Below are 57,671 nucleotides of genomic sequence, written 5' to 3'. Positions count from 1 at the left end.
AGCCCGCCCCGTACGAAACCCACCAGCACCCCGGCGAAGGCCACCAGCCTGCGCGACATGCCCCCTTCGGCCATGATCGCCCCCGCCAGTACGAAGAACGGGATTGCCAGCAGGGAGAACTTGTTGACCCCGCCAGCCACCTGAATCATCAGGGCATCAAACGGGATATCGATCCACCAGGCGCCGACCAGTGCCGACAGGCCCAGCGCGTAAGCGACCGGCATGCCGAGAAGGATCAGGGCGATAAAGCTGCCCAACAGTACGAAAGCGTCCATTTATACGGCCTCTTCGCTGGCTTCTACGATGTCGAACCGCACGGCACGGCGGTGGCTTTGGTCACCCAGAAAGAGTTTTTCCAGGACGAAGCAAAGGGTGACCAGACCGCCTATAGGGATCGGTAAATAGGAGATGCCGACCCTGACGGATGGCATCTCACCGATGAATTGATTCCAGGTGGTCGCGCACAATTTAAACCCCTTCACGGTCATGAACAGGCAGACGATCACCATCAGTATTTGCACCAGCACGGCCACCTTGGAGCGGATGCGTGCGGGCATGCGTTCCACAGCCATCGCAACGGCCATGTGGGCCCCGGCGCGGTAACTGGCGGCGGCCCCGAAAAAGGTAAAGACCACCATCAACAAAATGGCGGTGGGCTCGGGCCAGCTGGAGCCGGTCCCGAGCACGTAGCGGGCAAAAATGCCCCATGGAATGATCAGGGTCATGGTCAGTACCGACAGGCCGGCAATCCCGATACATACCCGGTACAACATGTCGTTAAAGCGCAGCACGGTATTTTTCATGGGGCTCACCACTGCGGCGGAGAACGGGCAGGAGCCCGTCACCGCGGCATTATCGGACTGACTTATTGAACGGCTTCAATACGGGAAATCAGGTCTTTGTAGTTCGCACCATATTTGTCGCGCACTGGCTGAGTAGCGTCGTAGAAGGCTTTTTTCTGTTCTGGCGTGAGGGTGATGAACTCAACACCACCGGCCTTGAGCTTGGTGATACTCTCGGCGGATTTTTTGTCCCACAGCTCACGTTCTTCAAACTGCGCCTCTCGGGCCAGTTTCTGCACCAGAGCTTGTTGCTCCGGGCTCAGTTTTGCCCAAGTGGATTTGGCGATCACGATTGGCTCCGGCAGGATCAGGTGATCGGTCCAGGTGAAGTACTTGGCGTTCTGATAGTGGTTGTGTTCAAGGAAGGTAGGGGGGTTGTTTTCGGCGCCATCGATAACGCCTGTCTGCAAGGCGCTGAAGATTTCGCCGGTCGCCATGCCGATGCCATTGCCACCCATGTCGTTGATGGTATCGATAAAGACCGGGTTGCCCTGGACGCGAATTTTCATGCCCTTAAGGTCAGCCATCTCGCGTACTGGCTTCTTGGTGTAGAGGTTGCGGGTGCCGCCATCCATCCACGCCAGCGCGACCATGTTGAAGTCGGAATTGGTGATTTTATCCAGCATCTCCTGGCCAATTTCGCCGTCGATGATTTTGCGCATGTGGGCCTGGTCACGGAACACGAACGGCAGGTTGAACGCATTGGTTTCCGGTACGACCGGCCCGAGGATCCCGAGGCTGACGCGGGTCATTTGTATTGCGCCGGACTGAAGCTGCTCGACCACTTCTTTCTCTGAGCCCAGTACGCCACCGGCAAACATCTTGAAGGAAATATCGCCGTTGCTCTGGGCCTGGAGCTTCTTGCCCATTTCCTGCTCAGCCACCACAGGCGGATAGCCGGTGGGGTGAACTTCGGCGAACTTGATTTTGATTTCGGCCTGGGCCATGCCTGACAGGCAGAAGGCCAGTGGCAGTGCAGCGATAAGCAGGGTGCGTTTGAAATCCATGGGTCACTCCAAATATTGTTTTTTTTATATCAAGGTGTTGGATCAGCAGTGTCGGCAAAGCAGTCAGTTGTTGAACGCGGGCTCCGTCAGTCCCTTGACCCCGGGCCTGAGGGCGAAAACGCCTCCTGCCAGCGGCTGGTCGCTGAGATTACCCGCAGGACGGATCGAGGTGACGAACAGGGTGTCCAGATCTGCGCCGCCAAAGGCACACATGGCGGGTTTTTTGACGGGCACGGCCAAGGAGCGGTCAAGCTTGCCGTCAGGGGTAAACCGATGGACCAACCCCGCATCGTTGCCGCAGATCCAGTAGCAACCATCGGCGTCGACGGCGGCGCCATCGGGGCGGCCAGCATGCTCGGTCATGTCCACGAACAGGCGGCGGCCATGGGGGGTGCCGGTGTCGGTGTCGTAGTCGAAAGCCCAGATCTTTTGCACATCGGGGTGTGAGTCCGAGAGGTACATGGTCTTGCCGTCCGGGCTGAACGCCAGGCCGTTGGGAACAGTCAGCCCTTCAAGTTGCGCCTTGAGCGGTCCTTCCTGGCCCGCGTCATAGCGATACATCGCGCCTACCGGTGCCCCTGCGGCCATGTTCATCAACATGGTGCCCGCCCAGAACCGCCCTTGGCGGTCGCAGCGGCCGTCGTTGAAGCGCATCTCTGGCAGGGCGTGGGTCACGCTGGCCAGCAGGCGGCTGTCGAGGCTGCCATCGGCGTGGGGCGTGATAGCGAACAGGCCATTCTCCATGCCGGCGATCCAACTGCCATTCTCTGCCTGAGCAATGCACGCGAGCATTTGCGAGGCCTGCCAGCTTTGGTTTTTACCATCGGCGAGGCTCCAGCGGTGCAGGCGTTTTGCCGGGATATCCACCCAGTAAAGTGCTTGTTGCGCCGAGCTCCAGACCGGGCTTTCGCCGGTGGCGTTGCGTGCATCCAGAATCAGTTCAGCAGTCATGGCGGCTCAATCCTTGTCCGTATTCAGTGTGATGCGCGGGCAGCGGTTTACTCGTCGCCGAATGGACCGGCCGCAACGAAGGCTCCGCCCTGGTAAACCATGCTCGGATCATTGGCCGCAGGCATTGGTTGGGCGTCGATCTTGTCGCGGAATACTTCAGAGGTGTCCTTGGGCTCAAAAGCCAGGTGGGCCGCAAAACGGTTGTCCCACCACACGTTGAGGTTGTTTGAGGCGCCATAGACCACGGTGTGGCCGACATGTGGGGTGTACAACGAGCGTTCGATCAACTGCGTGAGGTCGGCAAAGCTCAGCCAGGTGCTCATCATCCGGCGGTTCTGCGGCTCGGGAAATGAGGAGCCGATGCGGATGCTGACGGTCTCGATGCCATAGCGATCGAAGTAGAAGGTGGCCATGTCTTCGCCGTAGGACTTTGACAGCCCGTAATAGCCGTCCGGACGACGCAAGGAGTGGGCATCCAGGGTTTGGTCCTGTTTATAGAACCCGATGACATGGTTGGAGCTGGCGAAGATCACGCGCTTGACGCCATGACGGCGTGCTGCTTCGTAAATATGGAAAACGCCGCTGATGTTCGGGCCCAGAATTTCTTCGAACGGACGTTCGACCGAGACACCACCAAAGTGCAGGATCGCGTCTACGCCCTCAACCATCTGGTGAACAGCCTGTTTATCGGCGAGGTCGCAGAGGACTATTTCTTCGTGACTATCGGCCGCGGGTGCTATTGGGGCGATATCAGAGAGTCGTAAAACCTTGGCGTAGGGCTTGAGGCTTTCGCGCAGCACCTTCCCCAGACCGCCGGCTGCACCGGTGAGAAGAAGGCGATTGAAGGGGGTTTGGACAGTACGTGTGGTTGTCATCAAAGATCCCTGTAATTCTTGTTATTGTCATCTGTTGTCGTATGACTTGGCTCGGATTATTCACAGCCATTGTGGTGGTTGTCAATGCCGAATCCGTACTTGCAACCGCCGCAAATCGGTTGGGGTCAACAACAGTCTGGCTGTTGTGGGAGCGAGCCTGCTCGCGATGCTGGCGCTGCGGTTTGTCAGGAAAGTTGCAGTGATGCCATCGCGAGCAGGCTCGCTCCCACAAGTTGTTGGGGCTGGCGCTTACAACAACGACAGCGGATAGCTGATAAAGATGCGGTTTTCGTCAAACTCGTTAGCGCTGTAATCGCGACGGATACTAGCGTTACGCCAGCGCATGTTCAGGTCCTTGAATGTGCCGCTTTGCACGGTGTAGGCCAGTTCCGATTCGCGGCCCCATTCCTTGCCGTCCGTAATGGCGCCGGTGTGGATGTTATCGCCGCTGATATAGCGGTTCATCATCGTCAGGCCGGGTACGCCAAGCACTGCAAAATCCAGGTCGTGGCGCAGTTGCCAGGAGCGTTCCTTGGCGTTGTCGTAGCTGGAGTTGTAACTGTCGTTGGCCAATGTGCCGCCACTGGTGCCGTTGACGCGGAACCAACCGTCGTCGCCGCTGACTTTCTGCAGGCCAACGTACAGGGTGTTGCCTTTGTATTTGGCCGACAGCAGGGCATAAGCGGTCTTGTTGTCCAGATCGCCAGCCAGTTTATTGCCGTCTTCCTTGCCCCAGAAATAGCCGAGGTTGGCGCCCAGAGTCACATCGCCAATGGGCTGGCTGTGCAGGAGGTTAAGAAATTGCTGCTGATAAATGTCTTCCAGCTGGGCGTACCACACACCAACCTGAGTGCGCTTTTCGTTGAAGCTGTAATCACCGCCGGCAAAGTTGAAACGGTCGGAGGTGAAGGCGCCTTTGCCGTTGAGCGACATGTCTTCCATGCTCGCATCGTTACGCGGGCTGTTGGCGCGGAATTGACCGCCGTAAAGGTTCAGGCCGGCGAATTCCTTGGAGGTGATCTGGCCGCCACGGAACGTTTGCGGCAGGGAGCGCCCGTCATCCGAGCGCAGGATTGGCAGCACCGGCATCCACTCGCCGATTTTAAGCTCCGTGTTGGAAATTTTGGCCTTGGCCGCGACGCCCAGGCGACCAAAATTATCGGCCGGTTCGCCATCGCTATGGATCGGCAGTAGTTGAGTACCGGCTGTGCCTTTGCCGCCGTCCAGTTTCTGAGAGTAGAGACCCAGTACATCCACTCCGAATCCGACCGTGCCCTGGGTAAAACCGGACTTGACGTCAAGAATGAAGTTTTGCGTCCACTCTTCGGCTTTGCTCTGCGGATAGGCAGGGTTGGTGAAATTGCGATTGATGTAGGCGTTGCGCAGGGTCAGGGTGGCTTTGGTGTCGTCCACAAAGCCCTCTGCCATACCCGTTAACGGCAAGGCCAGGCCCATGCTGCCGAGGCCGAGCAGTGCAAGGGATCGGGTATTTTTAGCGGTTATTGAGCGTGTGAGAAGCGAGAGGGCGCAGGTAGGTGACATCATCCGTAGAGCTCCTTGAACATTATTATTTTTGTTATCTGTTGTCATACAACTGGATGGATTTTTTACAGAGTGCGCACAGGGTTGTCAATGCTGCTTACGTCGTTTTCGTAGCCGTTGGTGCAGGTTGCGGGGTCTGGCTTGAGGGGGGATAGCACCGTGCTGCTTATCTCAGCCTGTGCCAACGGCTACACTGCGTCTATTCCAAGCATTCGCGGCTTACCGACATGGATGACACATGAACGAAACCAGTCTTCAACGCAAAACCCTTCTCCTGTTGCTGGCCTTGGTCACGATTGCCTTTATCTGGATTTTGCTGCCGTTTTACGGGGCGATTTTTTGGGCGGTGGCGCTGGGGATCTTGTTTGCACCCTTGCAGCGCAAGCTGCTGCTCAAGATGCGCGGACGCCGCAATCTGGCAACATTTACTACGTTGGGTGCGTGTACGGTGATCGCGATCATTCCGGTGGTCATCACCACAGCCTTGCTGGTGCAAGAAGTGGCCACCCTCTACAAGGACGTTGAGAGCGGCAAGATCAACGTCGCCAGTTACGTCATGCAGTTCAAGGACATCTTGCCGGCCACCGCGCAGGACTGGCTTGACCGTTTTGGCATGGGCAACATTGACGGGCTAAGTGAAAAAGTCTCCAAGGGTGCACTCGAAGGCAGCCAGTTTTTTGCCACTCAGGTTTTCAGCTTCGGCCAGAGCACTTTTGATCTGGTAGTGAGCTTTTTCATCATGTTGTACCTGCTGTACTTCTTTATTCGTGATGGTCAGCAGATGGTGCGCAACATTCGCAACGCAGTACCGCTGGCGGAACAGCAAAAACGCCTGTTGCAACTCAAGCTGCGCCGCGTGGTGCGGGCTTCGGTCAAAGGCAACCTGGCTGTGGCGATCACCCAGGGTGCACTGGGCGGCGTGATCTTCTGGGTGCTGGGCATCCACAGCGCGTTGTTTTGGGCGGTGCTGATGATGTTCCTGTCCTTGCTGCCTGCCATCGGCGCCGGGATCGTCTGGGCACCGGTAGCGGTTTACTTTGTGGTGACCGGTGCGGTTTGGGAAGGGGTGGTGCTGGCGCTGTACGGGGTCTTTGTGATCGGTATGGTGGACAACGTGCTGCGCCCGATCCTGGTGGGTAAAGACACCAAAATGCCAGACTTCCTGATCCTGATTTCGACCCTGGGCGGCATGGCAATCTTCGGCCTCAATGGCTTTGTGATCGGGCCGTTGATTGCCGCCCTGTTCCTGTCCAGCTGGGGATTGTTCAGCGGCACCCGCCGCAAGGTGCGGTTGCCTGCTGATATCCCGCCTGGCGATTAACGGAAGCTGTAGGAAACCCCGACGTAAGCGCCCATGCCTTCACCCGGTGTGGAGCGCGCCGCATCCAGGCCTTTGTCGTCATAACCCGGGGTAATGGTTGCGGCATAGCGCTCACCGGTGAGGTTGCGCAGGTCGAGCCAGGTTTGCCAATCCTGCTTGGGGGAGTTGTAGCCCAGCGTTGCACCCCACAGCATGTAGGACGAGGCGTAGTACGAGTTTGCGTAATCCACCGCCATGCGCGAGGCCACCTGGGTGTTGACCCCGGCATAGAAGCCTTGTGGGTGGTCGTAACGGATCTCGGCCTGATAGTAGTGCTGCGGGATCCCGGGCAGTTTGTTGTCACCAAAACGCGAATCATCACGGTAATGGAAGTCGCTGAAGGTGTAGGCCTGGCGCATGGACACCTTGCCAGCGGCCTCGCCTTGCCACAGCAGGCTGTTTAGGCCGGCTTCGAAACCCTGGTGCACGGTTGGGCTGGCGTTTGACTCACCCACAATCGGCCCAAGGTTTTGTGTGGCTGCTTGCAATTCAACGGTCAACAGTTCATGGCGGATGGCCGAGTAATACCAGGCCAGATCCCATTGTCCGATCCATGATTCGCCGCGGGTGCCCAGTTCCAGAGTGGTGGCCGTCTGGTTTTTCAGGGCAATGGGTGTGCTTTGGCGTCCGGTGGCGGCACCGCTACCGACTGGAAACACAAACGGTGAACTCCAGATCATCGACCAGGGATGGGGTGGCTCGACCGAACGACTGAGGTTGCCGTACACCTGCAGGTTCGGGTTGAACTCATATCGCAGGCCGACACGGGGGGCGTAGTCCCAGTCATTTTGACTCACCTTGCCGCCGCTCTCGGGGTAGCTCACATCACTCTCGCGGCGGGTGTAGATCAGCGCCATGCCGGTGGTCAGCCACAGGTCGGGGATCAGCTCCAGATCGTTGCTGGCGTGCAGCACGGTATCAGAACCCTGATAGCTGAAGTCGCGCATCTTGGTGCCGGGTGCGTAAGTCGCAGTGTTGCCCCGAGGGATACGTACATACTCCGAAGCACCACTGTTGGGCAAATGCTTGGTATTGCGCAGCCCTACGGTGGTTTTGCTTTCAAGTCCGAACAAGGTGTCGCGGCGCTTGTAGTTCAGCGTGCCGCTGACATCGGTGTAGGCAACTTTGAGGCGGTTGGGGCCTTCGCGCAGGTCCATGGGGTAGTCGTGATAGACCAGCCCCACTTCCAGTTGCGAATCGTCATCCAGATACATCGTGGTCTTGTTGCCCAGCCAGGTGCTGCCGGGTTGCGGGCGGGTGTAGTCACCGCTGACATAGGCCGGGTTGGCGGCGCGGGGATGATGCTTGATGCTGTCTTTGGTCACGCGCCCGGCCAGTTCGTTATCGGTTTCGCGATAGCGCAGATAGAAGCGGGTTTCCAGTTGCGGACTGAATCGATAACCGACGTTGGCGGCAATCCCTTTGCTGCTGCCCTGGGTGTGGTCCTGATAGCCATCGGTGTTGGAGTCGGTCAACGACACGTAGTAGTCCAGATCACCCAGCACCTGCCCGGAACTGATCTGACGTTTCTGATAGCCATAGCTGCCCGTTTCGTAGCGCACCTGCAAGGGCGCCGCGTCGTAGCCGGTATGGGTAACGTAGTTGATCGACCCGCCCAGGGCCAGTGAGCCGGTCTCGAAACCGTTGGCGCCGCGCAGCACTTCGGCGCGGCTTAGCCACAAGGGCTCGAACAACTCGTAAGGGGTGCCGCCGGGGCCCGTTAAGGGCAAGCCGTCGAACATCACATACAGGCCAGAACCGTGGGCGCTGGGCGCGCGGTTGATACCCGAGCCGCGCACCGAGACCTTGGCCCCGTCATTGCCCGCTGATTGTGCATAGACCCCCGGTTGATAGGCCAGCACATCGGCGTTGCTGGCAGTGCGGCCGTTTTCGACGCGACTCATGTCGATCAGGTTGCTGGCGCCGGGGATTTGCTCAAGCGCGGCCTTTGCGGCCTCAAGCTCACTGCTTTCTTCGCTGCGCACCTGAACCTCGCCCAGTTCCAGGGCACTGCCATAGGCGGGGGCGCTGCAGATCAACGCCAAGGGTAAAAGTGAAGAAAGAGCAGAGCGCATTAATGGAGCTTCCAGGTCGATGGGCGGGCGGCGCGCCAGCCTATACAAGCCGAGAATCACTCGCAACGTGCGGGCAGCATAAATTGAGTCGGAGCGGGCTTGCTCGCGATGCTACAAGCTCACGTTTTTTCGGGATTTTTCGCACAGGGTTGGCAATTGCTGGGGGCTTGGTGCGGGGCCTATAGTCGGTGCTCGCCGATAAGGCGACCGGGTTTGGCGACTTGGACAATATTTAGTTAGCATGTGGTTGTTATATATAGCGGGGCGTGTATTTTGCTCGCGTTGCTTTATGGCAGCTGTGCGTGGGAGATCTTTGGATCTGCCGGGTTTTCCTAAATGTTACCGGTTCGCCAACCCGCGCATAGCGGCCACCTTTTTTCGTTTGGCGACGAGAACGGTTGGCTCAAATTCGACATTTAGGAGTTTGATTAATGGCTAGTTCTTCGTTTATTCCTCTTACCGCTATCGACTGCACCATCCCCGCGTTATTGATCGATCGTAGCGCTCCCCTCGATGTGCTCCATGCCAACGCAGTCGCCCGCGTTCTGGCTGTAACTCAACTGATGGAATCGTTCTCCAGCCGCGAAATGCAGCAGGCCGATGCTGTTGATCTCAAGCATCTGGCCACTGTTGCCGCTCATTTACTGCGTGATGGTTGTGACCTGCTGGATGTGCTGGGTTGGCGGTTGCGGCCTGCTTGATCTTGTTTGTTTAACTGGCACGTTGAGTACATATCCGGCATCTAGGTCTAACTGGACTATTGGTTTCGCTCTTACAGCGAGTCCCTTTTAGAAGGACCCAAAAGGAACCAAAAGGTCCTCGCCCCAGCGTACGGCCTTCGCTTCGCTCAGGTTCCCTCATTCCGGTCCCGCCCCTTGGGCCCGCCGTGACGGGCCATCCTTGGCCCAACACGGCTATCCCGGCATCCATGCCGGGATGCCCACTGCGCGGAACCTCCTCTCGGCCTCCCGAAGGGGCGGGCAGATCAAAAGCATTTCGCCCCGAGGCGGCCGACCGGCCGGCCTGTTTGGTGGCGGTTTGCGCACGATCCGTAGCAGCTGACGAGTAGAACGAGGCTGCGTTCGGCTGCGAAGCAGTCGTAAAATCGGCTTCCACGGTTAGTCAGGCATACCGGGTGCCCCGGTGTTACGACCGCTTCGCGATCGATCGTAGCCTCGTTCTACTCGTCAACTGCTACGACGCGGGGTAAGCGCGAGTCTGTAGCCGCTGACGAGCCGAGCGAGGCTGCGTTCGGTTTGGTGCGCCACTGCGACGCAGCAGCCGTAAAACCTTACACAGCGGTCGTTCAGGTAAATCCCGGGCTCAGGTTTTACGGTCGCATCGCAACCGGACGCAGCCTTCGTTCCTTCCAGACGCCGAAAAAGTCACCCAAAAGGCTTTCCCTGTGTATCACCGCACGTCACGTCTGAGAAACTAACCCCGGGTCAAAGGGGCTTACGAGGTTGAGTTGTCCCAGAGAGGGCCTTTGGCCCAGTGCTCAGTTGCTTCAGCGCTCAGGTAAGGCAGTACCTCCCGGGCCGTATATTCGAATCGGGTAGTGCGGGTGCCTTTATTGTCATATCTGAACCAGTGGTCTCCTTCCATGGCCGCGCCCAACCGAATGCGTTTATTGGGCTGCAGGTGCGTGGCGACCACTTTTGCCGCGGGGATCTGCTCGCCCCAATGCAGGGTGACTCCCTCAGTCGGACTGACAGCTACTTCAACGACGAAACCGCCTCCATGTTTATCAAACTGAAACGTTAGCAGGTCGATTTGCTGTCCCGTGTTACGGCGAAAGTGTGGAAAAGATCCCTTAAACCCCATGCTGCGAAGCACCGGGACGACATGTTCTTTTAAGGCTGCATCAATTTTTTCGCGTTCCATGGCATGACTCCATTTGGCAGGCAGTTATTCGGTAGGACATGTGGAGGTGCCAGTCGAAGAGCATTGTCGTTGTTGGGGTGTGGCAGGTTTTTACTCAGCAGTTAAATACGGGCGCATAGCGTTCTTCACGTTTTTTAAAGTGGATGGGTGCCATGGGCACTTTTTCACCATTCACGTAGATATCCGGGAAGGTGAGGGTGAAGTCATCCATATCGCCCTTGCCCAGTGGCGTTCCCTTACGGCTGCTGCTGGTTTGTTCTCGCGGGTCAAAGCCGGTTTCCAATTGATCGATCCTGACCTGATAGGTTTCACCCGTCACCAGGGTTACGCTCACCATGGGGGAGGCGGCACTGACCCACAGAGGCGGGTCGGTTTGTTTGTAGGCCGCTCGGCGTTGATCCGGTGTGTTCAGGTTGCGCAAGCGTGGAGGTATGTAGAGTCGGCCAAATAGGCGTAGCTCGGTATCAACTGAGCGCAGGTTACCCGGCCAGCTCGATGTGCCCGGCGGCGCTACATAGACCAGTACATGCACCCAATCGAGTTCTTCCGAGAGAGGGGCAAAGCTCATTGCTGCTTTCGGACCAGGGCAGGTGCGATCAAGCACGGCGTTTTTACCCGTTGCAGATTCGGGATACAGATAGGGCCCCGTGCTGCATCCTGCGAGCAATGCCATGAGCGGATAGAGGAAGTATTTCTTCATTGGGGGGGCCAACTCCATGTGCGGTATTGCCGACTATGTCATTTCTGCGATGGCTTCTCATCAGTTCTGTTTTTGGTTCTGCTGGCCACCCCGGGCCTTTCGACGGTGCGCACAGATCAAAAGCAATGCGCGTCGAGGCAGCCTGTTTTCGTGTTGACGACCCGTAGCCAGCGGTTACAAACCAAAAAAACCCCGTGAAGGCCAGCCTTCACGGGGTTTTGGGTACAGCGCCCAGCGCTTAGCCAGCAAAGCTCAGCGAGGCGTGTTGCACCAGTTCCAGCATTGGCTGCGGGTACACACCCAGGAAGAACACCATGACCGAAACCGCCAGCAGCATGACGCCACCGGCTTTTTGTTCCCAGTTCAGCGGAGCATCGTGGCGATGCAGTTTCGGCTCTACCAGGTACAGGGTCACCATCACTCGCAGGTAGTAGAACACGCCGATGGCGCTCCCCAGGATCAGGGAGCCGACCAGCCACCATTGGTGAGCTTCAACACCGGTGGCAATGATGTAGAACTTGCCGATAAAGCCAGCCGTCAGCGGGATACCCGCCAGCGACAGCATCATCACGGTCATGACGGCCGTCAGGTACGGACGACGCCAGAACAGGCCGCGGTACTCGTACAGTGCGTCGGCGTCACGGCCTTTGTAGGGCGAGGACATCAGGGTGATCACACCGAATGCACCCAGGCTGGTCAGCACGTAGGTGATCAGGTACACGCCGATGGCTTCCATGGCCATGCCCTTGCTCGCTACCAGGGCGATCAGCAGATAGCCAAAGTGAGCGATGGACGAGTAACCCAGCAGACGCTTGAGGTTGTTCTGGGTCAGGGCCAGCAAGTTACCGAACAGGATCGAGGCAATCGCGATCACGGTCAGTACATCGCTCATCACACCGGTGGTTGCCGAAGGTGTGATCTGGAACAGACGCACCATCACCGCAAACACAGCCACTTTGGACGCGGTAGCCAGGAACGCAGCAACCGGTGCCGGAGCACCTTCGTACACGTCCGGCGTCCAGAGGTGGAAAGGAACCAGCGACAGTTTGAACGCCAGACCCACCAGCATCATGCCCAGACCCAGCTGTGCCAGCGGCGCAGGTACGCCAGTGGCTGCCAGGGCCAGACCAATGCCGCTGAAGCTCAGGCTGCCGGCTTCGGCGTACAGCAAGGCCATGCCGAACAACAGGAACGCGGAACCGGCGGCCGACAGCACCATGTACTTGATGCCGGCTTCCAGCGAACGCTTGTTGAAGAAGGCGTACGCCACCAGGCCGTAAACCGGTACCGAGAGCAGCTCCAGACCGATAAACAAACCGGCCAGGTGTTGTGCGCTGACCAGAACGATACCGCCGGTCGCAGCCAGCAGCATCAGCAGGTAAAGCTCTTCTCGGTTGCCCGGGTAGCCCGTGCCGCCTTCGCCCAGATAGGCGTGAGCCAGGGTGACGCAGGCCAGGGTCGCGGCCAGGATCAGCCCGATGTACAGAAAGGCGAAGTTGTCCATCATCAACAGCGGGGTGACAGCCAGTGGAGCAACTTTCAACGCCGGGAAGATCGACAACAAGGCCAGGTTAAGACCCGCCACCGAAAGCAGGAAGGTCTGTGAGTGGTTGCGGCGCCACGCGATTGCCAGCATCACCACAACAACGGTGAGGCTGGTAATCAGCAGTGGAGCAAGCGCGATAAAGTGTTGGATCGTGAATTCCATAGCGCTCTTACCGGGCCGAAGCGAGTTGAGTGAAGGCGGTGCCGAGCCATTGCTGCACGCCATGCATGGTGGCAGCCGAGGTATCGAGGAACGGTTGTGGGTACACGCCGATGAAAATCAGCAATACCGCCAGACCGAGCACCATGATCAGTTCACGTGCATCCATGCCGGCCAGTACAGCGTCCGACTTGGATGGGCCGAAATAGGCACGGTGAATCATGATCAGCGAGTAGACCGAACCAAACACCAGGCCGGTTGTTGCAATGGCCGTGATCCATGGGAAGCTGGCGAACGAGCCAATCAGGATCAGGAACTCACCCACAAAGTTACCGGTACCCGGCAAGCCTAGGGACGCCGCCGCGAAGAACAGGCTGATGGCTGGCAAGTAAGCGATCTTGGACCACAAACCACCCATCTCACGCATGTCACGGGTATGCAGACGCTCGTACAGTTGACCGCTGAGGATAAACAGCGCAGCTGCCGAAACACCGTGGGCCAGCATCTGGATCACGGCGCCTTGCAGGGCTAGCTGGCTGCCGGAGTAAATACCGATCAGTACGAAGCCCATGTGCGAAACGCTGGAGAACGCGATCAGGCGTTTGATATCGGTTTGTGCGAAGGCCAGGAAAGCACCGTAGAAAATCCCGATCAGGCCCAGGGCCATGGCAATCGGCGCAAACTCGGCCGAGGCGTTCGGGAACAGCGGCAAGGCGAAACGCAGCAGACCATACGCAGCAGTCTTCAACAGGATACCGGCCAGATCGACCGAACCTGCGGTAGGTGCCTGTGCATGAGCATCCGGCAACCAGGAGTGGAACGGTACAACCGGCAGCTTCACGGCAAACGCAATGAAGAAGCCCAGCATCAGGATGTACTCAGTGGTGAGCGACATCTTGGTTTTCAGCAACTCGGCGTAGCTGAAGGTAATCACGCCGGTGGTGTTGAAGTTGACCAGCACCAGACCCAGGATCGCCACCAGCATGATCAGGCCGGAAGCCTGAGTGAAGATGAAGAACTTGGTGGCGGCGTAGATACGGGTTTTCTTGCCGTCCGATGAGCTGTGACCCCAGAGCGCGATGAGGAAGTACATCGGCACCAGCATCATTTCCCAGAAGAAGAAGAACATGAACAGGTCGATGGCCAAGAACACGCCAACCACACCGCCCAGGATCCACATCAGGTTCAGGTGGAAGAAGCCCACGTGACGCTGAATTTCTTTCCAGGAACACAGAACCGACAGCACACCGAGCAAGCCGGTCAGCAGGATCATCAGCAGCGACAGGCCGTCCAGCGCCAGATGTACGCTGATACCGAAGCGTGCAATCCAGGTGTGCTGGAACTCAAGGGCCCAGGTCGGATCGGCGCCAGGCGCCGGTGCAAATGAGTAGTTCCCCTGGGACCACAGCCAAAGGCCGAGGGCAAGCTCAAGGGACATGGTCAGCAATGCAATCCAGCGGGGCAGGGTGGAGCCGAAACGCTCACCCAGCCAGCACAGGAGGCCGCCGATAAAGGGGATCAGGATTAGCCAAGGCAGAATCATGACGGGCTCAATTCCTTTCGCAAAGTCGAAGGTTCATATCAGACCGCTACCAACACGATGGCGCCCATGACCAGTACAGCACCGGCGGCCATGGATGCAGCGTACCAACGCAGTTGACCGGTTTCGCTGCGGCTGAGGGCGTTATGCCCGGCCTTGGCCATCTTCGGGATCAAACCAATGGTCTGGTCCAGAGGATCTTTGGCCAGCAAGCGGCAGATCAACAGGTACGGTTTGACGAACAGTTTGTCGTACAGCCAGTCGAAGCCCCAGGCAGCGAACCACCAGGCCGACAGGAAGCGACCGATGCCGCTGTTGGCGACGGCGGTTACAAAACGACGCTTGCCCAGGTACAGCAGGGCGGCGAGCAGGATACCGGCCAGGGCGATAGCCCCCGAGGCGATTTCCAGGCTGTGCTTGGCTTCACCGCCAGCATGGCCAACGCTTTGTGGCAGAACACCAGCCAGTGGCGGGGTGATCATTGCGCCGATAAACGTCGACAGTACGATCAGCACGCTCAACGGCAGCCAGTAGGTTACGCCGTGGCCTGCGTGGGCTTCAGTCTTGGCTTCACCGTGGAACGTGACGAAGATCAGGCGGAAGGTGTACAGCGAGGTCATGAACGCACCGACCAAGCCGGCATAAAGCAGTTCGTTGTTACCGCTGGCGAAGGCTTCCCAAAGAATTTCGTCCTTGGAGTAGAAACCGGCCGTCAGCAATGGCAAGGCAGACAGCGCCGCGCCACCGACGATAAAGCTGGCGTAGGCCAATGGCAGTTTTTTCCACAGGCCGCCCATCTTGAAGATGTTCTGCTCGTGGTGGCAGGCAACGATTACCGCACCCGATGCAAGGAACAACAGCGCCTTGAAGAAGGCGTGGGTCATCAGGTGGAAGATCGCGCCGTCCCAGGCACCTACGCCCAAGGCCAGGAACATGTAGCCGATCTGGCTCATGGTCGAGTAGGCAAGGATACGCTTGATGTCGGTTTGTACCAGTGCCGCGAAACCGGCCAGCACCAGGGTCACACCGCCGACAATGCCGACCAGATACAGCACGTCAGGCGCCAGAGTGAACAGGCCGTGGGTACGTGCAATCAGGTAAACACCGGCGGTAACCATGGTTGCGGCGTGGATCAGTGCCGACACCGGGGTAGGACCGGCCATCGCGTCTGCCAGCCAGGTTTGCAGCGGCAGTTGCGCAGATTTACCGACAGCGCCGCCCAGCAGCATCAGGGTTGCCAGCACGATCCAGAAATCACCGGCCTGGAACTTCTGAGGTGCCAGAACCAGCAGTTCCTGAATATTCAGCGTGCCCAGTTGCTGGAACAGGATGAACAGGCCGATGGCCAGGAACACGTCGCCGATGCGGGTCACGATAAAGGCTTTGAGTGCGGCGTTACCGTTGTTGCGGTTGCTGTAGTAGAAACCGATCAACAGGTACGAGCACAGGCCTACGCCTTCCCAGCCGAAGTACACGAACAGCAGGTTATCGGCCAGGATCAGGAACAGCATGCTGGCGATAAACAGGTTGGTGTAGGCAAAGAAACGCGAATAGCCGTTTTCACCGCGCATGTACCACGAAGCGAAGACGTGGATCAGGAAGCCAACACCAACCACCACACCGAGCATGGTGACCGACAGGCCGTCCAGATGCAGGGCGAAATTAGGCTTGAAGCCTTCCACCGACATCCACTGCCACAGCACTTGCGTGTACTCACCACCTGGCGGCGGTGCGACGTTGAATTGCCAGATCACATACGCGGCCACGATGGCCGAGAGGCCAATGGAGCCAACGCCAATCACGGCCGAGAGGTTTTCGCTGAAGCGTCCACGGGAGAACGACAGCAGCAAAAAGCCGATCAGGGGGAATACGAAAGTCAGAAAGAGAAGGTTCATCCGCGCATCTCACTGGCAGCATCGATATCAAGCGTATGGAAGCGGCGATACAGCTGCAGCAGGATCGCCAGGCCAATACTGGCCTCAGCGGCTGCCAGGGTGATCACCAGGATGAACATCACTTGTCCATCCGGCTGCGCCCAGCGTGCACCGGCAACGATGAAGGCCAGTGCAGCGGCGTTCATCATGATTTCCAGACTCATCAATACGAAGAGAATGTTGCGACGTACCATCAGGCCAACCAGACCGAGGCAGAACAGGATGCCCGCTACCGCGAGACCATGTTCGAGAGGTATTCCTGGCATGTTATTGCTCCTTCGCCTCAGTGCGGCCCAAGTGGAACGCCGTCACCGCTGCAGCGAGCAGCAGCATCGAGGCGAGTTCAACCACCAGCAGATACGGGCCGAACAGGCTGATGCCCACGGCTTTTGCATCAATGGTGGTTTGGCCGATTGCCGCACCGCTCTGGTGAGCGAACAGCACGTACAGCAATTGGGCCAGCAGGATGGCCGACAAAATGCTCGGCCCGATCCAGATGCCCGGTTTGAGCCAATGACGTTCTTGCGTCACCGAGGCAGGGCCCTGGTTGAGCATCATCACCACGAACACAAACAGAACCATGATGGCACCGGCGTAAGCGATCACTTCGAGCACACCGGCAAAGGGTGCGCCCAGGCTAAAGAACGTCATCGCCACGGCAATCAGCGAAATAATCAGGTAGAGCAGGGCGTGCACAGGGTTGGTGTTGGTGATCACGCGTAGCGTGGACACGACAGCGACACCCGATGCGAAATAGAAAGCGAATTCCATCGTTCTTCCTTAAGGCAGCAAGCTCTTCACGTTGATCGGCTCGGCTTCGTTCTGGGCAGCGCCTTTCGGCTTGCCTTCAACGGCCATACCCGCAACACGATAGAAGTTGTAATCAGGGTTCTTACCGGGACCGGAGATCAGCAGATCTTCTTTCTCGTACACCAGATCCTGACGTTTGAACTCGGCCATCTCGAAATCCGGTGTCAGCTGGATCGCGGTGGTCGGGCAGGCTTCCTCACACAGACCGCAAAAAATGCAGCGTGAGAAGTTGATGCGGAAGAACTCCGGGTACCAGCGACCATCTTCGGTTTCGGCTTTTTGCAGCGAGATGCAGCCTACCGGGCACGCTACGGCGCACAGGTTACAGGCTACACAACGCTCTTCGCCGTCCGGGTCGCGGGTCAGGACAATCCGGCCACGGTAGCGTGGTGGCAGGTAGACCGGTTCTTCCGGGTATTGCAGCGTGTCACGCTTGCGGAAGGCATGGCCAAACACCATCACCAAGCTGCGAAGCTGGGTGTAGGTGCCATGCACGATGTCAAACAGGTACTTGAACATGGGTCTCTATCCTCACTGAACCGCGCCGGCGGGCGTGTTCAACAACACGACTGCGGCGGTCACCAGCAAATTGATCAGGGTCAGCGGCAGGCAGAACTTCCAGCTGAAGTCCATCACTTGGTCATACCGTGGGCGCGGAATAGAAGCGCGCAGCAGGATGAAGATCATGATGAAAAACGCGGTCTTCAGGGCGAACCAGATAAACGGGATCTGCGGCAGGATGCCGAAAGGCCCGTGCCAGCCACCGAAGAACAAAGTCACCAGCAACGCCGAGATCAACACGATCCCGATGTACTCACCAACGAAGAACATGCCCCACTTCATGCCGGCGTATTCAATGTGGTAACCATCGGCCAGTTCCTGTTCTGCTTCTGGCTGGTCGAAGGGGTGACGGTGAGTCACGGCTACGCCTGCGATGAAGAAGGTCAGGAAACCGAAGATTTGCGGAATGATGAACCACAGGTTCTGCGCCTGGTATTCCACGATGTCGCGCATGTTGAACGAGCCAACCTGCACCACGATGCCCATCAGCGCCAGGCCCATGAACACTTCGTAGGAAACCGTCTGTGCCGAGGCACGCAAGGCACCCAGCAGCGCGAACTTGTTGTTGCTCGACCAGCCTGCAAACAACACCGCATAGACCGACAGACCGGCCATGGCGAAGAAGAACAGGATGCCGACGTTCAGATCCGCCACGCCCCAGGTCGGGGTGATCGGGATAATCGCGAAGGCGATCAGCAAGGCGCTCATGGCCACAACCGGTGCCAGGGTGAAGATCACCTTGTCGGCAAACGGTGGGGTCCAGTCTTCCTTGAAGAACATCTTGATCATGTCGGCTGCGATCTGGAACGCGCCAAACGGGCCAACGCGGTTCGGACCGTAACGGTCTTGCCACAAGGCCAGCAGGCGACGTTCTACCCAACTGAGCAGCGCGCCGCAAACGACTACGGCGAGCAGGATCACCACGGCTTTGAGCACCGAGATAATCACGTCGATCACTTCAGGTGTGAACCAGGTCATTGGGCTGCCTCCTGCAAACCGTCAACGGTAAGGCCAAAGATCGCTGGCGGGATACCGGCAAGCCCTGCAGGCAATGCCACCAGACCTGAACCCAGCTCTTCATTGATACGCAGCGGCAGACGCAGGGTCACGCCGGCAACGTTGAGGCTGAGCAGGGCACCTTCATTGACACCCAGACGATCGGCTTCGGATTTGGCCAGTGCGATGTAAGCAGCCGGAATGCGCTCTTGAACCGGTGCGGCTTTCGAAGAGTTCTCTTCGCTGCCCAACAGGTGGAAGAACGGCACCACTTGCCAGGTACCGCGTGCCGGGTTGAATGCGCCCGGAATGTTGGCAAACCAGCTCAGCGAATCACCTTCGCTTTCGATCAGGCGGGTGCCCGGGTCGCCAGCACGGATATGACCACCGACTTCGTCCTGGAACTTGTTCCACGCTTGTGGCGAGTTCCAGCCCGGCGACCAGGCGAACGGCACTTGTTGGCGCGGTTCGACGGAGCCCGAGTAACCTTCCATGGAGAAGGCGAACGCGGTGTCCGGGTCTTGTGGGGTGCGAGGCTCGTGCACGCTGATGTTGGCGCGCATGGCGGTACGGCCGCTGTAACGCAGCGGTTCGCGAGCCAGCTTCATGCCTTTGATGCGGAACGCAGCAGACGGCGCGGCATCAATGATGCGGGCCAGTGCAGGTGTGCTTGCAGCCGTGGCTTGAGTGACATGGTCGAGCAAGGTCCAGTCAACCGGCTTGTTCAGCAGGGTACTGCGCAGTGCGTGCAACCAGCGCCAGCCTTCGTGAACCAGAATGCTGGCGTCCAGGTAAGTCGGGTCGAACACCTGGAAGAAGCGTTGGGCGCGGCCTTCCTGGCTGACCAGTGTACCGTCGCCTTCTGCGAAGCTTGCGGCCGGCAGTACCAGATCGGCACGGTCGGTGGTCGCAGTCTTCTGGTGGTCGGCAACGATCACCACTTTGGCAGCGTCCAGCGCAGCGTTGACCTTGACCGCGTCAACACGGGTGAACAGGTCGTTTTCCAGTACCACGATGGCGTCGGCTTTACCGTCGATCACGGCTTGCAAGGCTGCGTCTACCGAGTCGCCGCCCAGCATGGCCAGGCCAAGGCTGTTGGCTTCCGGCACGATGAGGCTGATGGAACCGGCCTTCTCGCGCAGGTGCAGGGCTTTGGCGATGTTACCTGCGGCTTCGATCAGGGCTTTGGAGCCCAGGGAAGTACCGGCAATGATCAGTGGACGTTTGGCGGCGAGCAGAGCGTTGGCAATGCGTTGCGCCAGTTCCAGGGCTTCAGCATCCAGACCGGCAACGGCTGGGGCGCTGGCGTCGATGGCATGGGCTACTGCAAAACCAATGCGGGCCAGATCGTCCGGTGCTGCATGGACGCATTCCTCAGCCACGTCATCGAGCTTGGTTTCAGCCAGGCTTGCGATAAACAACGGGTTCAGCGCATGCTGGCCGATGTTTTTCACGGCGGCATCGAGCCATGGCTGAACGCGCATGGCGTCGGCCATTTCTTCAGCCTTGCCCTTGACCGATTGACGCAACGACAGCGCCATACGGGCTGCAGTCTGGGTCAGGTCTTCGCCGAGGACGAAAATGGCGTCGTGATCTTCGATCTCGCGCATGTTCGGCACTGGCAGCGGGCTGTCTTTCAGTACTTGCAGCACCAGACGGATGCGGTCCAGCTCACCGGCTTCGATGCCTGAGTAGAAGTGCTCGGCGCCGACCAGTTCGCGTAACGCGTAGTTGCTTTCGAGGCTGGCGCGGGGCGAACCGATACCGACGATGTTGCGACCGCGCAGCAGGTCAGCGGCTTTGTCCAGTGCGGCGTCCAGGCTCAGCTTAGTGCCGTCGGCCAGCAGTGGCTGGCGTGGACGATCGGTGCGGTTGACGTAGCCATAGCCGAAACGGCCACGGTCACACAGGAAGTACTGGTTGACCGAACCGTTGAAGCGGTTTTCGATGCGACGCAGTTCGCCATAGCGTTCGCCCGGGCTGATGTTACAGCCGCTGGAGCAACCGTGGCAGATGCTTGGGGCAAACTGCATGTCCCACTTGCGGTTGTAGCGCTCGGAGTGGGTTTTGTCGGTAAACACACCGGTCGGGCAGACTTCGGTGAGGTTGCCCGAGAACTCGCTTTCGAGCACGCCGTCTTCAACGCGACCGAAGTACACATTGTCGTGGGCGCCGAAAACGCCGAGGTCAGTACCACCCGCGTAGTCTTTATAGAAGCGTACGCAGCGATAGCAGGCGATGCAGCGGTTCATTTCGTGGGAAATGAACGGGCCCAGTTGCTGGTTCTGGTGGGTACGCTTGGTGAAGCGATAACGGCGCTCGTTGTGACCGGTCATCACGGTCATGTCTTGCAGGTGGCAGTGACCGCCTTCTTCGCACACCGGGCAGTCGTGCGGGTGGTTGGTCATCAACCATTCAACGACGCTGGCGCGAAACACTTTCGCTTCTTCGTCGTCGATGGAGATCCAGCTACCGTCGGTGGCCGGTGTCATGCACGACATGACGATACGACCACGCTTGTCGTTCTCGTCGGTGTACTGCTTGACGGCGCATTGGCGGCAAGCGCCAACACTGCCCAGGGCAGGGTGCCAGCAGAAATACGGGATATCGAGACCTAGCGACAGACACGCCTGTAACAGGTTGTCTGCCCCATCGACTTCGAGATCTTTGCCGTCTACGTGGATAGTGGCCATTGTTCAAAGGTCTTCGTTGGCCCGGTGTCAGCGGGCGTGGCTAATGGAATCTTGTTATGCGTTCGAAACAACTCAGCCTCACGGCGTTATCGAACGATCAGAGAGCGGCACGGACCGCTCTCCTACAGAGCGTTACGCGCCGATTACAATCGGGCGTGCCAGAGGTGGAACCCCGGGTTTTGCTTGCGCAATACCGGCTTCGAACTCTGGACGGAAATACTTGATCGCGCTGCCCAATGGCTCCACGGCACCCGGTGCGTGAGCACAGAACGTCTTGCCAGGGCCGAGGAAACCGACCAGACCCAGCAGGGTCTCGATATCGCCGGGCTGACCTTCGCCGTGTTCAATCGCCATCAGGAGCTTGACGCTCCACGGCAGACCATCACGGCAAGGGGTGCAGAAACCGCACGATTCGCGAGCGAAGAACTGTTCCATGTTGCGCAGCAGAGACACCATGTTGACGCTGTCGTCGACGGCCATGGCCAGGCCGGTACCCATACGGGTGCCGACCTTGGCGATACCACCGGCGTACATTTGTGCATCCAGATGCTCTGGCAGCAGGAAGCCCGTACCGGCGCCGCCGGGTTGCCAGCACTTGAGCTTGAAGCCGTCGCGCATGCCGCCAGCGTAGTCTTCGAACAGCTCGCGAGCGGTCACGCCGAACGGCAGTTCCCACAGGCCAGGGTTCTTCACTTTGCCGGAGAAGCCCATGAGCTTGGTGCCCATGTCTTCGCTGCCTTCGCGAGCGATGGATTTGTACCAGTCAACGCCGTTGCCGATGATGGCCGGAACGTTGCACAGGGTTTCAACGTTGTTCACGCAGGTCGGCTTGCCCCATACGCCCACAGCGGCCGGGAATGGCGGCTTGGAACGTGGGTTGGCGCGACGGCCTTCGAGGGAGTTGATCAGTGCGGTTTCTTCACCGCAGATGTAACGCCCGGCGCCGGTGTGAACGAACAGTTCGAAGTCAAACCCCGAGCCCAGGATGTTCTTGCCCAGCAGGCCTGCTGCCTTGGCTTCTTCAACAGCACGGCGCAGGTGCACTGCAGCCGTGGTGTATTCGCCACGCAGGAAGATATAGCCGCGGTAGGTTTTCAGTGCACGGGCACTGATCAGCATGCCTTCGATGAGCAGATGGGGCAGTTGCTCCATCAGCATGCGGTCTTTCCAGGTGTTGGGTTCCATTTCATCGGCGTTACACAGCAGGTAACGGATGTTCATGGACTCGTCTTTAGGCATCAGCCCCCACTTCACGCCCGTGGGGAAGCCCGCACCGCCGCGACCCTTGAGGCCGGCGTCTTTCACGGTCTGGACGATATCGTCCGTCGCCATGTCAGCGAATGCCTTGCGCGCAGCGGCGTAACCGTCTTTGGCCTGGTACTCGTCCAGCCATACCGGCTCGCCGTCGTCACGCAGACGCCAGGTCAGGGGGTGGGTTTCTGCCGAACGCTTGATCAGGTTGGCAGGGCCGAAAGAAGTCAGGGTCATGGGTAGGCCTCCAACAACGTGGCGACGCCAGCAGGCTGCACGTCACCGAATGTGTCGTCGTCGATCATCAACGCCGGCGCCTTGTCGCAGTTGCCCAGGCAGCATACTGGCAGCAGCGTGAAGCGGCCGTCAGCAGTGGTCTGGCCCAGGCCGATGCCCAGCTTGTTCTGGATTTCACCAACCACCGATTCGTGGCCGCCGATGTAGCAGACCATGCTGTCGCACACGCGGATGATGTGACGGCCAACGGGCTGGCGGAAGATCTGGCTGTAGAACGTGGCCACACCTTCAACGTCGCTGGCAGGGATGCCCAGCAGTTCGCCGATGGCGTAAATCGCGCCGTCTGGCACCCAGCCGCGTTCCTTCTGAACGATCTTCAGGGCTTCGATCGACGCTGCGCGTGGATCTTCGTAGTGATGCATCTCGTGCTCGATGGCCGAGCGCTCGGTTTCGCTCAGGGCGAAACGGTCTGTCTGGATAAGCGTGCTGTTCATGCTTAGCGGTCCACGTCGGCCATAACGAAATCGATACTACCCAGGTACGCAATCAAGTCCGCGACCATTTCACCTTTGATCACCGAAGGGATCTGCTGCAGGTGCGGGAAGCTTGGGGTGCGAATCCGGGTGCGGTAGCTCATGGTGCCGCCATCGCTCGTCAGGTAATAACTGTTGATGCCCTTGGTCGCTTCGATCATCTGGAAGGATTCGTTGGCCGGCATGACCGGGCCCCACGAAACTTGCAGGAAGTGCGTGATCAAGGTCTCGATGTGCTGCAGCGTGCGTTCTTTAGGCGGCGGCGTGGTCAGCGGGTGATCCGCCTTGTACGGGCCTGCCGGCATGTTGCGCATGCACTGCTCGATGATTTTCAGGCTCTGGCGCATTTCTTCGACACGCACGATGCAACGATCGTAAGCGTCGCCGTTGGCCGCCAGCGGGACTTCAAATTCGAAGTTCTCGTAGCCGGAGTACGGGCGTGCTTTACGGATGTCGAAATCACAACCGGTCGAACGCAGGCCGGCACCGGTGACGCCCCATTCCAGGGCCTCTTTGGTGTTGTAGGCGGCAACGCCGATGGTACGGCCACGCAGGATGCTGTTGTCCAGAGCGGCTTTCTGGTACTCGTCCAGACGCTTTGGCATCCAGTCGATAAATTCCTGAACCAGTTTTTCCCAACCGCGGGGCAGGTCGTGTGCAACGCCGCCGATGCGGTACCAGGCCGGGTGCAGACGGAAACCGGTGATGGCTTCGATCACTTTGTAGGCGCGCTGACGGTCGGTGAAGGTGAAGAACACCGGGGTCATGGCGCCCACGTCCTGGATGTAAGTACCCAGGAAAAGCAGGTGGCTGGTGATGCGGAAGAACTCGGCCATCATGATGCGGATGGTGTCGACCCGATCCGGAACCTTGATACCGGCGAGCTTCTCGACCGAGAGCACGTAAGGCAGGTTGTTCATCACGCCGCCGAGGTAGTCGATACGGTCGGTGTACGGGATGAAGCTGTGCCAGGACTGGCGCTCTGCCATTTTCTCGGCACCACGGTGGTGGTAGCCGACGTCTGGCACGCAGTCGACGATCTCTTCACCGTCCAGCTGCAGGATGATACGGAAGGCACCGTGGGCCGAAGGGTGGTTCGGGCCCAGGTTGAGGAACATGTAGTCCTCGTTTTCGCCGGAACGCTTCATGCCCCAGTCTTCAGGACGGAAACGTGCGGCTTCCTCTTCCAGTTGCACCTTGGCCAGGGTCAGGCTGTACGGGTCAAACTCGGTGGCACGGGCCGGGAAGTCCTTGCGCAGCGGGTGACCTTCCCACGTCGGCGGCATCATGATGCGCGACAGGTGAGGGTGGCCTTTGAAGTCGATGCCGAACATGTCCCAGACTTCGCGCTCGTACCAGTTGGCGTTCGGCCAGATACCGGTCACGGTCGGTACGCTGAGGTCGCTCTCGGACAAGGCGACCTTGATCATTACGTCACTATTACGTTCAAGCGACATCAGGTGATAGAAGACGGTGAAGTCTGCACCCGATGGCAGGCCCTGACGCTTGGTACGCAGACGTTCGTCTACACCGTGCAAGTCATAGAGCATGACGTAAGGTTTTGGCAGGTTACGCAGGAAGGTCAGGACTTCAACCAGTTTTGCGCGGGTAACCCAAAGCACCGGCATGCCGGTGCGCGTGGCCTGGGCGGTGAACGCCTCAGGGCCAAAACGGGTATTGAGTTCGACAACCACATCTTGGTCGTCAGCCTTATAAGGCGGGATGTACAGAGCGGAGCCTGTAGTCATGGTTTTTTATCGCTTTCGGTCAACGTAAAGAATGAAGCCAGTGTTTCGTTCTATTGATAGAAACGGCGCTGGATCAGACTTCGTCGGGGCTGCGCAGGTTGGTTACCTGAATACGCTGTTCACGGCGCTGTTCCTTTTGGGACGGCATCTCGGCGCGGTAAACGCCTTGGTCGCCGACAACCCAGGAAAGTGGGCGACGCTCCTGGCCAATCGACTCTTGCAAGAGCATCAAGCCTTGCAGAAAAGCCTCTGGGCGGGGTGGGCAGCCTGGCACGTAAACGTCCACGGGCAGGAACTTGTCAACCCCTTGAACCACGGAGTAGATGTCGTACATGCCGCCGGAGTTGGCGCAAGAACCCATGGAAATAACCCACTTAGGCTCAAGCATTTGCTCATAGAGACGCTGAATGATCGGCGCCATCTTGATGAAGCAGGTACCGGCGATAACCATGAAATCCGCCTGACGCGGCGATGCCCGGATAACTTCGGCGCCAAAGCGCGCGATGTCGTGGGGGGCCGTGAAGGCGGTGGTCATTTCCACGTAGCAGCATGACAGGCCGAAGTTGTACGGCCACAGGGAGTTTTTACGCCCCCAGTTGACCGTGCCGTTCAGCACGTCTTCCAGCTTGCCCATGAAGATGTTTTTGTGGACTTGATCTTCTAACGGATCGGCAACGGTTTCCCGTGTGCCGATCGGGTATTGCTCGTTAGGAGCATCCGGGTCGATCCTGGTGAGTTCGTATTGCATTGCCAAAGCCTCATTGTTTCAGCTTGGCCTGCCGCTTGCGACGAGCTTCCGGTGCCCAATCAAGAGCACCCACCCGAAATAGGTAGACAAGGCCTGCCAACAGAATTGCTATGAAAACGAGAGCTTCGACGAATCCGGTCCAGCCGCTTTCGCGAACAGACACAGACCATGCAAAGAGAAAGAGGGCTTCGATATCGAAGATCACGAACAGCATCGCGACCAGATAGAATTTGGCTGAGAGCCGCAAGCGGGCGCCACCGGTAGGTAGCATGCCGGACTCGAACGGTTCGTTTTTGCTGCGCCCCCAGGCTTTTGACCCGAGGAGGCTGGAGACACCGAGCATGAAGGCGCAAAGGCCGACAACACCGAGAAGGAAAATGGCAAAGCCCCAGTTGTGGGCTATGAGTCCTGTCGCTTCGGGCATGCTGGAAATCCTTAACAGAGAGCAAAGGTCTCTGAGCTTAAAAAGGTAATAAAGCAGTGACGTTATGTCGCAGTGCTATTGATTGCCGGGATTTTATGGCTAAACACCCAGCAAGTAAATTTTCTAAGATGAATTAATTCAGTCCTTTAGTGGTATGGCCTTCCTCGAATGTGCTGTAGGCCATGCGCTGCGGGCATTACAGCCTGTTTTGTTGATTATGTTTTACAACGACGGTAATCAACAATAGCAACTCTAAATGATAATCAATATTATTTAAGTGTGGTGGTGTGCTGTGCGCCGGTTCAAGTTGGCTTATATAGGTGCGGTTAGCAAGTTTTGAACTTGGCTTTTTAACCCGGTTTTTGTTTTGGCGTATGGATCTGGGTCAGGGTTTTGTCGGATGGGCAGGGCCGTGGGATTTCTTTCTGTGGGAGCGGGCTTGCTCGCGATACTGACAACTCGGTACTCCAGGCATGGCGCGGTGATGCCATCGCGAGCAAGCCCGCTCCCACAGCATCGGTGTAAATTCCGGGCAAAAAAACGCCCCGAGCCAGTCGGGGCGTCATGTGCGAGGCATTGCGTTTTTGCTTTACGAGCCGGGCAATGGCCGTTGTTCCATTATCAGTGGAACTGTTCTTCTTCGGTCGAGCCGGTCAGCGCGGTGACTGAAGACGAGCCGCCCTGGATCACGGTGGTCATGTCGTCAAAGTAGCCAGTGCCCACTTCCTGCTGGTGAGCCACGAAGGTGTAGCCCTTGGCGGCGTCAGCGAATTCCTGCTCTTGCAGTTTTACGTAGGCCGTCATGTCGTTGCGGGCGTAGTCGTGCGCCAGGTTGAACATGCTGTGCCACATGTTGTGGATGCCAGCCAGGGTGATGAACTGGTGTTTGTAGCCCATTGCCGACAGTTCACGCTGGAACTTGGCGATGGTCGCGTCGTCCAGGTTTTTCTTCCAGTTGAAGGAAGGCGAGCAGTTGTACGACAGCAGTTGGTCTGGGTATTCCTTTTTGATCGCTTCAGCAAAGCGACGGGCTTCATCAAGGTCCGGCTTGGCCGTTTCGCACCAGATCAGGTCGGCATAAGGCGCGTAAGCCAGGCCACGAGCAATGGCTTGATCCAGGCCGGCGCGTACTTTGTAGAAGCCTTCCTTGGTGCGCTCACCTGTCACGAACGGCTGGTCATACGGATCGCAATCAGAAGTCAGCAGATCAGCCGCGTTGGCGTCGGTGCGGGCCAGGATGATGGTCGGCGTGCCGGCAACGTCAGCCGCCAGGCGAGCGGCAGTCAGCTTTTGTACGGCTTCCTGGGTCGGAACCAGTACCTTGCCGCCCATGTGGCCGCATTTTTTAACGGATGCCAGCTGGTCTTCGAAGTGAACGCCGGCGGCGCCTGCTTCGATCATGCTTTTCATCAGTTCGTAAGCGTTGAGGACGCCGCCGAAACCGGCTTCAGCGTCAGCTACGATTGGAGCGAAGTAGTCGATGTAGCCCTGGTCGCCCGGGTTTTTGCCGGCTTTCCACTGGATCTGGTCAGCGCGGCGGAACGAGTTGTTGATGCGCTTGACCACGGTTGGGACGGAGTCCACCGGGTACAGCGACTGATCCGGGTACATGGATTCGGCAGAGTTGTTATCTGCCGCCACTTGCCAACCCGACAGGTAAATAGCCTGGATACCAGCTTTAACCTGTTGAACCGCTTGGCCCCCGGTCAGGGCGCCCATGCAGTTGACGAAATCTTTCTCAGGACGGAAGGACGGGTGTGCGCCCTGTGTCACCAGTTTCCACAGCTTGTCGGCACCCATTTTTGCAAAGGTGTGCTCGGGTTGAACCGAGCCGCGCAGGCGGACCACGTCAGCAGCGGAGTAATCGCGAGTCACGCCTTTCCAGCGTGGATTTTCGGCCCAGTCTTTTTCAAGGGCTGCAATTTGCTGTTCGCGTGTCAGTGCCATGGAGATAAACCTCGTCGCATAGGTCTGGGTTGAAAAATGTTTGCTCCACCAGGCACACAACAATGTTGTTGGAATGAGTGCGTGAATGGCTACTCGCTGAGGGCGGTACGGGCCCCAGAGCCTTTGCAGGCTTCTGATCAGCGGGAGCGGGGCCATCATGCCCTTGCATTTTTGAGGCGTCAAATGTTTTGTAGTGCTTTTTTAATAACACTACATAATTGCGGAAAAACGACCCGTCAGTCAGTTTTGGCCCTTTTGGTCGAGTGCATCGACTTTTACCCGAACCGTCATGTCATCCCGGCTTTGAGTAGAGTAGCTGCGGGTTTGCGCCTCATTGTCGGTTTGATTTCGACCGTTGGTGCCCGCCAGGGTGATCCATTGCCCCAAAGGCCCGCTGACGTGTGTGTCGCTACTTTGAATGTTCACTACATCAGGCTGCTCCTGGCTCATTCGATCCCGAGTCGTACTGATCGCCAGGTGTACCGTTTCACCTGTAACGCTGGCGGTGACGTAAAAGCCCTGGGTGACGTTGCGATAGTCGGTCTGCGCCATCACCCGGCCATAAACGTCTGTCTGGATGCTGGTTAGTGGCACGCTTTGCCCTGTTTGAATGAATGCAGGGGTGCCCTCGGTGGTCTGGATTTGCTGAGTGCCGCCGTCGCGGCTTGCGGTACTGATTACGCGGGTGTTCGGGGCGGTGTCCGCGAGGTTGCTGTCGCGGGTGTCGACAGTGATCAGCAAGCGTCTGGCAGGCTTGTCGAGTTTCGAGAGCAGGTCTTCGAGGTTTTGAATTTTTGAGGCAGATGCCTCGACGATCAATTGATTGCCGTAAGCGCTGACCTTGCCGTTTTTGCCGACAAAGTTTTGGGCGATGGGGAGCAGCTCCGTGCTGGTGCGGTTCTGCAGGGTGATGACCTGCGTGTCGGCCTGGGCGCTGAGGCTGGATGCCAGCAAGAGGCTGGCGATGATGGCGCGTAGGGACATGTCCGTTATCTCCGCAATGCTGAAAAAGCTTGAAGGGAGTGTGCCAGATAGCAAAACGCCCCGCGATCCGAAGATGGCAGGGCGTTTTGCAAAACTACTGTGGGAGCGAGCCTGCTCGCGACGTTTTCAAGAGCGCCGCGCTAACAGCCTTCGCGAGCAGGCTCGCTCCCACAAAGATGGGTGTGGCAGTTAGCTCCCGCGCACCATGTCAACGTGCGGAATCCCTGCTTCCAGGAACTCGTCGCTGACAATCTTGAAGCCCAGGCGCTCATAGAACGGCGTGGCGTGCACTTGTGCGCTGAGCATTTGCTGCTTAAGACCGCGTTTTTCAGCTTCGTCGATCGTGGCTTGCATCAACGCATCGCCAACTTTCAGGCCGCGCCAGTCCTTGAGCACCGATACGCGGCCGATGTGGCCGTCCGGCAGCAACCGGGCGGTACCAATCGGAAAGTCGCCTTCATAGGCCAGAAAATGCACGGCATCGGCATCGTCTGCATCCCACTCCAGTTCTGGAGGTACAGATTGTTCGGCAATAAACACCGCCTCACGAATGCGTCGAAGTTCGGCGTTGTCCTTTTGCCAGTCGGCGACACGTACGTGAATGCTATTCATCAGCGAACCCCAGGCTTCCTTGTTTGACCAGCTCACAGAGCAGGTCGCGTCCATCTTCATCGGCCAGCCATGAGCCGAGGTTGTCACTGTGCAGCGCGTCTGCGGAGCAAATCATTTTCAGCAATTCGCGCAGCTTGCCCGGCAGCAGGCGGCTTTGACCGCTGGCGAACAGCAGCAGGTCTTCATCGACCTCGGACCAGGCCAGGCGGGCGCTCGGGTTGCGGATCAGGATTGCGCCCTGTTCCAGGCTGCCCAGCAGGTCTTCTTCTTCGAGTTCAGGGCCGACCACGAGTTCCGGATAGCGCGGTTCTGTCATGAACTGGCCGAACCAGGTCAGCAGCATGCGCTCGTCGCTCATGTGCTCAGCCAGCAAGCCTTTCAGGCGGTCCAGGGCATCACGCTGGATCTGGTGCGGATCGCTCACCGGTTGCGCGTCGGCGTCGGTGTAGCGTTCTTCGTCTGACAGGTACTGGCTGAGGAAGTCGGTGAAGTGGGTCAGCACTTCAGCGGCGCTTGGTGCGCGGAAGCCTACCGAGTACGTCAGGCAGTCGTCCACGGCGACGCCACAATGGGCCAGGCGCGGCGGCAGGTAGAGCATGTCGCCGGGTTCCAGGGTCCACTCGTCGGTGGCCTGGAAGTCGGCCAGGATGCGCAGGTCGGCGTGCTCCAGCAGCTTGCTCTCGGAGTCGCACATCTGGCCGATCTGCCAGTGGCGCTTGCCGTGGCCTTGCAGCAGGAATACGTCGTAGTTGTCGAAGTGCGGACCCACACTGCCGCCCGGAGCGGCATAGCTGATCATCACGTCGTCGATCCGCCAGCTAGGCAGGAAGCGGAAGTTTTCCAGCAGCTCGTTGACTTCGGGCACGAACTGGTCGACCGCTTGCACCAGCAGGGTCCATTCACGCTCAGGCAGCTTGCCGAATTCGTCTTCAGCGAACGGGCCGCGGCGCAATTCCCATGGGCGCTCGCCGTGTTCGATGATCAGGCGCGATTCGACTTCTTCTTCAAGCGCCAGACCGGCCAGTTCGTCGGCGTCGATCGGGCTTTCGAAGTCAGGAATGGCCTGACGGACCAGCAGTGGCTTTTTCTGCCAGTAGTCGCGCATGAACTCGCGTGCAGTGATGCCGCCCAGAAGTTGAAGAGGAATATCAGGATTCATGTGTAACCTATTGAAAAATTGCACTTTGTAATCGGGAATAAAAACGCCCGGCACGGCCGGGCGTTAATAGGTCGTTGCAGCGATCAGATGCGCTTGGCTTGCTCGACCGCGTTGCCAATGTAGTTGGCAGGGGTCAGCAGTTTCAGCTCGGCTTTGGCCGCTTCCGGCATTTCAAGGCCGTCGATGAAAGTTTGCAGTGCTTCAGGGCTGATGCCCTTGCCGCGGGTCAGCTCTTTGAGCTTCTCGTACGGGTTTTCAATGTTGTAGCGGCGCATTACGGTCTGGATCGGCTCGGCCAGGACTTCCCAGCAAGCATCCAGGTCGGCAGCGATCTTTTGCGCGTTAAGCTCAAGCTTGCTGATGCCTTTGAGGCTGGCTTCGTACGCGATGACGCTATGGGCAAAGCCCACGCCGAGGTTGCGCAGTACGGTGGAGTCGGTCAGGTCACGCTGCCAGCGGGAAATTGGCAACTTGCTGGCCAAATGCTGGAACAGGGCGTTGGCGATACCCAGGTTGCCTTCGGAGTTTTCGAAGTCGATCGGGTTGACCTTGTGCGGCATGGTCGAGGAACCGATTTCGCCGGCAATGGTGCGCTGCTTGAAGTAGCCCAGGGAGATGTAGCCCCAGATATCTCGATCGAAGTCGATCAGGATGGTGTTGAAGCGGGCGATTGCATCGAACAGCTCGGCGATGTAGTCGTGCGGCTCGATCTGGGTGGTGTAGGGGTTGAAGCCCAGGCCCAGTTCGTCTTCGATAAAGGCGCGGGCGTTTTCTTCCCAGTCGATTTGCGGATAAGCCGACAGGTGGGCGTTGTAGTTGCCTACGGCGCCGTTGATTTTACCCAGCAGCGGTACGGCTGCAACCTGAGCGATTTGACGCTCCAGGCGGTAAACCACGTTGGCCAGTTCTTTGCCCAGGGTGGTCGGCGAAGCCGGTTGACCGTGGGTGCGCGACAGCATGGGCACGTCAGCGAACTTGATGGCCAGTTCGCGGATGGCTTGGGCGGTTTGACGCATCAGCGGCAGCATCACGTCATCACGGCCTTCACGCAGCATCAGGGCGTGGGACAGGTTGTTGATGTCCTCGCTGGTGCAGGCGAAGTGGATGAACTCACTGACGTTGGCCAGTTCAGGCAGCTTGGCAGCCTGCTCCTTGAGCAGGTACTCAATGGCTTTAACGTCGTGGTTGGTGGTGCGCTCGATTTCTTTGACGCGCTCGGCGTGCTCCAGCGAGAAGTTTTCGGCCAGCTCATTGAGAACGGCGTTGGCTTGCTCGGAAAAAGCCGGGACTTCAGGGATGGCAGCGTGAGCAGCCAGGCGCTGGAGCCAGCGTACTTCAACCAGAACGCGAGCACGGATCAAGCCGTATTCGCTGAAAATTGGGCGCAGGGCCTGGGTTTTGCCGGCGTAGCGGCCGTCAACAGGGGAAACCGCAGTGAGCGAAGAGAGCTTCATGGGGTGTTCTCGGACAGTCGGGCAACGAAATGGGGCGCGTATCATACATGAAAAAAACGGCCGGTCCGTTGCCAAGTGACCGGCGTCATACGCGTATCGATTTTTAAATAGGTGCCTGCTGGCGTGCTTCAGTTGCCGCGCAGCATCGGGTAAAGCTCTTTGAGCAGCTTGCGGCGGCTGATGACCAGCTGCCAGCGGTGGCCGCCCAATTGACGCCAAAGCCGCGCTGAACGGATACCGGCCAGCAGCAGGGCGCGAATTTTTGACGCATTGTTTGGTTGTTGCAGGTTGCGCATGTCGCCGTGTACCTGGATACGCTGACGCAAGGTGCTCAAGGTGTCCTGGTACAGCGCGCCACAGGCGGCAACCACGTTTTCATGAGCCGGGCCGAAATGCTCGACCTGGGACTGGATCTGCGGCAGGCGTTTGCCGATCAGTTCCAGCATGTCGTTGCGCTTGGCCAACTGGCGCTCCAGACCGAGCATCGACAGCGCGTAGCGCAATGGCTCGCGCTGAAGGGTATTGGGGTCACGCTCAAGGGCGCCGATCAGGGCTCGATAGCCTTCACGCAGATTGATGTCGTCACCACCAAAGACTTCAAGCGTGTCCTTGGGGTCGCGCACCAGCAGGCTGCCGAGCATGCAGGTCAGGTCGGCCTCGCTGACCTGGCCGGTTTTGGCGATCTTGTCCACCAGCACGGCGGCTAAAAATACCCCCCCCAGGGCTACCAGTTGCTCCTGAGTGGCGTTCATGCCCGGTTGCCCTTGCTGGACCATGGTTCTGCCACTTCGATCACGCCGCCGCCCAGGCAGACTTCGCCATCATAAAACACCACGGACTGGCCCGGCGTGACTGCACGTTGCGGGTCGTCGAAGGTGGCGCGGTAGCCGGTGGCGGTTTTTTCCAGGGTGCAGGGTTGATCGGTTTGGCGATACCGGACCTTGGCCGTCAGGCGTAGCGGGGTGCTCAGGTCGATCGGGTTGACCCAGTAAATTTCGGAAGCGAGCAGCGCGCCAGAGAACAGCCACGGGTGGTCGTTGCCTTGGCCGACGATCAGCTCGTTGTGCTCCAGATCCTTGATCAGCACGTACCACGGCTCGTCGCTGGCGTCTTTCAGACCACCGATGCCCAGGCCCTGGCGCTGGCCGATGGTGTGGTACATCAGGCCGTGGTGGCGCCCGATGACTTCACCTTCGGTGTTTTTGATCTCGCCGGGTTGTGCCGGCAGGTATTGCTTGAGGAAATCGCTGAAGCGGCGCTCGCCGATAAAGCAGATTCCGGTGGAGTCTTTTTTCTTCGCCGTGGCCAGATCGTGCTTTTCGGCGATCTTGCGCACTTCGGGTTTTTCCAGCTCGCCGACCGGAAACAGGGTCTTGGCGATTTGCTCGCCGCCTACGGCGTGCAGGAAGTAGCTTTGGTCCTTGTTCGGATCAAGGCCCTTGAGCAGTTCGGTGCGGCCATCAATATCGCGACGGCGCACGTAATGGCCGGTGGCGATCAGGTCGGCACCAAGCATTACGGCGTAGTCGAGGAACGCCTTGAACTTGATTTCGCGGTTGCACAGGATGTCCGGGTTCGGTGTACGACCGGCCTTGTATTCGGCCAGGAAGTGTTCGAACACGTTGTCCCAGTATTCGGCGGCAAAATTGGCGGTGTGCAGCTTGATGCCAATTTTGTCGCACACGGCCTGGGCGTCTGCCAGATCATCCATGGCGGTGCAGTAATCCGTTCCGTCGTCTTCCTCCCAGTTCTTCATGAACAGGCCTTCCACCTGGTAGCCCTGCTCCATGAGCAGAACGGCGGAAACGGAAGAATCAACACCGCCGGACATGCCGACAATGACGCGCTGCTTTTCGGGGGCGACTAAGGCTGGATCACGCATAAGGATTCAATGAGTGTCTTGAAAAAGGACGCGATTCTAGCAGGCCCGAGCGCTCAAGGCTAAACCGAAGGGCGGATTAACGTCAGGTCGAACAGTTTACCGGCCAGATAATCGTCGACGCACTGCAGGGTCAGCTCGCTGCGCCACCGTTCGCGCTGGGCGATCAGCTCGTCACGGGTCAGCCAGAGCGGGCCAATGATGCCGGTGTCTAGTGGGTAGTCGGGGTGGTGTTTGACGGCCTTGCCGGCAAAGCAGATGCGCTGGTAGGTCACGCCATTGCTGGGAGCGGTGTAAAGGTAGATGCCAATCACGCCGGACAATTCGACGTCGTAACCGGTTTCTTCGAGGGTTTCGCGGATGGCGGCCTCGATCAGGCTCTCGTTCGGGTCCAGATGCCCGGCCGGTTGGTTGAGTACTGCGCGGTCGCGCTTGAGTTCTTCAACCATCAGAAAGCGGCCATTGTCTTCAACGACAGTGGCGACGGTGATGTGGGGTTTCCATTCCATGGGGGTGTTCTCGAGGGTGATTAAGCTGTGGGAGCGAGCCAGCTCGCGAAAATATCAAGAGCACCGCGATTATCCACTAAATACTCTGTCCTTAACGATCTTCGCGAGCAGGCTCGCTCCCACAGGTTTTGTGTTCATCTATAAAACACAAACCCCGGCGTCGTGGGCCGGGGTCTGTGGTGTTGCCTGTTGCTCTTACACCAGTGAGGCGATGATCGCGTTCAGCGTGGCGCTAGGGCGCATTACTTTGCTCAGCTTGTCGGCGTCGGCGTGGTAGTAGCCACCGATGTCGACAGGCTTGCCCTGCACGGCGTTGAGTTCGGCAACAATTTTTGCCTCGTTCTCGGCCATGGCTTTTGCTACTGGAGCAAACTGGGCTTGCAGCTCTTTGTCTTCAGTCTGGGCAGCTAGGGCCTGAGCCCAGTACAGCGCCAGGTAGAAGTGGCTACCGCGGTTGTCGATGTTGCCGACTTTGCGCGATGGCGATTTGTTGTTGTCGAGGAACTGGCCGGTAGCCTGGTCCAGGGTCTTGGCCAGCACCAACGCTTTCGGGTTGTTGTAGGTCGTGCCCAGGTGCTCCAGGGAAGCTGCCAGTGCCAGGAATTCACCCAGCGAGTCCCAGCGCAGGAAGTTCTCTTCCAGCAGCTGTTGAACGTGCTTGGGAGCCGAACCGCCTGCGCCGGTTTCGAACAGACCGCCGCCATTCATCAGCGGAACGATCGAGAGCATCTTGGCGCTGGTGCCCAGTTCCATGATCGGGAACAGGTCAGTCAGGTAGTCGCGCAGAACGTTGCCGGTCACCGAGATGGTGTCCAGGCCTGCACGGGTACGCTCCAGGGTGAACTTCATGGCGTCTACCGGGGCCATGATGCGAATGTCCAGACCGCTGGTGTCGTGATCCTTCAGGTAGGTTTCTACCTTTTTGATCATTTCAGCGTCGTGGCTGCGCTTTGGATCAAGCCAGAACACGGCTGGCGTGTTGCTGGCGCGGGCACGGTTGACCGCCAGCTTGACCCAGTCGCGGATCGGAGCGTCTTTGGCCTGGCACATGCGCCAGATATCGCCTTCTTCGACGTTCTGTTCCATCAGCACGTTGCCGTTGCTGTCAGTTACCCGCACAACGCCCGGGGTCTTGATCTGGAAGGTCTTGTCGTGGGAACCATATTCTTCGGCTTTTTGCGCCATCAGGCCAACGTTTGGCACGCTGCCCATGGTGGTCGGATCGAAAGCGCCGTGCTTCTGGCAGTCTTCGATGGTCGCCTGGTAGATAGTGGCGTAGCAGCGATCCGGGATCACGGCTTTGGTGTCTTGCAGTTGGCCTTCGGTGTTCCACATTTTGCCGGAATCACGAATCATGGCCGGCATCGAGGCGTCGACGATAACGTCGCTCGGCACGTGCAGGTTGGTGATGCCTTTGTCCGAGTTGACCATGGCCAGCGCAGGGCGGTTGGCGTACACGGCCTGGATGTCGGCTTCGATTTCAGCTTGCTTCTCGGCTGGCAGCGCCTTGATGCGGGCGTACAGGTCGCCGATACCGTTATTCAGGTTGAAACCGATTTCTTTCAGGATGTCAGCGTGTTTTTCCAGCGCGTCCTTGTAGAACTCGGCCACGATCTGACCAAACATGATCGGGTCGGAGACCTTCATCATGGTGGCTTTCAAGTGAACCGAGAACAATACGCCTTGCTTCTTGGCGTCTTCGATTTCGGCCGCTACGAACTGGCGCAGGGCTTTTTTGCTCATGACGGAGCAGTCGATGATCTCACCGGCCTGAACGGCGGTTTTTTCTTTCAGGACGGTGGTGGTGCCGTCTTGAGCGATCAGTTCGATTTTAACGCTGCCCGGCGCTTCGATCAGGGCGGCTTTTTCGCTGGCGTAGAAGTCGCCTTCGCTCATGTGAGCAACGTGGGACTTGGAGTCTGCAGCCCAGGCGCCCATTTTGTGCGGGTGCTTGCGAGCGTAGTTCTTGACCGACAGCGGTGCGCGGCGGTCAGAGTTGCCTTCGCGCAGTACCGGGTTTACGGCGCTGCCCATAACCTTGCTGTAGCGCGCTTTGACTTCTTTGTCGGCGTCAGTGGTCACGGTTTCCGGGTAGTCCGGGATGTCGAAGCCCTGCGCTTGCAGTTCTTTGATCGCGGCCTGCAATTGCGGGACCGAGGCGCTGATGTTAGGCAGCTTGATGATGTTGGCTTCAGGTGTAACGGCCAGGGCGCCCAGTTCGGCGAGGTGGTCCGCTACGGCCTTGGCACCCAATTGCTCGGGGAAGCTGGCGAGAATGCGGCCTGCAAGGGAGATGTCACGCGTCTCAACAGCAATATCAGCGGGCGCAGTGAAGGCTTCGATGATAGGCAGCAGTGAATAGGTGGCGAGCGCCGGAGCTTCGTCGGTGAAGGTATAGATGATCTTCGAACGGTTGGGCATTTCGGATTAACTCTCTTCTTTGCTGAGCGTGCTCAGATTCTCGAGATGCGCAGGGTAGGCGCTTTCGTTCACGGGGAACAATGAGCCGAAAGTCGAGGTTCTTCGCGGTGATGTGAATGCATCAGTAGAGCGTCAAGCGGTCGAACCGGGGTAACGGCTCAGCCTTTCTAGGCCTGAAAGACTCATTCCAGTAGGTGTTTCACTGTGACTCCGTGGTCACCGGCGCAGTATACATAGGTCACTAAGGTTGCTGCGAGGGGTGGCGCTTATCACGAATCATCCATTGGTCTAAGACACTGCGTCAAAATGCCCTGATTTTTGGCGTTTTATCCCCTGTTTACGGGGTTGTCAGGGCGGTTGGCAGCGGCTGGAGCGGTGTGTGCGGAACATTAAGTTTGCGTGTCGATTTAACTGGGTTACGCTCGGGGCCGGCATGATGTTCCACCCACAAATGGAGTTCAGCATGGGATACAACAAGATCAAGGTTCCAGCCGCAGGTGAGAAAATCACCGTCAACGCCGACCACTCTCTCAATGTTCCCGATAACCCCATCATTCCCTATATAGAAGGGGATGGCATCGGTGTCGATATCAGCCCGGTAATGATCAAGGTCGTGGATGCGGCGGTGAGCAAGGCCTACGCTGGCAAGCGCAAGATTTCCTGGATGGAAGTCTATGCGGGGGAGAAAGCCACCCAGGTCTATGATCAGGACACTTGGCTGCCTCAGGAAACCCTGGATGCAGTGAAGGATTACGTGGTCTCGATCAAAGGTCCGCTGACAACCCCGGTGGGTGGCGGAATTCGTTCGCTCAACGTTGCCCTGCGCCAACAGCTTGATCTGTATGTATGCCTGCGCCCGGTGCGCTGGTTTGAAGGCGTGCCCAGCCCGGTTAAAAAGCCTGGCGACGTCGACATGACGATCTTTCGTGAAAATTCCGAAGACATTTATGCCGGGATCGAATGGAAGGCCGGTTCGCCCGAAGCGATCAAGGTGATCAAGTTCCTGAAAGAAGAAATGGGCGTGACCAAGATCCGTTTCGACCAGGATTGCGGGATTGGGGTCAAGCCAGTGTCCAAAGAGGGTACCCAGCGCCTGGCGCGCAAGGCGCTGCAGTATGTGGTGGATAACGACCGCGAATCGCTGACCATCGTGCATAAAGGCAACATCATGAAGTTCACCGAAGGGGCCTTCAAGGAATGGGCCTACGAAGTGGCGGCTGAGGAGTTTGGCGCGACCTTGCTTGACGGTGGCCCGTGGATGCAGTTCAAGAATCCGAAAACCGGGCGTAACGTGATTGTCAAAGACGCCATAGCAGACGCCATGCTTCAGCAAATCCTGTTGCGCCCTGCAGAATATGACGTGATTGCGACGCTTAACCTTAACGGTGACTACCTGTCCGACGCCTTGGCCGCTGAAGTGGGGGGCATTGGCATTGCGCCGGGGGCCAACCTGTCTGACACCATAGCCATGTTCGAGGCTACCCACGGCACGGCGCCCAAGTACGCGGGCAAGGATCAGGTCAATCCGGGCTCCTTGATCCTTTCTGCCGAAATGATGCTGCGGCATATGGGCTGGGTGGAGGCTGCCGACTTGATCATCAAGGGGACCAATGGTGCAATTTCGGCCAAAACCGTGACCTACGATTTCGAGCGGTTGATGGATGGCGCTACGCTGGTTTCATCATCGGGCTTCGGTGATGCCCTGATCGCACATATGTAAACGGATCGGGCATAAAAAAACCGGCCGATTCGAGTGATTGAATCGGCCGGTTTTTTTGCTGCGGGTCGGTCCGTTCAGACCGAGAGGCTGGTTATCTCTTGCGCAGCCGCCGGGGCAAGGGCGGGAGCCTCAGCGTTGGTGATCGCCACAGCATGCAGGCCCTTGGGACCCTGGGTTATTTCGAAGCTCACAGGCTGGCCGGCCTTGAGAGTCTTGTAACCATCCATCTGGATTGCTGAAAAATGTGCAAAAAAGTCGATCGTGTTTCCGTGTTCGTCGATGCCTTCCTTGGCTTGCGTATTAATAAAGCCGAAGCCTTTCGCGTTGTTGAACCACTTGACCTTGCCTTGCATACTCATATCCCTCTGCTGCAAACAACTCCATCACTGGAGTATCATCCAGTTCACTCGCACAGAAACCAGTAATTATGGTTGACTGTGCGGACCATTTTTCCCACTGTGGGCACTAATGGTTGTAACACCGTTTTACCGATAGTCAAGGTCACGCGGCGGCGCGGTTGAAATTTGACACGTTTGCCTCCATCACTGTATCTGCACAACCTACGACGAACCTTTTTTTCCATGCATGCAATCAGCCAGACTCGACTAACATTCAATCAGGATCATCCAGATTTTGATGACGAAGACTCCGCTGGCTTGGCTGTGCAAGAGGCTAAGCCTGCGCTTCAGGCGCCACCGATGTACAAGGTGGTTTTATTTAATGATGACTACACTCCCATGGATTTTGTTGTCGAAATCCTTGAGGCGTTTTTTAACTTGAATCGCGAATTGGCGACCAAGGTCATGCTGGCCGTCCATACAGAAGGACGGGCTGTGTGCGGCATCTATACCCGCGACATCGCCGAGACCAAGGCAGCGCAGGTAAACCAGTACGCACGCGAAAGCCAGCATCCGCTACTCTGTGAAATCGAGAAGGACGGTTAACGCCGACCACTTGGGTATGAGGTGAAGCCATGTTAAATCGCGAGCTCGAAGTCACCCTCAATCTTGCCTTCAAGGAAGCCCGCTCCAAACGTCATGAGTTCATGACGGTTGAGCATCTCCTTTTAGCGCTTTTGGATAATGAGGCGGCCGCAACCGTTCTACGCGCCTGTGGCGCAAACCTCGACAAACTCAAGCATGACCTGCAAGAGTTTATTGACTCCACAACTCCCCTTATCCCTGTCCACGACGAAGACCGCGAAACGCAGCCAACCCTGGGTTTTCAGCGTGTCTTGCAGCGTGCCGTCTTCCACGTGCAGAGTTCCGGCAAGCGTGAAGTGACGGGCGCCAATGTACTGGTTGCCATCTTCAGCGAGCAGGAAAGCCAGGCTGTGTTCCTGCTCAAGCAGCAGAGCGTGGCGCGCATTGATGTGGTCAACTTTATTGCCCACGGCATTTCCAAGGTACCGGGGCATGGCGATCACACTGACAGCGATCATGAGATGCAGGACGAAGAGGGTGGCGAGTCGTCGTCTTCAAGCAATCCACTGGATGCCTACGCCAGCAATCTGAACGAGCTGGCCCGCCAGGGTCGTATCGATCCTCTGGTAGGGCGCGAAATGGAAGTTGAGCGCGTTGCGCAAATCCTGGCGCGTCGTCGCAAAAACAATCCCCTGCTGGTCGGTGAGGCCGGTGTGGGTAAAACCGCGATTGCCGAAGGTCTGGCCAAGCGCATCGTCGACAATCAAGTGCCTGACCTGCTGGCTAACAGCATCGTCTACTCCCTTGATCTGGGCGCGTTGCTGGCGGGTACCAAATACCGCGGTGACTTCGAGAAGCGCTTCAAGGCGTTGCTCGGCGAGCTGAAAAAGCGTCCGCAAGCGATTCTGTTTATCGACGAAATCCACACCATTATCGGTGCTGGCGCGGCTTCCGGCGGCGTGATGGATGCTTCCAACCTGCTTAAACCTCTGTTGTCTTCGGGCGACATTCGTTGCATTGGCTCCACTACGTTCCAGGAATTTCGCGGAATTTTCGAGAAAGATCGTGCCCTGGCGCGACGTTTCCAGAAAGTCGATGTGTCCGAGCCTTCGGTTGAAGACACCATTGGCATTCTGCGCGGGCTTAAAGGCCGCTTTGAGCAGCATCACGGTATCGAATACAGCGATGAGGCCCTGCGTGCAGCGGCTGAGCTGGCTTCGCGCTATATCAATGATCGGCACATGCCCGACAAAGCCATTGATGTGATCGACGAGGCGGGTGCATACCAGCGCCTGCAGCCGGTCGAGAGCCGGGTCAAGCGTATTGAAGTTGCTCAGGTTGAAGACATCGTGGCGAAAATCGCCCGTATTCCGCCTAAACACGTCTCCGTCTCCGACAAGGAGCTGTTGCGCAACCTTGAACGCGACCTGCGCTTGACCGTGTTCGGTCAGGATGCCGCGATTGACTCGTTGTCCACCGCGATCAAGCTGTCCCGTGCCGGCCTCAAGTCACCCGACAAACCTGTGGGTTCGTTCCTGTTCGCAGGGCCAACCGGTGTCGGTAAAACCGAGGCTGCGCGCCAGTTGGCCAAGGCGTTGGGGATCGAGCTGATCCGTTTCGACATGTCCGAGTACATGGAGCGCCACACCGTATCGCGTCTGATCGGTGCGCCTCCAGGCTATGTTGGTTTCGATCAGGGTGGTTTGCTGACGGAAGCCATCACCAAGCAGCCTCATTGTGTGTTGTTGCTCGATGAGATCGAGAAGGCCCACCCTGAGGTCTTTAACCTGCTGTTGCAGGTCATGGACCACGGCACGCTGACCGATAACAACGGGCGCAAGGCGGATTTCCGCAATGTAATCGTCATCATGACTACCAACGCGGGGGCTGAAACGGCTTCTCGGGCTTCGATCGGGTTTACCCATCAGGATCATGCTTCCGATGCAATGGAAGCGATCAAGAAGAGCTTCACTCCCGAGTTCCGTAACCGTCTGGACACCATCATTCAGTTTGGTCGCCTCAGTCATGAAGTGATCAAGCATGTGGTGGACAAGTTCCTTACCGAACTGCAAGCACAGCTCGAAGACAAGCATGTGCAGCTTGAAGTATCGGATGCGGCGCGCGGCTGGTTGGCGGCGGGTGGCTATGACGCACTGATGGGCGCACGTCCGATGGCGCGTTTGATCCAGGACAAGATCAAGCGTCCTTTGGCCGAAGAGATTCTCTTTGGTGAGCTGGCCGACCATGGCGGTGTCGTACACATCGACCTGGAGAACGGCGAGTTGACCTTCGAGTATGAAACCTCAGTCGAAATGGCTTGATGTAGTTACGCAGTAAAAAAAGGCGCCTTCGGGCGCCTTTTTGCTGTCTGGAGTTAGATCAGGATCGGGTTTGGCGCATGCTCGGCGTTGCGCTCCAGCACCGGGTAGCCAAGGGCGGCTATATGGTGATGAACACGACGGTAGTCGCGCAGCACACGCTGAAAGATATCCCCTGATTCTGCCCATGCCGTCTTGTCATTTTGCAGCTTGCGAAAGTGCTCACGGCTGGCTCTTGCTTCCAGCTTGCGCATGGTTTCCTTGTGGCTGATCAGGGTGTCAGCCGCGGCTACGTCTTCGCGTAGAAACGCAGTAATGGCCAGGTTCAGGCTGTCCAGCAGGGCCAGGTGCATGGCCTGGATGTGAATCAGCTCGAACGAAGAGAAGCGTTCACCCCGGCGAGTCCTGCGAATAGCGAGCTGCGCCAGGTTGTTGAGGATGTCACCGGCATGCTCCAGGTTGATCACAAACATCAGGACTTCCTGGGCGCGGTCCGCATCGGCATCGCTCAGGCCATCCTGGCCAATGTCGGCAAGATAAGCGCGGATCGCCGCACTGAGCAGGTCCACGGAGTGATCCAGTTGGCGCACCTTATCCATCGTCTGCTGGTCAGGCTTCTCGAACAACTGCAAGACCTGGTTAAGCATCAGGGATGTCATGTCCGCCAGACGCAAGGCTTCCCGTACGCTATTTGACAGCCCGATATTGGCGACTTCCAGCCCGGCCTCGTCCAGATATTGCGGCATGCCCGGGTCTGCTGGCGGCTCCTGCTGTGCAAACAGGCGGGTCAGCAGGCGAGCGCAAGGCTCGGTCAAACCGATAAACACCACTGCCAGCAGCAGATTGAACGCGGTGTGCAGGTACACGACCCACTGCGCGAGACCGATATCGGTGCTGGCCACGTAGGTGGCCATCAGCGGCAGGCATGGCAGCAATGCCAAGGTGCCTAGCAGGCGGATCAACAGGTTGCCCACGGGCAGGCGTCGCGCTACTGGCGAGCTGGCACTCATCACGGATGGCAAGGCGCCGCCGATATTGGCGCCGAGCATCAGGGCGATGGCGGTGGTCGGGGTCATCATGCCAGCGCCTGCCAAAGAGGCGATAAGCAGCACGACCGCGACGCTGGAGTGGCAGATCCAGGTCAGCAGCACGGCGGCGACCACCGCAATGATCACGTCACCTTCCAGACTTTGCATTACGGCGCGAAACACCGAGGTTGCTTCCATGTGGCCCAGGCTGGCGCTGAGCAAGCCCAGGGCCAATAGCATCAGGCCCAGGCCAATCAGTGCGCAGCCCACGCTTTCATGGCGCGAATCATCGCGCAGGCGAAAGACGATAAAGCCCACCAGCAAGATGACAGGCATCGCCAGCGAGGTATCGAAACTCAGAAGTTGCACCACTAAGGTCGAGCCGATGTTGGCCCCCAGCATCACTGCCAGGGCGGGTGCCAGGCTCAGGGTGCCCGCGGCGGTGAACGAGGTTGCCATCAAGCTGACCGCCGTACTGCTTTGCAGTACGCCGGTGATACCAATCCCGGAGATCAGCGCCATCCAGCGGTTATTGAGGTTGCGCCCCATCCAGTTGCGCAGTTGAGTACCGAATCCACGTAGCAGGGCGGTAGAAATCATATGGGTGCCCCACAGCAAAAGTGCGATGGCGCCCGCGAGATTGAGTAACAGAGTGGTTCCCGACATGAGGAATCTCCACAGAACAAACATTCATGTTTTACGAGGTCGTAATACGAAGGCATGGGCTGGCGCAGTGCTGCACCAGCCCATGGCGATTCAAGTCAGTACCACTGCTTGAAACGACGGATGTAGAGGGTTTTCATAAGCTGTGCGACGCAGCAATAGCTGACGAGGGTGCCTACCAGCCAAGGGAAGTACGACAGCGGCAGCGGCTCCAGGCCGACCATGGTGCCCAGCGGCGAGAACGGTACGTAGATCCCCAGCACAATCACAATGATGGTCATCATGGTGACGGGCCATGCAGCCGTGCTCTGGAAGAACGGGATCTTGCGGGTACGCAGCATGTGGACCACCAGGGTTTGTGACAGCAACCCTTCGATAAACCAGCCGGACTGGAACAGGGTCTGCATTTCCACGCTGTTGGCCGAGAACACGTACCACATCAGGGCGAACGTTGTGATGTCGAAGATCGACGACGTTGGCCCGATCCAGATCATGAAGCGCCCGATATTCTTGGCGTCCCACTTGCGTGGCTTTTGCAGGTATTCCTTGTCCATCTTGTCCCAGGGCAACGCCAGCTGGGAGATGTCGTACATCAGGTTTTGCAGCAGCAGGTGGATCGATAGCATCGGCAGAAAAGGGATGAAGGCGCTGGCCACCAGTACTGAGAACACGTTGCCGAAGTTGGAGCTGGCAGTCATGTTCAGGTACTTCATGATGTTACCGAAGGTCTCGCGACCCTTTAGCACACCTTCTTCCAGCACCATCAGGCTCTTTTCCAGGAGGATGATGTCTGCCGACTCTTTGGCGATATCCGTGCCGCTGTCCACGGAAATGCCTACGTCGGCATCGCGCAGGGCAGGGGCGTCGTTGATGCCATCGCCAAGGAAGCCCACGGTGTGGCCGTTGGCTTGTAGGGCTTTGAGCACCCGGGATTTCTGCAGTGGGGTGAGCTTGGCGAACACCGTGCGCTGTTCGACCTCCAGTTGGAGCGCGGTGTCGTCCATTGTCTCTATCTGCGGGCCCAGCAGCGGGGTACCTGGCTCCAGGCCCACCTGACGGCAAATCTTGCTGGTGACCACGGCGTTGTCGCCGGTCAGTACCTTGACCGCTACGCCGATATCTTGAAGGGCGGCAATCGCCGGGCCAGCGGTTTCCTTTGGAGGATCAAGGAAGGTCAGAAAACCACGTATCACCAGATCGCGCTCATCTGCGGTGTTGTATTGCTTGTGCGAATGGGCTTTCGGGATTTCGCGGGTGGCGACCAGCAACACGCGGAAACCATCCTCGTTGTACTCGGTGGCCAGGGCCAGCAATTGTTCGCGGCGAGCAGCATCCAGCGAGACGACGGTATCGCCTTCCATCACATGGGTGGCAATGCCCAGCATCTCTTCCACGGCGCCCTTGCACACCATCAGGTGGTCGCCACGAGTGTCCTTGACGATGATCGACAGGCGCCGACGCACGAAGTCAAAGGGCAGCTCATCCACCTTGCTGTAGTTGAGAGGTTCGTTGAACTGTGGGTCCTGCCGGGAAAACTGCACCACTGCCTGATCCATCAGGTTGCGTATGCCGCTCTGGTGATGGCTGTTGAGCCAGGCCAGGGCCAGCACCGACTCGTCGCGTTTGCCGGTGGAATCGACATGGTGCTCAAGGATGATGTGGTCCTGGGTCAGCGTGCCGGTCTTGTCGGTGCACAGCACATCCATCGAACCCAAGTTCTGAATCGCATTCAAACGCTTGACCACCACTTTGCGCTTGGCCATGGCGTTAGCGCCCTTGGCCAGGTTAGCGCTGACAATCATGGGCAGCATTTCAGGAGTCAGGCCGACGGCCACCGCCAGGGCAAACAGGAAGGCATCGCCCCAATCGCCCTTTGAGAACCCATTGAGGAAAAACACGATGGGCACCATGACCAGCATGAAGCGGATCAGCAGCCAGCTGACGCTGTTGACCCCGCGGTCGAACGCGGTTTGGGTGCGAGAGCCGACGATTGCCTTGGCCAGCGAGCCGGAGTAGGTGCGTGGACCGGTGGCCACCACCACGGCTCGGGCCGTGCCGCTGACCACGTTGGTGCCCATGAAGCAAATGTTGGGCAAGTCCAGCAGATTGCTCTGGTCAGCCGCGGTGCTGGAGGCGGACTTTTGTGTCACATCCCCCAAGGTGTCGTATTTCTCTACGGGTAAAGCTTCGCCAGTGAGCACGGCCTGGCTGATAAACAGGTCCCGGGACTCGATCAGGCGGATGTCCGCCGGGATCATGTCGCCCGCTGACAGCTGCACGATATCGCCGGCGACCAGTTCGCGCATCGGCACTTCGCGCACCGAGGTTTTTCCGCTGGTCTTGTCTCGCCGAACAACAGTAGCGGTGGTGCGGACCATGGCCTTGAGTGCTTCGGCAGACTTCGCAGAGCGGTGTTCTTGCCAAAAGCGCAGCAAGCTGCTGAGGCCGACCATCAAGCCAATGATGATGACTTTGGTCAGGTCACCTTCTTCGCCATCGCGCTCCGGCAGCCAGTAGTCGGTGAAAAAGCTGATAACGCCCAGGGTCAGAAGTACATAAATGAACGGGTTATGCAGGGCCAGCATGAACTGAACGAAGGCGTGAGGCGGCTTGTCATGGGCCACCTCGTTGTAGCCATCGCTTTGCAGGCGTTCGGCGGCGTCCTGCTCGGTCAAACCTGCGGTGGTGGCGCGTACATTGGCCAGGGTGGCCGAGAGACCGTTCTGGGCTTCCCGAGCGGCACGCATGGACAGTTTGTTATTGTCGCTGGCGTTGTTCTTGTCCCGAACTTCAGTGTTTTTTACGGCGCTCATGATGAGTACTCCTGTCGCCAACTCTTGACCGGGCATATGTTGATTTGCCTTTTAAGAGGCGAGCCAATATATGCCGAGTCGCAAACTTCGCAATCGGTTTAGTTGAAGTGTTTAGTGCGCTTTATATTCCCGCTGCGGTGAGGTAATTAATACTCGCGCAGCGGGTAGCTACTGGCTTCTTCCATAAGGAACTCCAGTTCATTAATAACTGTTTTAATGGGGTGGAACTTAGCGCAAAAAGCGACTCTGCGGGTCCTGAGAGTCGGCCATGCTCCAGCGCTGTTCCAGTTGGCCGGTGGCCGGACTGACGCGCCATTGCACCTGGCGGTGCGCAGGTTTTACGCCGGTTACGGGGATGGAGAAGGGGGATTTTGCCGAGCGAGCATAGGTGGGCTCGCGGGACAGTTTTACGCGCATGCTGGAGGCAAAGGCGCGAACGCCGGGTAGAACATGGGTTTTAAAGGTCATAACACACCTCGTGACCGGACTGCTGCCGGTGAGGTCGTTACGTTGGAGCGTCAGGCTCTAGCGCAGTTGACCCCGCCGTGCAGGCGAGTCCCGTCAATGTCTGGGTTGGGCGTCCGGATCTCCGTGTTAACGGTGACCGGACAGCGACTAGATACTGTGTCCATTGGCTTCTTTTATGAAGTTTATAGGCGGCCTGAATGACCGACCTGTGCAATCTACTCAGTGGGCGGTGGTCCGTCAACTTTAAAGCCCGGTAAGTGTGTACGGTACAGCAACGGTTCAGGTAGTTTGAAAGTTATTGGAGTGGTCCGCCGAGCAGGTCATTAATATGACAGGGAAGTTACAGGTATAGAAGTTTGAAGTGCGCAGCACTAATTGTGGGTGCGGGATATTCGCCTGGCCACACACACACCTTGTGGGAGCGGGCTTGCTCGCGATGGCAGCACTGCGGTTAAGCTGGAATATCGCGCAGCTTGCATCGCGGGCAAGCCCGCTCCCACAGGTCCTGGGTACAGACTCAAATCGCAGACAAACAAAAACGCCCGGCAAAGCCGGGCGTTTTGTATTGACTTGATTAACGAGCGCGGTAAGTGATGCGCCCTTTGCTCAAGTCATAGGGCGTCAGCTCGACGCGCACTTTGTCACCGGTAAGAATACGAATGTAGTTCTTGCGCATCTTGCCGGAAATATGCGCGGTTACGACGTGCCCATTTTCCAACTCCACACGAAACATGGTGTTGGGCAGGGTGTCGACGACAGTGCCTTCCATTTCGAAGCTGTCTTCTTTCGACATGCAGTAAAGCCCTCGGTGTCCAATGAATGGCCCGGTGCAACTGCGCCAGGCAAAAGCGGCGTGCATTGTGCCCGAAAAATGGGGTTTAAGCCAAGGGTTCAATCAAGAGAGCTCCATCTCTGATTAATCAGCAGCTCAATGGGCCTGTATTCGGTCTTGTAATTCATCTTTTTGCAGTTCTTGATCCAGTACCCCAAGTACAGTGCATCCAGCCCCAGACGCTGCGCTTCTGCAATTTGCCAGATAATGCCGTAACGTCCCAGGCTGCGGCGCTCTTCGTCGGGGTCGTAGAAGGTGTACACGGCAGACAGGCCGTTGGGCAGCACGTCTGTGACGGCAACAGCCAGCAAGCGGCCATCGAGGCGAAATTCGTAAAACTTCGAGAACGCCAGGTCGCGCACCAGGAACGTTGAAAATTGATCACGGCTGGGTGGGTACATGTCGCCATCGGCATGCCGCTGCTCGATATAGCGCTGGTAAAGGTCAAAATTTTCTTCGGTGAAACCAGGCTTTACAGCCCGTACCTGTAAGTCGGCATTGCGCTTGAAAATGCGTTTTTGCTGGCGATTGGGCTTGAACCGGGCAACGGGAATGCGCGCCGGGGTGCAGGCATCGCACTTCAGGCAATGTGGGCGATAGAGATGGTCGCCACTGCGTCGAAAACCCATCTCGGACAAATCGGCATAAACCTGCACATCCATCGGCTGACTGGGGTCGAGGAACAGCGTGGTGGCCTGTTCATCAGGCAAGTAGCTGCAAGCGTGAGGTTGAGTGGCATAAAACTTCAAACGCGCCAGCTCGGTCATGATGGGCCCTCGGGAAATCTTTGAATTAAGTGTAAGCCAGTGTGTAAAAGTCGCCTATAAAACCCACTGTGCAGTTGTGGGTTGATCCAGGTGCTGGTGCAAATAATCGGCGAATTGCTGACGCGGGATCGAACGTGCGCCCAGGCTCTGCAGGTGATCAGTCGGCATCTGGCAGTCAATCAGCACAAAGCCCCAGGCCTTGAGGTGTTTGACCAGTGTTGCAAAACCGAACTTTGACGCGTTGTCGGCACGGCTGAACATCGATTCGCCAAAAAAAAGCTGGCCCATTGCCAGGCCATACAGCCCGCCCACTAGCTCACCGTTATCCCAGACCTCAACCGAATGGGCATGGCCGCGAGCGTGAAGTTCGATGTAGGCGTTTTGCATGTTGTCGGTAATCCATGTGCCGTCCGCATAATCGCGAGGTGCTGCGCAGGCTTTGATAACGGCTGCAAAGTCGCGGTCAAAGCTGACTTGGTAGCGCTGCTGGCGCAACAGCTTGCCCAGGCTGCGGGACACGTGCAGCTCTTCAGGAAACAGCACTGTGCGTGGGTCGGGTGACCACCAAAGGATCGGCTGGCCTTCGCTGAACCACGGAAAACAGCCGTGACGGTAGGCCTGGATCAGTCGGTCTGCCGACAAGTCGCCACCTGCGGCCAAAAGCCCATTGGGTTCGCGCATGGCTTTTGCCAAGGGCGGAAATGTCAGGGTGTCGCGTTTTAACCAGGTCAGCATGGCAATCAGTCTTACAGAAGAAGGGAAGGGCGGCTGCAACTCTGTCGCGCAAGTGCGGTCTCAGTCGATCTGCCAGTGAAATGCGAGCTCTGTTTTGACGGTGGTATAAGTCTTTGTCACAAAAGGTAATACATGCTCAAATTGGCGCTTCCTGGCCAATTTCGGGACGAATCGAACCGCACCTTGAGCCAGCATGGCATCAACGGCTCAAACCCGTACAATGGCCTGCCTGTTTGAGCTGATCTAAACTGCACCAGCAATGCTGCAGGGAACTACTGGCAAAATAATACAGGGCTGGTTTCATTTCACGTTTGAGCGTGTCGCTTGTTCAATATGATGAACAGTATTTTGCAGTCACATTAGTCAATTAATAGTTGGGCGCGCCACAGGCGCAGGAAAAGACCCGTTTTGAAGAAATCCACAGCAGCACCCAAAGCAGTTCCTCTCTGGCGTCAGCAATTGCACTACCGGCTTAAGGAAGGTGCATTGATCGCTATCGGCGCCCTGTGCCTGTTCCTGATCATGGCCCTGTTGACCTACAGCAAGGACGATCCGGGCTGGAGCCATAACAGCCGTGTGGTGGATGTGCAGAACTTTGGTGGGCCTGCCGGCTCCTACAGTGCCGACATCCTGTTTATGGTGCTGGGTTATTTTGCCTACATCTTTCCGTTGCTGCTGGCAGTCAAGGCCTACCAGATCTTTCGCGAGCGGCATCAGCCCTGGCAGTGGAGCGGCTGGCTGTTCTCGTGGCGCTTGCTCGGGCTGGTTTTCCTGGTGATCTCGGGCGCGGCCCTGGCCCATATTCATTTTCACTCTGCCGTGGCCCTGCCTGCAGGCGCGGGCGGTGCGCTGGGCGAAAGCTTGGGTGACCTGGCCAAGAACGCGCTGAATATCCAGGGCAGCACTCTGTTGCTGATTGCGTTGTTCCTGTTCGGCCTGACCGTCTTTACCGACCTTTCATGGTTCAAGGTCATGGATGTGACGGGCAAAATCACTCTGGACCTGTTTGAGCTCATCCAGGGTGCCGCCAATCGCTGGTGGTCCGAGCGCAACGAGCGCAAACAACTTGTTGCCCAGCTGCGCGAAGTCGACAACCGGGTCAATGAAGTGGTTGCGCCAAGCGTTTCCGACAAGCGTGAGCAGGCTAAGGCCAAAGAGCGTCTGATCGAGCGTGAGCAGGCCCTGACCAAACACATGTCCGAGCGTGAAAAACACGTGCCGGCGGTCATTGCTCCGGCCCCGGCCAAGGCTCCTGAGCCAAGCAAGCGCGTACAGAAAGAGAAACAGGCGCCGCTGTTTGTGGACAGCGCGGTTGAAGGCACATTACCGCCGATTTCGATTCTTGACCCGGCCGAAAAGAAGCAACTCAATTACTCCCCTGAATCCCTGGCGGCCGTTGGCCATTTGCTTGAAATCAAGCTCAAGGAATTCGGGGTTGAGGTCACGGTGGACTCGATTCATCCGGGCCCGGTGATTACCCGTTACGAAATCCAGCCTGCTGCCGGAGTAAAGGTCAGCCGTATTTCTAACCTGGCCAAAGACCTGGCGCGTTCACTGGCTGTTACCAGTGTGCGGGTGGTTGAGGTTATTCCGGGCAAAACCACGGTTGGTATCGAAATCCCTAACGAAGACCGACAAATTGTGCGCTTCTCCGAAGTGCTGTCGACTCCGGAATACGATAACGCCAAGTCCCCGGTGGCCTTGGCTTTGGGGCACGATATCGGCGGTCGGCCGGTGATCACCGACCTGGCGAAAATGCCGCATTTGCTGGTGGCCGGTACAACCGGTTCCGGTAAGTCCGTAGGCGTAAACGCCATGATCTTGTCGATCCTGTTCAAGTCTGGCCCTGAAGACGCCAAATTGATCATGATCGATCCGAAGATGCTTGAACTGTCGATCTACGAAGGCATTCCGCATCTGCTGTGCCCGGTTGTGACCGACATGAAAGATGCTGCCAACGCCCTGCGCTGGAGCGTTGCCGAGATGGAGCGTCGTTACAAGCTGATGGCCAAGATGGGCGTGCGTAACCTCGCTGGCTTCAACCAGAAGGTCAAGGATGCCCAGGACGCTGGCGAGCCGCTGGTCGACCCGTTGTACAAGCGTGAAAGCATTCACGATGAAGCGCCGCTGTTGGTGAAATTGCCAACGATCGTGGTGGTGGTCGACGAATTTGCCGACATGATGATGATCGTCGGCAAGAAGGTCGAAGAGCTGATCGCCCGTATTGCCCAGAAAGCGCGTGCGGCGGGTATCCACTTGATCCTCGCCACCCAGCGCCCGTCGGTGGACGTGATCACGGGCCTGATCAAGGCCAACATTCCGACTCGCATGGCGTTCCAGGTATCGAGCAAGATCGATTCGCGCACCATCATCGACCAGGGTGGTGCCGAGCAACTGTTGGGCCACGGTGACATGCTCTATATGCCACCCGGCACCAGCTTGCCGATTCGGGTACACGGCGCGTTCGTTTCTGACGAAGAAGTACATCGCGTGGTCGAAGCCTGGAAGCTGCGAGGCTCGCCGGACTACAACGAAGACATCCTTGCCGGTGTCGAAGAACCAGGCAGCGGCTTTGATGGTGGCAGCGAAGGCAGTGATGACGCTGAAACCGATGCGCTCTATGACGAGGCGGTACAGTTTGTACTCGAAAGCCGTCGTGCCTCTATTTCTGCGGTACAACGCAAGTTGAAGATCGGTTACAACCGCGCTGCGCGAATGATTGAGTCCATGGAAATGGCCGGGGTCGTGACCTCGATGAACACTAATGGCTCGCGCGAAGTACTGGCGCCAGCCCCGATGCGCGATTGATCTGCCCCACGGCTTCTAACTAATCAATGAGGATCTCCATGCGTTTTGTCAGCATGCTGTTGCTACCGGTACTGGCTTTTTCTTCGCTTTCGGCCCAAGCGGATGCGCAAAGTGTGCAACGTCTTGGCCAGCTGTTGGGGTCCGATACGATCACTGCCCGTTTTTCACAGCTGACACTGGATGGCAGCGGCACCCAATTGCAGGAAACTGCAGGTGAAATGTCGGTCAAGCGCCCAGGACTGTTCTACTGGCACACTGATGCTCCACAAGAGCAACTGATGGTTTCCGATGGCCAGAAAGTCTCGCTTTGGGACCCGGATCTGGAGCAGGTTACGATCAAGAAACTCGATCAGCGCCTGACCCAGACTCCTGCCTTGTTGCTGTCGGGTGACGTCTCGAAAATCAGTGAAAGTTTCGATATCACCTCCAAGCAAGCCGGTGACGTCATGGACTTCACCCTTAAGCCCAAGACCAAGGACACCCTGTTCGACTCCCTGCGCCTGTCCTTTCGCGGCGGCAAGATCAACGACATGCAGTTGATCGACAGCGTGGGGCAGCGCACCAACATCCTGTTCACCGGGGTCAAGGTCAACGAGCCGATTCCTGCGTCAAAATTCAAGTTCGATATCCCGAAAGGGGCTGATGTCATCCAGGAATAAGCCCTGGAAGAGGTTTCAAGCGCTGCCCATGGATCTGTTTCGAAGTGCCCCGATTGCCCAACCACTGGCTGCCCGTTTACGTGCGGCCAATCTGGACGAGTACGTCGGTCAGGAACACCTGCTCGCTCGCGGCAAGCCCTTGCGTGAAGCGCTGGAGCAGGGCGCGCTGCATTCGATGATTTTCTGGGGGCCGCCGGGGGTGGGTAAAACCACTCTGGCGAGACTGCTGGCAGAAGTGTCGGATGCGCATTTTGAAACCGTTTCGGCGGTGCTGGCCGGGGTCAAGGAGATCCGTCAGGCTGTCGAAATCGCCAAGCAGCAGGCAGGCCAGTACGGCCGGCGCACCATCCTGTTTGTCGACGAAGTGCATCGCTTCAACAAGTCGCAGCAAGATGCCTTCTTGCCTTATGTTGAAGACGGCACCCTGATCTTTATCGGTGCTACCACCGAAAACCCATCCTTTGAGCTGAACAACGCCTTGCTGTCGCGGGCACGGGTCTATGTGCTTAAAAGCCTCGACGAAGCGGCCCTGCACAAGCTGGTGCAACGTGCGCTGACAGAAGACAAGGGCCTGGGCAAGCGTGACTTGACCCTCAGCGATGAGGGCTTCCAGATTTTGCTGCGTGCGGCTGACGGTGATGGTCGCCGCTTGCTCAACCTGCTGGAAAACGCCTCGGACCTGGCCGAAGACCACAGCGAGATCGGCACCGACCTGCTGCATAACCTGCTAGGCGATACCCAGCGGCGCTTCGACAAGGGCGGCGAAGCCTTTTACGACCAGATTTCGGCGTTGCACAAGTCGGTGCGTGGCTCCAACCCGGATGGTGCTCTGTACTGGTTTGCGCGAATGATCGACGGCGGCTGCGACCCGTTGTATATCGCCCGGCGCGTCGTGCGCATGGCCAGTGAAGACATCGGCAATGCCGACCCGCGAGCATTGAGCTTGTGCCTGTCGGCCTGGGACGTGCAAGAGCGTCTCGGCAGCCCGGAAGGCGAGTTGGCGGTGGCCCAGGCCATTACCTACCTGGCCTGCGCGCCCAAAAGCAACGCGGTGTACATGGGGTTCAAGGCGGCACTGCGCAGCGCGGCTGAATACGGTTCGCTCGAAGTTCCGCTGCATTTACGCAACGCGCCGACCAAACTGATGAAGCAACTGGGCTATGGCGACGAATACCGTTATGCCCATGACGAGCCAGACGCTTATGCTGCTGGCGAGGACTATTACCCCGACGAGCTGGAACCCTTGAACCTGTACCAGCCCGTCCCTCGTGGCCTTGAGCTCAAAATCGGCGAAAAGCTCAAGCACCTCGCCGCACTCGATCGAGCCAGCCCCAAGCAGCGGAGAAAGCCTTGATACCATTGGTCGTAGCGGTCTCGGTAGGCGGAGTTGCGGGCACTTTGCTGCGCTTTGCCACGGGTAACTGGATCAACGCCAATTGGCCGCGGCACTTTTATACCGCGACGTTGGCCGTTAATATCGTGGGCTGCCTGCTGATTGGCGTCCTGTACGGACTTTTTCTGATACGCCCGGAAGTACCCATTGAAGTCCGAGCCGGACTGATGGTCGGTTTCCTGGGTGGCTTGACCACTTTTTCATCCTTTTCACTGGATACGGTGCGCCTGCTTGAAAGCGGGCAAGTGCCACTGGCACTGGGCTATGCGGCCCTCAGCGTATTCGGCGGGCTGCTCGCAACGTGGGCTGGCCTGTCCCTGACCAAACTTTGATAAACGAGAAACCGACATGCTCGATTCCAAACTGTTACGTAGCAACCTGCAGGACGTAGCGGATCGCCTGGCATCCCGTGGCTACACGCTGGACGTGGCACGCATCGACGCGCTCGAAGCCAAGCGCAAGGAAGTCCAGACCCTGACCGAGAAGCTTCAGGCCGAGCGTAATGCCATCTCCAAAAGCATTGGCCAGGCCAAGGCTCGCGGTGAAGACATCGCGCCACTGATGGCCAGTGTCGAAACCATGGGCGGCGATCTGGCCAACGGCAAGGTTGAGCTGGACGAGATCCAGACCGAGCTGGATTCGATCCTGTTGAGCCTGCCGAACCTGCCGCACGAATCCGTGCCGGTTGGCGCTGATGAAGACGACAACGTCGAAATCCGTCGCTGGGGCACGCCGAAGGCGTTCGATTTTGAAATCAAGGACCACGTTGCGCTGGGCGAGCAATACGGCTGGCTGGATTTTGAAACCGCCGCCAAATTGTCCGGTGCCCGCTTTGCCTTGCTGCGTGGCCCGATCGCTCGCCTGCATCGCGCACTGGCGCAGTTCATGATCAACCTGCATACCGGCGAGCACGGCTATGAAGAGGCTTACACGCCTTATCTGGTTCAGGCCCCGGCACTGCAAGGCACGGGTCAACTGCCGAAGTTCGAAGAAGAACTGTTCAAGATCAGCCGCGAAGGCGAAGCTGATTTCTACCTGATTCCGACCGCTGAAGTGACGCTAACCAACATCGTCGCAGGCGAAATCGTTGAACACAAAGCCCTGCCGATCAAGTTTGTGGCACATACGCCGTGCTTTCGCAGTGAAGCCGGTGCATCAGGCCGTGACACACGCGGCATGATTCGCCAGCACCAGTTCGACAAGGTCGAGATGGTTCAGATCGTTGAGCCTTCCACCTCGATGGACGCACTGGAAGGTCTGGTCGCCAACGCCGAGAAAGTCCTGCAACTGCTTGAGCTGCCTTACCGCACCCTGGCGCTATGCACCGGCGACATGGGCTTCAGTGCCGTCAAAACCTACGATCTGGAAGTGTGGATTCCGAGCCAGGACAAGTACCGCGAAATTTCGTCGTGCTCCAACTGCGGTGATTTCCAGGCCCGTCGCATGCAAGCGCGCTTCCGTAACCCGGAAACCGGCAAGCCTGAACTGGTTCACACCCTCAACGGTTCCGGTTTGGCAGTAGGTCGTACGCTGGTAGCCGTGTTGGAAAACTACCAGCAAGCAGACGGCTCGATCCGTGTGCCTGAAGTGCTCAAGCCTTACATGGGCGGCATTGAGGTCATCGGCTAAATGGAGTTTCTGCCGCTGTTTCATAACCTGCGTGGCAGCCGTGTACTGGTGGTCGGCGGTGGGGAGATTGCCTTGCGCAAATCCCGGCTGCTGGCCGATGCCGGTGCCGTGCTGCGGGTGGTCGCACCCGCCATAGAGCCCCAGTTGTGCGAGTTGATAAACAGCAGCGGTGGCGAACAGGTGCTGCGCGGCTACGTCGAGACTGACCTTGAAGGGTGTGTCCTGATCATTGCCGCCACCGACGATGAGCCACTCAACGCCCAAGTCTCCGCTGACGCCCACCGTCGCTGTGTGCCCGTGAATGTGGTGGATGCACCTGCCTTGTGCAGCGTGATCTTCCCCGCGATTGTCGACCGCTCGCCGCTGGTGATCGCCATTTCCAGTGGCGGCGATGCGCCGGTACTGGCCCGCTTGATTCGCGCCAAAATCGAAACCTGGATTCCTTCGACCTACGGTCAGTTGGCGGGTCTTGCGGCTCGTTTTCGTGCCCGGGTCAAAGGCTTGTTTCCGGATGTGCAGCAGCGTCGCGGTTTCTGGGAAGACGTTTTCCAGGGTCCGATTGCCGACCGCCAACTGGCCGGGCAGGGCGCTGAGGCCGAGCGTTTACTGTTGGCAAAAATCAATGGTCAGGCGCACGTCACCACCGGTGAGGTTTATCTGGTAGGTGCCGGGCCGGGTGATCCGGACTTGCTTACATTCCGCGCGCTGCGACTGATGCAGCAAGCTGACGTAGTGCTCTACGACCGCCTGGTGGCCCCGGCGATTCTTGAGCTGTGCCGTCGCGATGCCGAGCGCGTTTATGTCGGCAAGCGTCGCGCCGAGCATGCCGTGCCCCAAGACCAGATCAACCAGCAATTGGTCGACCTGGCCAAGCAAGGCAAGCGCGTGGTCCGGCTCAAAGGTGGCGATCCGTTTATCTTTGGGCGTGGTGGTGAAGAGATCGAAGAGCTGGCCGCTCATGGTATTCCTTTCCAGGTCGTGCCGGGCATCACCGCGGCCAGCGGTTGCGCGGCCTATGCCGGTATTCCGCTGACCCATCGTGATTACGCGCAGTCTGTGCGTTTCGTGACGGGTCACCTGAAAGACGGCACCAGCAATTTGCCCTGGAGCGATCTGGTCTCCCCGGCGCAGACGCTGGTGTTCTACATGGGCCTGGTGGGTTTGCCGATCATCTGCGAAGAACTGATCAAGCATGGTCGTTCGCCAGATACCCCGGCTGCTTTGATTCAGCAGGGCACTACGTCCAACCAGCGCGTGTTTACGGGCACCCTGGCTGACTTGCCAGCAATGGTAGCGGAGCATGAAGTTCATGCGCCGACGCTGGTGATCGTGGGCGAAGTGGTATTGCTGCGTGAGAAGCTGAAGTGGTTTGAAGGCGCTCAGTCGCAGGTCTGACGCTGCCCTCTCTGTAGAGACCGGTACATCCTTTACACATCTAACCGGGTACATCGTTTACACATTTACAGGCTTGAGACGCGTTTTGCACCGCGCTCAAGCCTGCCCAAAGGGTAGCTGCAAAGGTACAGATCCCACA

Annotated in this window: 49 protein-coding genes (1 of these 49 running past the window's edge); 11 read left to right on the top strand and 38 right to left on the bottom strand. The window is 58.0% G+C overall.

From position 1 onward, the window contains the following. From TU76_RS00245 to TU76_RS00220, 6 genes are all read right to left on the bottom strand, one after another. Window positions 1-275 carry the 5' end (the start) of a TRAP transporter large permease gene (locus TU76_RS00245; RefSeq protein WP_019828543.1) on the bottom strand. The gene continues 1,006 nt to the left of window position 1, outside the view, so 275 of the gene's 1,281 nt are visible here — the first part of the coding sequence; the start codon lies at window positions 273-275; its stop codon lies beyond the left edge, outside the window. Then, entirely contained in the window at window positions 276-803 is a 528-nt protein-coding gene (locus TU76_RS00240) for a TRAP transporter small permease (protein ID WP_046808669.1), read from the bottom strand. It abuts the gene before it with no gap. 62 nt (window positions 804-865) lie between these two features. Beyond that, the gene (locus tag TU76_RS00235; RefSeq protein WP_019828540.1) at window positions 866-1,849 is read right to left on the bottom strand and encodes a TRAP transporter substrate-binding protein; all 984 of its coding nucleotides are present in this window, start codon (window positions 1,847-1,849) and stop codon (window positions 866-868) included. A 63-nt stretch (window positions 1,850-1,912) separates the two neighbouring features. After that, window positions 1,913-2,800 carry a glucurono-1,5-lactonase gene (locus TU76_RS00230; protein ID WP_048350835.1) on the bottom strand — a complete coding sequence of 296 codons (888 nt, stop codon included), beginning with the start codon at window positions 2,798-2,800 and terminating at the stop codon, window positions 1,913-1,915. Between the two features lie 47 nt (window positions 2,801-2,847). Beyond that, window positions 2,848-3,675, bottom strand: coding sequence for an NAD-dependent epimerase/dehydratase family protein (locus TU76_RS00225; protein WP_048350834.1), 828 nt, complete (start codon window positions 3,673-3,675; stop codon window positions 2,848-2,850). A 249-nt stretch (window positions 3,676-3,924) separates the two neighbouring features. After that, window positions 3,925-5,220, bottom strand: coding sequence for an OprD family porin (locus tag TU76_RS00220; RefSeq protein WP_082136475.1), 1,296 nt, complete (start codon window positions 5,218-5,220; stop codon window positions 3,925-3,927). 235 nt (window positions 5,221-5,455) lie between these two features. Between TU76_RS00220 and TU76_RS00215 the strand changes: the two genes are divergently transcribed. After that, window positions 5,456-6,538 carry an AI-2E family transporter gene (locus tag TU76_RS00215; protein ID WP_046808673.1) on the top strand — a complete coding sequence of 361 codons (1,083 nt, stop codon included), beginning with the start codon at window positions 5,456-5,458 and terminating at the stop codon, window positions 6,536-6,538. Here the strand turns inward: TU76_RS00215 and TU76_RS00210 are convergent. Then, window positions 6,535-8,652: a TonB-dependent receptor family protein gene (locus tag TU76_RS00210; RefSeq protein ID WP_048350833.1), complete on the bottom strand. Its 2,118-nt coding sequence runs from the start codon at window positions 8,650-8,652 to the stop codon at window positions 6,535-6,537. The genes TU76_RS00215 and TU76_RS00210 overlap by 4 nt on opposite strands. 431 nt (window positions 8,653-9,083) lie before the next feature. Here TU76_RS00210 and TU76_RS00205 point away from each other — a divergent pair, with 431 nt between their 5' ends. After that, complete coding sequence (locus tag TU76_RS00205; protein ID WP_048350832.1) at window positions 9,084-9,353, top strand: hypothetical protein; 270 nt, start codon at window positions 9,084-9,086, stop codon at window positions 9,351-9,353. A gap of 754 nt (window positions 9,354-10,107) precedes the next feature. On the opposite strand, the gene TU76_RS00200 is transcribed toward TU76_RS00205, so the two are convergent. From TU76_RS00200 to TU76_RS00085, 24 genes are all read right to left on the bottom strand, one after another. Beyond that, complete coding sequence (locus TU76_RS00200) at window positions 10,108-10,536, bottom strand: DUF4304 domain-containing protein (protein WP_053070202.1); 429 nt, start codon at window positions 10,534-10,536, stop codon at window positions 10,108-10,110. A 94-nt stretch (window positions 10,537-10,630) separates the two neighbouring features. Then, window positions 10,631-11,236 carry a hypothetical protein gene (locus TU76_RS00195; RefSeq protein ID WP_048350831.1) on the bottom strand — a complete coding sequence of 202 codons (606 nt, stop codon included), beginning with the start codon at window positions 11,234-11,236 and terminating at the stop codon, window positions 10,631-10,633. A gap of 238 nt (window positions 11,237-11,474) precedes the next feature. Continuing rightward, window positions 11,475-12,944, bottom strand: a complete 1,470-nt coding sequence (gene nuoN, locus TU76_RS00190; protein ID WP_019828524.1) for an NADH-quinone oxidoreductase subunit NuoN — start codon at window positions 12,942-12,944, stop codon at window positions 11,475-11,477. Window positions 12,945-12,951: 7 nt separating this feature from the next. Next, complete coding sequence (gene nuoM / locus TU76_RS00185) at window positions 12,952-14,484, bottom strand: NADH-quinone oxidoreductase subunit M (protein ID WP_019828523.1); 1,533 nt, start codon at window positions 14,482-14,484, stop codon at window positions 12,952-12,954. A gap of 38 nt (window positions 14,485-14,522) precedes the next feature. Continuing rightward, window positions 14,523-16,376, bottom strand: a complete 1,854-nt coding sequence (gene nuoL / locus TU76_RS00180) for an NADH-quinone oxidoreductase subunit L (RefSeq protein ID WP_048350830.1) — start codon at window positions 16,374-16,376, stop codon at window positions 14,523-14,525. Next, window positions 16,373-16,681: an NADH-quinone oxidoreductase subunit NuoK gene (gene nuoK, locus TU76_RS00175; RefSeq protein WP_019412103.1), complete on the bottom strand. Its 309-nt coding sequence runs from the start codon at window positions 16,679-16,681 to the stop codon at window positions 16,373-16,375. Before nuoK ends, nuoL begins: the two co-directional genes overlap by 4 nt. Window position 16,682: 1 nt before the next feature. Continuing rightward, on the bottom strand, window positions 16,683-17,186 hold the full coding sequence (gene nuoJ / locus TU76_RS00170) for an NADH-quinone oxidoreductase subunit J (RefSeq protein ID WP_019828520.1): 504 nt from the start codon (window positions 17,184-17,186) through the stop codon (window positions 16,683-16,685). A gap of 9 nt (window positions 17,187-17,195) precedes the next feature. Further along, on the bottom strand, window positions 17,196-17,744 hold the full coding sequence (gene nuoI, locus TU76_RS00165) for an NADH-quinone oxidoreductase subunit NuoI (RefSeq protein WP_016780194.1): 549 nt from the start codon (window positions 17,742-17,744) through the stop codon (window positions 17,196-17,198). Between the two features lie 12 nt (window positions 17,745-17,756). Continuing rightward, window positions 17,757-18,764 carry an NADH-quinone oxidoreductase subunit NuoH gene (nuoH, locus tag TU76_RS00160; RefSeq protein ID WP_019828518.1) on the bottom strand — a complete coding sequence of 336 codons (1,008 nt, stop codon included), beginning with the start codon at window positions 18,762-18,764 and terminating at the stop codon, window positions 17,757-17,759. Next, window positions 18,761-21,475 (bottom strand): NADH-quinone oxidoreductase subunit NuoG, encoded by a 2,715-nt coding sequence (nuoG, locus tag TU76_RS00155; protein WP_048350829.1) that lies wholly within the window; start codon window positions 21,473-21,475, stop codon window positions 18,761-18,763. The genes nuoH and nuoG overlap by 4 nt, the downstream gene beginning before the upstream one ends. A gap of 132 nt (window positions 21,476-21,607) precedes the next feature. Then, entirely contained in the window at window positions 21,608-22,963 is a 1,356-nt protein-coding gene (nuoF, locus tag TU76_RS00150; protein ID WP_019828516.1) for an NADH-quinone oxidoreductase subunit NuoF, read from the bottom strand. Then, a complete protein-coding gene (nuoE, locus tag TU76_RS00145) occupies window positions 22,960-23,457 on the bottom strand; it encodes an NADH-quinone oxidoreductase subunit NuoE (protein WP_016780198.1) in 498 nt (165 codons plus the stop codon). The genes nuoF and nuoE overlap by 4 nt, the downstream gene beginning before the upstream one ends. Window positions 23,458-23,459: 2 nt before the next feature. Further along, window positions 23,460-25,244 (bottom strand): NADH-quinone oxidoreductase subunit C/D, encoded by a 1,785-nt coding sequence (gene nuoC / locus TU76_RS00140; protein WP_019828515.1) that lies wholly within the window; start codon window positions 25,242-25,244, stop codon window positions 23,460-23,462. A 73-nt stretch (window positions 25,245-25,317) separates the two neighbouring features. Beyond that, on the bottom strand, window positions 25,318-25,992 hold the full coding sequence (locus tag TU76_RS00135) for a NuoB/complex I 20 kDa subunit family protein (protein WP_019828514.1): 675 nt from the start codon (window positions 25,990-25,992) through the stop codon (window positions 25,318-25,320). A 10-nt stretch (window positions 25,993-26,002) separates the two neighbouring features. After that, the gene (locus TU76_RS00130) at window positions 26,003-26,416 is read right to left on the bottom strand and encodes an NADH-quinone oxidoreductase subunit A (RefSeq protein WP_003446990.1); all 414 of its coding nucleotides are present in this window, start codon (window positions 26,414-26,416) and stop codon (window positions 26,003-26,005) included. Between the two features lie 621 nt (window positions 26,417-27,037). Then, window positions 27,038-28,363 carry an isocitrate lyase gene (gene aceA, locus TU76_RS00125; protein WP_003446991.1) on the bottom strand — a complete coding sequence of 442 codons (1,326 nt, stop codon included), beginning with the start codon at window positions 28,361-28,363 and terminating at the stop codon, window positions 27,038-27,040. A 240-nt stretch (window positions 28,364-28,603) separates the two neighbouring features. Beyond that, a complete protein-coding gene (locus TU76_RS00120) occupies window positions 28,604-29,347 on the bottom strand; it encodes a secretin N-terminal domain-containing protein (RefSeq protein WP_048350828.1) in 744 nt (247 codons plus the stop codon). 189 nt (window positions 29,348-29,536) lie between these two features. Further along, window positions 29,537-29,959: a GNAT family N-acetyltransferase gene (locus TU76_RS00115; RefSeq protein ID WP_019828511.1), complete on the bottom strand. Its 423-nt coding sequence runs from the start codon at window positions 29,957-29,959 to the stop codon at window positions 29,537-29,539. Beyond that, the gene (locus tag TU76_RS00110; RefSeq protein ID WP_019828510.1) at window positions 29,952-31,118 is read right to left on the bottom strand and encodes a ribosomal protein uL16 3-hydroxylase; all 1,167 of its coding nucleotides are present in this window, start codon (window positions 31,116-31,118) and stop codon (window positions 29,952-29,954) included. Before TU76_RS00110 ends, TU76_RS00115 begins: the two co-directional genes overlap by 8 nt. An 83-nt stretch (window positions 31,119-31,201) precedes the next feature. Next, window positions 31,202-32,572 (bottom strand): adenylosuccinate lyase, encoded by a 1,371-nt coding sequence (gene purB, locus TU76_RS00105; RefSeq protein WP_019828509.1) that lies wholly within the window; start codon window positions 32,570-32,572, stop codon window positions 31,202-31,204. Window positions 32,573-32,700: 128 nt separating this feature from the next. Further along, window positions 32,701-33,324, bottom strand: coding sequence for a high frequency lysogenization protein HflD (gene hflD / locus TU76_RS00100; protein ID WP_048350827.1), 624 nt, complete (start codon window positions 33,322-33,324; stop codon window positions 32,701-32,703). Next, window positions 33,321-34,454: a tRNA 2-thiouridine(34) synthase MnmA gene (gene mnmA, locus TU76_RS00095; RefSeq protein WP_019828507.1), complete on the bottom strand. Its 1,134-nt coding sequence runs from the start codon at window positions 34,452-34,454 to the stop codon at window positions 33,321-33,323. The genes hflD and mnmA overlap by 4 nt, the downstream gene beginning before the upstream one ends. A 59-nt stretch (window positions 34,455-34,513) precedes the next feature. Continuing rightward, window positions 34,514-34,960 carry an NUDIX hydrolase gene (locus TU76_RS00090; protein WP_046809247.1) on the bottom strand — a complete coding sequence of 149 codons (447 nt, stop codon included), beginning with the start codon at window positions 34,958-34,960 and terminating at the stop codon, window positions 34,514-34,516. A 195-nt stretch (window positions 34,961-35,155) separates the two neighbouring features. After that, window positions 35,156-37,381, bottom strand: coding sequence for an NADP-dependent isocitrate dehydrogenase (locus tag TU76_RS00085; RefSeq protein ID WP_019828505.1), 2,226 nt, complete (start codon window positions 37,379-37,381; stop codon window positions 35,156-35,158). A gap of 463 nt (window positions 37,382-37,844) precedes the next feature. Here TU76_RS00085 and icd point away from each other — a divergent pair, with 463 nt between their 5' ends. Continuing rightward, on the top strand, window positions 37,845-39,101 hold the full coding sequence (gene icd / locus TU76_RS00080; RefSeq protein WP_046809248.1) for an NADP-dependent isocitrate dehydrogenase: 1,257 nt from the start codon (window positions 37,845-37,847) through the stop codon (window positions 39,099-39,101). Window positions 39,102-39,175: 74 nt separating this feature from the next. On the opposite strand, the gene TU76_RS00075 is transcribed toward icd, so the two are convergent. Continuing rightward, on the bottom strand, window positions 39,176-39,454 hold the full coding sequence (locus TU76_RS00075) for a cold shock domain-containing protein (protein WP_019828503.1): 279 nt from the start codon (window positions 39,452-39,454) through the stop codon (window positions 39,176-39,178). A gap of 228 nt (window positions 39,455-39,682) precedes the next feature. Between TU76_RS00075 and clpS the strand changes: the two genes are divergently transcribed. Further along, entirely contained in the window at window positions 39,683-40,045 is a 363-nt protein-coding gene (clpS, locus tag TU76_RS00070; RefSeq protein WP_019828502.1) for an ATP-dependent Clp protease adapter ClpS, read from the top strand. Between the two features lie 29 nt (window positions 40,046-40,074). Continuing rightward, window positions 40,075-42,345 carry an ATP-dependent Clp protease ATP-binding subunit ClpA gene (gene clpA / locus TU76_RS00065; protein WP_019828501.1) on the top strand — a complete coding sequence of 757 codons (2,271 nt, stop codon included), beginning with the start codon at window positions 40,075-40,077 and terminating at the stop codon, window positions 42,343-42,345. A gap of 53 nt (window positions 42,346-42,398) precedes the next feature. Here clpA and TU76_RS00060 read toward each other — a convergent pair whose 3' ends face one another. From TU76_RS00060 to aat, 6 genes are all read right to left on the bottom strand, one after another. Beyond that, a complete protein-coding gene (locus TU76_RS00060; protein WP_048350826.1) occupies window positions 42,399-44,036 on the bottom strand; it encodes a Na/Pi cotransporter family protein in 1,638 nt (545 codons plus the stop codon). A gap of 95 nt (window positions 44,037-44,131) precedes the next feature. Further along, a complete protein-coding gene (gene mgtA / locus TU76_RS00055; protein ID WP_048350825.1) occupies window positions 44,132-46,846 on the bottom strand; it encodes a magnesium-translocating P-type ATPase in 2,715 nt (904 codons plus the stop codon). A gap of 228 nt (window positions 46,847-47,074) precedes the next feature. After that, window positions 47,075-47,314: a hypothetical protein gene (locus TU76_RS00050; RefSeq protein ID WP_046809210.1), complete on the bottom strand. Its 240-nt coding sequence runs from the start codon at window positions 47,312-47,314 to the stop codon at window positions 47,075-47,077. A gap of 574 nt (window positions 47,315-47,888) precedes the next feature. After that, window positions 47,889-48,107 carry a translation initiation factor IF-1 gene (infA, locus tag TU76_RS00045; RefSeq protein ID WP_002553999.1) on the bottom strand — a complete coding sequence of 73 codons (219 nt, stop codon included), beginning with the start codon at window positions 48,105-48,107 and terminating at the stop codon, window positions 47,889-47,891. Between the two features lie 98 nt (window positions 48,108-48,205). After that, window positions 48,206-48,913, bottom strand: coding sequence for an arginyltransferase (locus tag TU76_RS00040; RefSeq protein WP_046809211.1), 708 nt, complete (start codon window positions 48,911-48,913; stop codon window positions 48,206-48,208). A gap of 54 nt (window positions 48,914-48,967) precedes the next feature. Then, on the bottom strand, window positions 48,968-49,648 hold the full coding sequence (gene aat, locus TU76_RS00035) for a leucyl/phenylalanyl-tRNA--protein transferase (protein ID WP_019828496.1): 681 nt from the start codon (window positions 49,646-49,648) through the stop codon (window positions 48,968-48,970). Window positions 49,649-50,014: 366 nt separating this feature from the next. On the opposite strand from aat, the gene ftsK reads away from it, so the two are divergent. The 6 genes from ftsK to cysG are packed head-to-tail and all read left to right on the top strand — an operon-like array spanning window position 50,015 to window position 57,532. Continuing rightward, a complete protein-coding gene (ftsK, locus tag TU76_RS00030; RefSeq protein WP_401014481.1) occupies window positions 50,015-52,456 on the top strand; it encodes a DNA translocase FtsK in 2,442 nt (813 codons plus the stop codon). Window positions 52,457-52,494: 38 nt separating this feature from the next. Then, window positions 52,495-53,115: an outer membrane lipoprotein periplasmic chaperone LolA gene (gene lolA / locus TU76_RS00025; protein WP_019828492.1), complete on the top strand. Its 621-nt coding sequence runs from the start codon at window positions 52,495-52,497 to the stop codon at window positions 53,113-53,115. Window positions 53,116-53,143: 28 nt separating this feature from the next. Then, a complete protein-coding gene (locus TU76_RS00020; RefSeq protein WP_048350824.1) occupies window positions 53,144-54,469 on the top strand; it encodes a replication-associated recombination protein A in 1,326 nt (441 codons plus the stop codon). Further along, entirely contained in the window at window positions 54,466-54,840 is a 375-nt protein-coding gene (gene crcB, locus TU76_RS00015; RefSeq protein WP_019828489.1) for a fluoride efflux transporter CrcB, read from the top strand. Before TU76_RS00020 ends, crcB begins: the two co-directional genes overlap by 4 nt. Before the next feature lie 16 nt (window positions 54,841-54,856). After that, on the top strand, window positions 54,857-56,137 hold the full coding sequence (serS, locus tag TU76_RS00010) for a serine--tRNA ligase (protein WP_019828488.1): 1,281 nt from the start codon (window positions 54,857-54,859) through the stop codon (window positions 56,135-56,137). Further along, on the top strand, window positions 56,138-57,532 hold the full coding sequence (gene cysG, locus TU76_RS00005; RefSeq protein WP_019828487.1) for a siroheme synthase CysG: 1,395 nt from the start codon (window positions 56,138-56,140) through the stop codon (window positions 57,530-57,532). Window positions 57,533-57,671: the final 139 nt, after the last annotated feature.

Origin of the sequence: Pseudomonas psychrophila (assembly GCF_001043005.1) — a bacterium.
GTDB lineage: Bacteria > Pseudomonadota > Gammaproteobacteria > Pseudomonadales > Pseudomonadaceae > Aquipseudomonas > Aquipseudomonas psychrophila.
The sequence above is the reverse complement of the archived record's forward strand: the minus strand, read 5'-3'. Positions and strand labels throughout refer to the sequence as shown.

What these genes read in the sequence shown, in the direction of transcription:
- nuoI (WP_016780194.1), bottom strand. Translation starts at nt 17,744, where the DNA reads ATGTTCAAGTACCTGTTTGACATCGTGCATGGCACCTACACCCAGCTT.
- TU76_RS00090 (WP_046809247.1), bottom strand. Translation starts at nt 34,960, where the DNA reads ATGGAATGGAAACCCCACATCACCGTCGCCACTGTCGTTGAAGACAAT.
- nuoH (WP_019828518.1), bottom strand. Translation starts at nt 18,764, where the DNA reads ATGACCTGGTTCACACCTGAAGTGATCGACGTGATTATCTCGGTGCTC.
- nuoG (WP_048350829.1), bottom strand. Translation starts at nt 21,475, where the DNA reads ATGGCCACTATCCACGTAGACGGCAAAGATCTCGAAGTCGATGGGGCA.
- TU76_RS00050 (WP_046809210.1), bottom strand. Translation starts at nt 47,314, where the DNA reads ATGACCTTTAAAACCCATGTTCTACCCGGCGTTCGCGCCTTTGCCTCC.
- clpA (WP_019828501.1), top strand. Translation starts at nt 40,075, where the DNA reads ATGTTAAATCGCGAGCTCGAAGTCACCCTCAATCTTGCCTTCAAGGAA.
- serS (WP_019828488.1), top strand. Translation starts at nt 54,857, where the DNA reads ATGCTCGATTCCAAACTGTTACGTAGCAACCTGCAGGACGTAGCGGAT.
- TU76_RS00225 (WP_048350834.1), bottom strand. Translation starts at nt 3,675, where the DNA reads ATGACAACCACACGTACTGTCCAAACCCCCTTCAATCGCCTTCTTCTC.
- nuoC (WP_019828515.1), bottom strand. Translation starts at nt 25,244, where the DNA reads ATGACTACAGGCTCCGCTCTGTACATCCCGCCTTATAAGGCTGACGAC.
- clpS (WP_019828502.1), top strand. Translation starts at nt 39,683, where the DNA reads ATGCATGCAATCAGCCAGACTCGACTAACATTCAATCAGGATCATCCA.
- TU76_RS00110 (WP_019828510.1), bottom strand. Translation starts at nt 31,118, where the DNA reads ATGAATCCTGATATTCCTCTTCAACTTCTGGGCGGCATCACTGCACGC.
- nuoF (WP_019828516.1), bottom strand. Translation starts at nt 22,963, where the DNA reads ATGACCCTGACTTCTTTCGGCCCTGCCAACCTGATCAAGCGTTCGGCA.
- TU76_RS00215 (WP_046808673.1), top strand. Translation starts at nt 5,456, where the DNA reads ATGAACGAAACCAGTCTTCAACGCAAAACCCTTCTCCTGTTGCTGGCC.
- aceA (WP_003446991.1), bottom strand. Translation starts at nt 28,363, where the DNA reads ATGGCACTGACACGCGAACAGCAAATTGCAGCCCTTGAAAAAGACTGG.
- icd (WP_046809248.1), top strand. Translation starts at nt 37,845, where the DNA reads ATGGGATACAACAAGATCAAGGTTCCAGCCGCAGGTGAGAAAATCACC.
- TU76_RS00195 (WP_048350831.1), bottom strand. Translation starts at nt 11,236, where the DNA reads ATGAAGAAATACTTCCTCTATCCGCTCATGGCATTGCTCGCAGGATGC.
- aat (WP_019828496.1), bottom strand. Translation starts at nt 49,648, where the DNA reads ATGCTGACCTGGTTAAAACGCGACACCCTGACATTTCCGCCCTTGGCA.
- infA (WP_002553999.1), bottom strand. Translation starts at nt 48,107, where the DNA reads ATGTCGAAAGAAGACAGCTTCGAAATGGAAGGCACTGTCGTCGACACC.
- TU76_RS00240 (WP_046808669.1), bottom strand. Translation starts at nt 803, where the DNA reads ATGAAAAATACCGTGCTGCGCTTTAACGACATGTTGTACCGGGTATGT.
- TU76_RS00120 (WP_048350828.1), bottom strand. Translation starts at nt 29,347, where the DNA reads ATGTCCCTACGCGCCATCATCGCCAGCCTCTTGCTGGCATCCAGCCTC.
- TU76_RS00205 (WP_048350832.1), top strand. Translation starts at nt 9,084, where the DNA reads ATGGCTAGTTCTTCGTTTATTCCTCTTACCGCTATCGACTGCACCATC.
- TU76_RS00085 (WP_019828505.1), bottom strand. Translation starts at nt 37,381, where the DNA reads ATGCCCAACCGTTCGAAGATCATCTATACCTTCACCGACGAAGCTCCG.
- lolA (WP_019828492.1), top strand. Translation starts at nt 52,495, where the DNA reads ATGCGTTTTGTCAGCATGCTGTTGCTACCGGTACTGGCTTTTTCTTCG.
- nuoN (WP_019828524.1), bottom strand. Translation starts at nt 12,944, where the DNA reads ATGGAATTCACGATCCAACACTTTATCGCGCTTGCTCCACTGCTGATT.
- mnmA (WP_019828507.1), bottom strand. Translation starts at nt 34,454, where the DNA reads ATGCGTGATCCAGCCTTAGTCGCCCCCGAAAAGCAGCGCGTCATTGTC.
- hflD (WP_048350827.1), bottom strand. Translation starts at nt 33,324, where the DNA reads ATGAACGCCACTCAGGAGCAACTGGTAGCCCTGGGGGGGGTATTTTTA.
- TU76_RS00235 (WP_019828540.1), bottom strand. Translation starts at nt 1,849, where the DNA reads ATGGATTTCAAACGCACCCTGCTTATCGCTGCACTGCCACTGGCCTTC.
- nuoE (WP_016780198.1), bottom strand. Translation starts at nt 23,457, where the DNA reads ATGAACAGCACGCTTATCCAGACAGACCGTTTCGCCCTGAGCGAAACC.
- TU76_RS00075 (WP_019828503.1), bottom strand. Translation starts at nt 39,454, where the DNA reads ATGCAAGGCAAGGTCAAGTGGTTCAACAACGCGAAAGGCTTCGGCTTT.
- TU76_RS00130 (WP_003446990.1), bottom strand. Translation starts at nt 26,416, where the DNA reads ATGCCCGAAGCGACAGGACTCATAGCCCACAACTGGGGCTTTGCCATT.
- nuoM (WP_019828523.1), bottom strand. Translation starts at nt 14,484, where the DNA reads ATGATTCTGCCTTGGCTAATCCTGATCCCCTTTATCGGCGGCCTCCTG.
- TU76_RS00040 (WP_046809211.1), bottom strand. Translation starts at nt 48,913, where the DNA reads ATGACCGAGCTGGCGCGTTTGAAGTTTTATGCCACTCAACCTCACGCT.
- TU76_RS00060 (WP_048350826.1), bottom strand. Translation starts at nt 44,036, where the DNA reads ATGTCGGGAACCACTCTGTTACTCAATCTCGCGGGCGCCATCGCACTT.
- TU76_RS00135 (WP_019828514.1), bottom strand. Translation starts at nt 25,992, where the DNA reads ATGCAATACGAACTCACCAGGATCGACCCGGATGCTCCTAACGAGCAA.
- TU76_RS00200 (WP_053070202.1), bottom strand. Translation starts at nt 10,536, where the DNA reads ATGGAACGCGAAAAAATTGATGCAGCCTTAAAAGAACATGTCGTCCCG.
- cysG (WP_019828487.1), top strand. Translation starts at nt 56,138, where the DNA reads ATGGAGTTTCTGCCGCTGTTTCATAACCTGCGTGGCAGCCGTGTACTG.
- TU76_RS00115 (WP_019828511.1), bottom strand. Translation starts at nt 29,959, where the DNA reads ATGAATAGCATTCACGTACGTGTCGCCGACTGGCAAAAGGACAACGCC.
- nuoL (WP_048350830.1), bottom strand. Translation starts at nt 16,376, where the DNA reads ATGAACCTTCTCTTTCTGACTTTCGTATTCCCCCTGATCGGCTTTTTG.
- nuoJ (WP_019828520.1), bottom strand. Translation starts at nt 17,186, where the DNA reads ATGGAATTCGCTTTCTATTTCGCATCGGGTGTCGCTGTCGTGTCCACG.
- mgtA (WP_048350825.1), bottom strand. Translation starts at nt 46,846, where the DNA reads ATGAGCGCCGTAAAAAACACTGAAGTTCGGGACAAGAACAACGCCAGC.
- TU76_RS00210 (WP_048350833.1), bottom strand. Translation starts at nt 8,652, where the DNA reads ATGCGCTCTGCTCTTTCTTCACTTTTACCCTTGGCGTTGATCTGCAGC.
- nuoK (WP_019412103.1), bottom strand. Translation starts at nt 16,681, where the DNA reads ATGCCAGGAATACCTCTCGAACATGGTCTCGCGGTAGCGGGCATCCTG.
- TU76_RS00230 (WP_048350835.1), bottom strand. Translation starts at nt 2,800, where the DNA reads ATGACTGCTGAACTGATTCTGGATGCACGCAACGCCACCGGCGAAAGC.
- TU76_RS00020 (WP_048350824.1), top strand. Translation starts at nt 53,144, where the DNA reads ATGGATCTGTTTCGAAGTGCCCCGATTGCCCAACCACTGGCTGCCCGT.
- TU76_RS00220 (WP_082136475.1), bottom strand. Translation starts at nt 5,220, where the DNA reads ATGATGTCACCTACCTGCGCCCTCTCGCTTCTCACACGCTCAATAACC.
- purB (WP_019828509.1), bottom strand. Translation starts at nt 32,572, where the DNA reads ATGAAGCTCTCTTCGCTCACTGCGGTTTCCCCTGTTGACGGCCGCTAC.